Here is a 57,671-nt window from a genome sequence, read left to right on the forward strand (position 1 = left end):
AAGCGATCGACCCGGTTGGAGAAGCCCGCGACGATTATCGGATCTTTGCAGACCTGTCGGCCCGGCTCGGCACCAGCGAAGCCTTCACCGAAGGGCGCGGAGCCAGCGAATGGATCCGGGTGCTTTACGAGCAAGCCAGGGACAATGCGGACGCGGCCGGGGTCGAGATGCCACCCTTCGACCGTTTCTGGCATGACGGCTACGCCGACCTTGCCCGGCAGGTGACGTCGCAGACTTTGCTCGGTTCCTTCCGCGCCGATCCCGAGCGGCATCGGCTGGCGACGCCATCGGGCCGCATAGAGCTGTTCTCGCCGACAATAGATTCCTTCGGCTATGACGACTGTCCGGGTCACGCTGTCTGGCGCGAGCCGCGGGAATGGCTGGGCAGCGAGCTTGCCAGCCGGTTCCCGCTGCATCTTCTGTCCCCGCAGCCGGCGGACAAGCTGCACAGCCAGTACGATCATGGCTCGGTGAGCCGGGCGGGCAAAGTGTCGGGCCGCGCGCCGCTGTGGATCAACCCTGCCGATGCCGCCGCGCGCGGCATCCTGGACGGCACGGTCGTGCGCGTCTTCAACGATCGCGGTGCGTGCCTCGCGGGCGCCGTGCTGACGGATGGCCTGATTCCGGGCGTCGTCCAGATGCCCACCGGTGCATGGTTCGACCCCTCCTCGCCCGGACAGCCGAACAGTCTGGAAAAGCATGGCAATCCGAATGTGCTGACACCCGATCGGGGGACGTCGCGCCTTGCCCAATCGCCGACCTGCAATTCGACGCTGGTCGAAGTGTCGCGATTTGACGGAGCCGTTCCCCCGGTGACAGCATTCGATCCGCCTGTCACAGTGAGTTTACCCGACGTGTTCGGCATGCCTGGGCCGCTGGATCTTACATAAGGAGTCGATGCCATTCTCTCCTTCCTTGCCCGGCGTGTCTCGCTGTCGCTGGTGACGCTGTTCCTGCTCAGCATCATGGTGTTCCTGGGCGGCCAGGTGCTGCCCGGCAATGTCGGACGCGCCATATTGGGCCCGTTCGCCGACCAGCGCGCCGTCGACGCGCTCAACCACACGCTCGGTGTCGATCGCCCGCTGCTGGCGCAGTACTGGGGCTGGATCTCGAACTTCGTCCAGGGCGACATGGGCACCTCCTACATCTTCCGCTCGCCCGTCGCGCCCTTCGTCATCGATGCGCTCGGCAATTCGATGAAACTCGCGGCGGTCGCCTTCGTACTGGTGGTGCCGATCGGCATCCTCGGCGGCGTCATCGCCGCGCTCAATCTCAACCGGCCGCTCGACCGCATCATCAGCCTTGGCGGCCTGTCGGTGACGGTGCTGCCCGAATTCGTCACCGGCATCATCCTGATCCTGATTTTCGGCGTCTGGCTGCGCTGGCTGCCGATATCGGCCGCCTGGCCGCGCAATGCCGGCTTTTTCACCCAGCTCTATTACCTGATCCTGCCTTCGCTGCAGCTGTTCCTGGTGCTGTTCGGCTATATCGCCCGCATGGCGCGTTCCGGCATGATAGAGGCGCTCGATTCCGACTACACACGAACAGCCGTGCTCAAGGGCCTGCCATGGCGCACGGTGATCTGGCGGCATGTGCTGCGCAACGCGCTGTTGCCGACCATCACCGTCATCGCGACGCAGACCGGCTATCTCATCGGCGGCCTCGTCGTGATCGAGACGCTGTTCCGCTACCAGGGCATCGGCTCGCTGATCTTCACCGCGGCGCGCGGCAAGGATTTCCCGATGCTGGAATCGGGAATTCTCACCATCGGCATCGTCTATGCCGTGGCGACGCTCGTCGCCGACTTCCTCTATTCCGTGCTCAATCCGCGCATCCGGCTGGGGTCAGATCAATGAGCGCTGTCCAGACCACCTCCCCCACTCCCGACGACACGCGAAAGCGCGGCCCGCTGGCGGAGGTGCTGTTTTCGCTGCTGCGCTCCGGCACCTTCCTGACCGGTTTCGCCATTGTGATGTTCTGGGTCGCCTGCGCCCTGTTCGGCGAGCATTTCGCGCCTTACGACCCGCTCGCCGACGACATCATCAACGCGCTCGCGCCGCCTTCGGCCGAACACTGGTTCGGCACTGACCAGATCGGCCGCGACGTCTTCTCGCGCGTCATCGTCGGCTCGCGCGACATCCTGACAGTCGCCCCGCTGGCAACCTTGCTGGCGACCGTGGCCGGCACGGCACTCGGCCTCATCACCGGCTATTTTCGCGGCCTCGTCGACGATGTCGTCAGCCGCATCCTCGAAGCTTTCATGGCGATCCCGGTGGTCATCGTCGCGCTGTTGGCCATCGTGGCGCTCGGCACATCCAAGACGACGGTCATCGTCGTCATTGGCCTTAGCTTCGCGCCGATCATCGCGCGCACGGTGCGCTCGGCGGTGCTTGCCGAGCGCGAACTCGATTATGTCGCTGCCGCACAGCTCAGGCACGAAAGTGCTGCGCATACGATGTTCGTCGAGATCCTGCCCAACGTCATCCCGCCGATCCTGGTCGAGACCACCGTGCGGCTCGGCTATGCCATTTTCGCGGTCGCCACGCTCTCCTTCATGGGCTTCGGCATCCAGCCGCCCTCACCCGACTGGGGGCTCTCGATCTCCAACAATTACGGCATGATCGGCGGCGGTTTCTGGTGGACGGTGCTGTTCGACGCGCTGGCGATCGCCTCGCTGGTGATTGGCGTCAACCTGGCGGCAGACGGCGTTCACGGAGCGCTCAATGACTAAATCCGCCAAAGCAGAAAACGCGCTCGAACTCAGAGACCTGTCGGTTGCCTATCGCGTCGCCGGCCGCAACCGCGCGGTGCTGCGCAACCTCAGCCTCAACATTGGCCAGGGCGAAGCCTACGGGCTCGTCGGCGAGTCCGGGTGCGGCAAATCCACGGTGGCGCTGACCGTCGTGCGCTATCTGCCGCGAAACGGTTCGATCACCGGCGGCGCGATCTCGCTCGACGGCCAGGACGTCATGAAGCTGGATGCTGAGGCCCTCAGGCGGGCGCGGGCCGAAAGCGTCTCCATGGTCTACCAGGATCCCGGCAAGGCGCTGAACCCGTCGATCCGCGTCGGCCGCCAGCTGACCGAGATTTTTGAACTTGGCGGCATAACAGGCAAGACGGCCGAGGATCGTGCTGTCGCCATGCTGAACCGGGTGCGCATCTCCGACCCGACAAGTGTCATGCAGCGCTACCCGCACCAGCTTTCCGGCGGCATGCAGCAGCGCGTGGCGATTGCCATGGCACTGGCCAACGATCCGTCGATGCTGATCCTCGACGAGCCGACGACCGGCCTCGATGCGACGGTGGAAGCCGAAGTGCTCGACCTGATCGCGCAGCTCAGGCAGGAACTGTCGGCCTCGATCCTGTTCATCAGCCACAACCTCGCGGTCGTCTCCAACATGTGCGACCGGGTCGGTGTGCTCTATGCCGGCATGCTGGTCGAGGAAGGACCGACCGAGGTCGTGTTCAACGATCCGCGCCATCCCTATACCGTCGCGCTGCTGCGCTGCCTGCCGCGCGGCGGTCAGCGCAAGGACCAGGGTCGGCTCGACACCATTCCGGGCTTCCTGCCCGGCATCGGCGCCGACATCAAGGGATGTGCGTTCGCCGACCGCTGCGCGCTCGCCGACGACCGCTGCCGCAGCGAATTGCCGCCGCTCTACGATCTGGGCGGCCGGCTGTCGCGCTGCTTCTATCACGAGAAGGCGCAGGCGTTGCCGCGCGCAACCCCGAGCGATGTAGCGCCCGCACCAAAGGCGGCGGCCGTGCCGGTGCTGCGCGTCGCCGGGCTGAACAAGACCTATTCCAGCCATGGCCACGCGCTGCGCGCCGTGAAGGACGTTTCGCTCGATTTGCGCCCGGGCGAAACGCTTGGGCTGGTCGGCGAGTCCGGCAGCGGCAAGACGACCTTCGCCAGGCTGCTGCTCGGCCTTGTGCCGCCGGATGACGGCGGCACGATCGTGCTCGAAGGCAAGGCGCTGGCGCCGCGGCTGGAAAACCGCAGCGACGACCAGATCAAGGCGATGCAGATCGTCTTCCAGAATCCGGACTCGGCACTCAACCGCTCGCACTCGATCCGGCACCTGATCGGCCGCGCACTGAAGCGGCTTGCAGGCTTGAGCGGCAAGGCGCTGGAAGCTCGGCTCAACGACCTTGTCCGTTCAGTCCGGTTGACCGACCGGCATCTTGCCGTCAAGCCACGCCAGCTCTCTGGCGGCCTGAAGCAGCGCGTCGCCATTGCGCGCGCCTTCGCCGGCGACCCGCGCATCGTGGTGTGCGACGAGCCGACCTCGGCGCTCGACGTGTCGGTGCAGGCGGCGATCCTCAACCTGCTCGCCGACCTGCAGTCGAAGGAAGACGTCAGCTACATCTTCATCTCGCATGACCTTGCCGTGGTGCGTTACCTCTCGGACAAGATCGCCGTGCTCTATCTCGGCCGGATCATGGAACTCGGACCGTCGGAAGACGTCTTCTCCGGTCCGCATCATCCCTATACCGAAGCACTGCTGTCGGCCGTGCCCAAGCTCGATCAGACCGAGACGGCGCGCATTCGCCTCGACGGCGAAATCCCCAGCGCCACCAACCCGCCGTCGGGCTGCGTGTTCCACACGCGCTGCCCGCGCAAGATCGGTGCGATCTGCGAGCAGCAGGAACCGCCGCTTAGCGAAGCGCAGCCCGGCCACTCGATCCGCTGCCATATCCCCTACGAGCAACTGGCACGGCTGCAGAAGGACGTGGTGACCGAACCGGCGTAGCGGGCATGGCCATGGATACGGCCTGACCCGTCACGTCTGGCCGGTCATGCCCAGGGAACGGTCGCCTTCCGAAAACCCCTGACCTTCCGCCCAATCTCCAGCCAGCGAGCGCAGCCCGGTGAGCGCGACATCCAGGACATCCGACGAGACCGGATTGCTGGGATAGGCAAGGTAGATCGGGCGCTGGAACACCGGCGCGTTGTCGATGCGGCGCATTTCGCCGCGCTCGATATGCGTGCTGACGGCACTGAGCGGCAGGTAGGCCGCCGCCTGCCGAGACAGCACATGCTGCAGACCGATGAAGACCAGTCCGGCCGAGATGGCCGGCTTGACCATGCCGGCAAAGGCGCGGTCGTGCTCGATGCGGAATTCCAGCCCCCAGTCCATGAGGATGTAGTTTTCGGTCCAGGACTTCGTCTGCGCGGCATGCTGAACAAGCACGACCTGATCGACCGCCAGCGTTTCGTAGACGATGCCTGGATGCGGGCGCGGCAGATAGAGGATGCAGATGTCGAGCAGGCCTTCCGCCAGCTGGTCGATCGCCAGATCCGGGAAACTGCCCTCCAGGCGCAGCGCGACGTTCGGTCGCCTCGCACGCATCCACTCGACCCATGGCGAGGTGATGCGGTCCCACAGATAGGCGGGGGCGGTCAGCCGCAGCAGCGTCTCGTAGCCATCGGGAACGGCGATGTCCTGCCGCGATTGCTCCCAGGTGCGGGTGATGGAAGAGGCATGCGGCAGGAACTGGCGGCCGGCCGGCGTCAGCGTCACGCCATCGCGGTCGCGCACGAAAAGCCGGCGCCCCAACTGCTCCTCCAGTCCCCGGATCCGCGCGCTGACGGTGGACTGGGCGAGGTTGAGCCGGCTGGCCGCGACGGTGAAGCTGCCATGGGCGGCAACTTCGAGAAAGCTGCGCAGATTTTCAGTGTCCATGCCTTACCCCTCGCATCGAAAATTTCGATGGCCCCTATCAAAAAATATCGCTTTGCGGCGGCAGTCAACAATGAACTAGATGGCAAACCCCAAGCCAAGCGAGGAATGCAGCCATGCCAAAGCATTTCAGGATGATCGACGCCGCTCGCCGGAATCTCACGGCAATCGAAAATTCCGCTGTCGATGAACTGCTCGCCGGCAGGATGGGCCGGCGCGATTTTCTGCGCCATGGTAGCGTGCTTGGCCTCTCCCTGCCATTCCTCGGCGGCCTCGTTGCCGCAGCCGGCCTCGGCACGCAGCAGGCCCGCGCCGAGGGCAAGCCGGGCGGCACGGTGCGCGCAGGCGTGGCCACGCCGGGCGGCGCCATCGACCCCGTCACCTACTATGACAGCGGCAGCTACCAGCTGGTTTTCCAGACCGCCGAGTTTCTCTGCATCACCCAGGCGGACCTCACCTTGAAGCCGGTGCTGGCGGAAAGCTGGGCGCCGAACGAGGATGGCAGCGTGTGGACCTTCAAGCTGCGCAAAGGTGTGAAATTCCACAATGGCGAGGACTTCAAGGCCGACGACGTCGTCGCGACCTTCGACCGGCTGGCCGATCCGAGCGGCGCCTCGAACGCGCTGTCGGTGTTCAAGGGCCTGCTGTCGAAGGGCGGCACGAGGAAGGTCGACGACCATACCGTCGCCTTCCACCTCGACGCGCCGAACGGCAGCTTTCCCTATTCGGTGTCGATCGACAATTACAACGCCGTCATCCTGCCGGCGAGCTACAAGGGCGACTACGAAAAGACCTTCGAAGGGACCGGACCGTTCCGGCTGGAGACCTACACGCCGAAGGTCGGCGCGACCTTCGTACGCAACCCCGACTATTGGGGTGAGATGGCGCTGCCGGACCGTCTCGAATTCAAGTTCTACGGCGACGTGCAGCCACGCATCCTGGCGCTGCAGGCCGGCGAGGTCGACATCCTCGACGCGGTTCCGCTCGATGTCAGCCAGGTCGACATCACGGTGCTGCGTGTGGCATCGACCGCGCACCGCCAGCTGCACATGCGCTGCGACACCGGCCCCTTCACCGACAAACGCGTGCGCCAGGCGCTGGCGCTCTGCATCGACCGCTCCAAGCTGGTCGATGGCCTGTGCCGCGGCATGGCGGCGACCGGCAATGACAGCCCGTTCGCGCCGGCCTTCCCCGCGACAGACAAGACGGTGCCGCAACGCGCCCAGGATATCGCCAAGGCCAAACAACTGCTCGATGCGGCCGGCGTGGCCAGCGGCTTCGACATCACGCTGACGACGCTGCGTTATTCCGACATTCCCGGCTACGCGCAGCTGTTCCAGAACTTCGCCAAGGAAATCGGCGCCCGCATCGCGCTCAACATCGAGGACCAGGACAAGTACTACGGCAAGGCGGTGTTCGGCCAGTCGGACTGGCTGGACAGCCCGCTCGGCATCACCGACTACGCGCATCGCAGCGTGCCCAATGTCTTCCTCAAAAGCCCGCTGGTCAGCGACGGCCCCTGGAACGCTGCGCATTTCAAGAGCCCGGCCTATGATGGCATGGTCACCAGCTATCTGAAGGCGCTGGATATCGGCGCACAGCGCAGCGCCGCTTCCGACATCCAGAAACTGCTGCTCGACGAGACGCCGGTCATTTTCAGCTATTTCCCCGACCTGCTGGTGCCGGTGCGCAAGAATGTCAGCGGACTGCCGCCGATCGCCGCCGGGCTGCTGCTCGATCGCGTATCCATAGGCTGATCATGAACATGATCGCCAAGACCAAGAACCGGGAGAGCACCATTCGCAAGCGTCATCTGCGCGGCCGCGGGCCGCATTTTCCGCTGCTCGACAGCATCACCCAATATGATTTCGAGCCGGGTTATGTCGCCTTCACCATGCCGACGCAGAAGCGGCTGCGGGTGCAGGTCGGGTCGATGATTGTCGCCGACACGGTCAACGCGCTGGTGCTCTACGAGTCCGATCATCTGCCGGTCTATTATTTCCCGATGAGCGACGTGCGCGAAGAGTTTCTGTTGCCGAGCACGACGACGACCGAGAGCCCGTTCAAGGGCGTGGCGACCCACTACTCACTCAACACCGGCGTGACGCTGGTCGAGGACGCGGCCTGGCGCTACGCCGATCCGGTGAAAGGCAGCCCGCCGCTCGCCGACTACATGTCGTTCTACTGGAGCAAGATGGGCCACTGGTTCGAGGAGGACGAGGAGATCTTCGTGCATGCCCGCGATCCGTTCCGCCGCGTCGACTGCCTGCCGTCGTCACGGCGCGTGCAGGTCATTCTCGACGGTGAGCAGGTCGCCGATTCACGCCGTGGCGTGTTCCTGTTCGAAACTGGACATCCGGTGCGCCACTATCTGCCGATTTCCGATACGCGGCTCGATATGTTTGCGCCCAGCCGCTACATCTCACGCTGCCCCTACAAGGGCATCTCCAACTACTATCACGTGACGACCAAGGCCAAGCGCCACGAGAACCTCGTCTGGTACTATCCAGAGCCGGTGCACGAGGCGGAGCGGATCAAGGGGCTGGTCTGCTTCCACCACGAACTGGTCGACAAGATCCTCGTCGACGGGGTCGAAATCCCGAAGGAAGCCACGGCCGCGTCGGACGGCTATTTCTGAACGATGCAGAGCGCTTGATCGGAGCACGGCTCAGCGCGTACCCTCTCCGAGGCAGGGAGGGCTATCGATGGATCTTTTCAAACTGGACGGCGATGTCGCGCTGGTCACCGGCGCCGGCAGCGGCATCGGTCAGGCAATCGCGATCGGACTTGCCGAGGCAGGCGCCGACGTCGCCTGTTTCGGCCATGCTTCGAAAGGCGGGTTGGACGAAACCGCTCACCGGATCACGGCGCTCGGGCGCAAGGCGCTGGTGCTGACCGGCACGGTGACATCGCAGAGCGATCTCGCGGCGGCGATTGATCGCGTCGAGAGCGAACTCGGTGCGCTGACCGTCGCCGTCAACAATGCCGGCATTGCCGGGTCGGAACCGGCCGAGACGCTGTCTCTGGAGACATGGCAGAAGGTGCACGAGGTCAACGTCGCCGGCGTGTTCCTGTCCTGCCAGGCCGAAGCCCGCAAGATGCTGGCGCGGCGCAAGGGCTCGATCATCAACATCGCCTCGATGTCGGGCACCATCGTCAACCGGGGCCTGACGCAGGCGCACTACAACTCCTCGAAGGCCGCCGTCATCCATATGTCGAAGAGCCTCGCCATGGAGTGGGCCGACCGCGGGCTGCGGGTGAATGTCGTCAGCCCTGGCTACACGCTGACGCCGATGAACAAGCGGCCGGAGGTGGCGGAAGAGGTCAAGATCTTCAAACGCGACACGCCGATGGGACGGATGGCGGCGCCGGAGGAAATGGTCGGACCGACGGTGTTCCTGGCCAGCCGCGCATCGAGCTTCGTCACCGGCCTCGACCTGATTGTCGATGGCGGCTATGTCTGCTGGTAGGATGGAGATCTGGCGACCGGGCTCGACTTCGCCTGTAGTCTGAAATTATGCGTCCCGCGGGCGTTAGTCGTTGCGCGACATGAACGTTGGTATATATAATTTCATCCTATGAAACGGTCCTGGCGAGATGGGGCTTGCCGGGCCGACAGCCGAGATCATGGGACCTTGATGGCTCGCACCTTGCAGGGCGCCGCAAGACTGGAAATTGATCCGCAGGTGATCGCTCCCGCAGCGATCCGTCGGCAGCCATGACGCTGACCCTCCAGTCCCATTCGACCATCAGCAGAATTGAGCACCGTCTTGCCTGCCTTGGCCAAAGCCAGGGCGACAATTCGGCGCCGACGGCCTTGCGCAACGACCAGCCTTTCCAACACAATCAAGAAAAGCCGCAAGAAGGGAACGAACGATAATTTTCACAGCTTGAAGGAGAACAAGCATGTCATTTCGCAGCCAGATCTCGAAACTGTCGATGGGCGCCGTCGCGCTCGCGTCCCTAAGCCTGCTGACACCTTCCGCCCAAGCCGCAGCACCCGAATCCAACGACCCGATCAAGATCGCGCTGTTCGACTGGACCAGCGTCAACCTGAACGCCAAGATTCTCGGCGGCATCCTGGAAAAGCTCGGCTATACCGTCGAATACCCGACCGCCGACTACCTCTCCAGCCTGACCACCGGCCTCACCAATGGCGACCTCGACGTCGGGCTTGAGTTCTGGGACACGACCGCCGGCGAAGCCATGAAAGCCTCAGACGCGACCGGCCAGACCGAACGGCTCGGCAAGCTCGGGCCCAAGGCCAAGGAAGAGTGGTGGTTTCCCGAATACATGAAGGAAAAGTGCCCGACCTTGCCGGACTGGCATGCCTTGCTCGACGCCACGTGCGCGGCTTCGTTCTCGACGGCGGAGACGGCACCCAAGGGGCGCTATCTCGGCGGCCCGGTGACCTGGGAAGGCTTTGACGACGAGCGTGTCGAGGCGCTGAAGCTGCCCTTCACCGTCATCCATGCCGGCACCGACGCGGCGATGTTCGCCGAGCTGGACTCGGCCTACCAGCGCAAGGCGCCGATCATGCTGTGGATCTATTCGCCGCATTGGGCACCGGCCAAGTACAAGGGCGAATGGGTGCAGTTCCCCGAATACACACCCGAATGCTACAATGACCCGAAATGGGGCGTGAACCCGGACGCCAAATATGATTGCGGCAAGCCGCATGGCGAGATCTGGAAGTACTCCTGGTCCGGCATGAAGGACAAGTGGCCGGTCGCCTACAAGGTAGCAAAGGCGTATACGATCGACACCGATGAGCTCAACAAGATGAGCGGCGAGATCGATCTCGGCGGCAAGACGCCGGAAGACGTCGCCGCCGCCTGGATCGCTGCCCACGAGGCAGACTGGAAAGCCTGGGCGCAGTGATTGTTCCGACTGGAGAGATGAGGCCCGGCTGTTGATCGGCCGGGTCTCGATTCCTGATATTCCAGAAGGACGATTGGATGACGGATAGGACTGAACAGGCACCGACGCAGCCGGGCAAGGATGCCCGCCCGATTAAGCTTGCCTGCCGCAATGTCTGGAAATTGTTCGGATCGAACGCGGCCAATTTCATCCGCGAGCGCGAAGGCAAGGCCAGCATGGCCGACGTCACTGCCGCCGGGCTGGTTGGGGCCGTGCGCGCCGTCGACCTTGAAATCCGCCAGGGCGAGATTTTTATCATCATGGGCCTGTCGGGGTCCGGCAAGTCGACGCTGGTGCGCTGCATGTCGCGGCTGGTCGAGCCGACGCACGGCAAGGTCGAATTCGAAGGCAACGACCTGCTGAAAATCTCGGATTCGGCACTTATCGAATTGCGGCGCCACCGGATGGGCATGGTGTTCCAGAATTTTGCGCTCTTGCCGCATCTCAACGTGCTGGAAAATATCGCCTTTCCGCTCAGCATCCAGGGACAGGACCGGCCGACGCGCGAAGCGCGGGCGCGTGAGGTCATCGAGCTGGTCGGATTGCGTGGCCGCGAACATTTCTACCCGCGCGAGCTTTCCGGCGGCCAGCAGCAGCGCGTCGGCATCGCCCGCAGCCTCGCGACCAAACCGGAAATCTGGTTTCTCGATGAGCCGTTCTCGGCGCTCGACCCATTGATCCGCCGCGAGATGCAGGACGAGCTGATGCGGCTGCAGACCATGCTGCACAAGACCATCGTCTTCATCACCCATGATTTCGACGAAGCGATCCGGCTTGCCGACCGTATCGCCATCATGAAGGACGGCGAGGTCATCCAGATCGGCACGCCGGAAGAGCTGGTGGTCAACCCGGCGACCGACTATGTCGCCGAATTCACCCGCGACGTCGACCGCGCCAAGGTGATCTCGGCGCGTAGCCTGATGCGCGCCTGCGACGGCGCCGAGCATGGTGGCACCGTTGCGCCAGATGCCAAGATCGCAAGCTTTTCGGCGGAGATCGTATCCGCCGGCAAGCCGTTCGCGGTGGTCAACGGCACCGGCAAGCCGATCGGCGAGGTGACGCCACAAGCGGTGATCGATCTGCTGGCCGGCATTGATCGTTCGAGGGCCGGCGCATGACGGTGACGGCTGGTGCCAGCGAGGCAAGGGCACGTCCGGTTCAGGTCTGGCTGATCGTCTGGGCCTTGGCGCTTGCCGCCGTGCTTGTCGTGTTCCTGCTGCAGGACAGCCTGCCCTGGGCCGTCAATTATCCCGCCAGCGCAATCGTGCCGGTCGCCGACTGGGTCGGCGCCTTGATGGGCTGGATCAAGTCGAACCTGTCGTGGCTGACGCGCTCGATCACCGCGGTGCTGGGCGTGCCGCTCGACTTCGCACTCAACCTGCTGGCCAAGAACTTCAAGATCGGTCACGGCGCCGACGCCTATGTCTTGCCGCGCCTGTCCTGGGTCGGCGTCTGCGCCGCCGCCTTCCTTGCCGGGCATGCCGCCGGTGGCCGGAATCTCGGCATGCTGGTCGGCGGCTGTTTCCTCTACATCGCACTGTTCGGCCAATGGACCAGCGCCATGCTGACGCTGGCGCTGATCTCCATCGCCGTGCCTTTCTGCATCGTCACCGGCCTATTCGCCGGCATCTGGGCATGGCGCAAACCATGGGCGGAAAGGCTCATCGTCTCCCCTGCCCTTGACCTGATGCAGACGATCCCGACCTTTGCCTACCTGATCCCGATGTTGCTCCTGTTCGGCAACAGCCCGGTTTCGGCGATGATCGCGACCGCCATCTTCGCCACGCCGCCGATGGTGCGGGCGACGATGCTTGGGCTGTCGCGGGTGCCCTCCGAGATCGACGATTTCAGCGAGATGGCCGGCTGCACGGCGCGGCAGAAACTGTGGCGGGTGCTTTTGCCCTCGGCGCGGCCGACGCTGATGGTCGGCGTCAACCAGGTGATCATGCTGGCGCTGAACATGGTGATCATCGCTTCGATGATCGGCGCCGGCGGGCTCGGCTACGACGTGCTCTTGGCGCTGCGCGCGCTGAAGGTCGGCGAGGCGATGGAAGCCGGTCTCGCCATCGTCGCGCTGGCGATTGCACTCGACCGGCTGAGCCAGGCGATCGCGCACAAGCAGGCAAAAGGCCATGTCCACCGGGAAGTGAGCCCCAGCTTTTGGCGGCGCTATCCCAATTTGACGCTGGCGATCGCCATCCTTGTCGTCACCACGCTGCTCGGCCTGTTCGTGCCCGCCTTCGCGGCCGTGCCGAAGGCGATCACCTTCACCACCGCGCCGCTGTGGAAGGAAGCGGTGAACTGGATCACCATCAACTTCTTCGACACGATCGAGGCGTTTCGCGTGGCGCTGATCCTCAACGTGCTGAACCCGCTACGCGCCTTTTGCGAAGGCTTTCCGTGGCTGGGCGCGGTGTGCCTGCTCGCCCTTGCCGGCTATCAGCTCTCCGGCCTGCGGCTGGCGGCCCTGGTTGCTGCACTCACCGCTTTCTGCGCCATCACCGGGCTGTGGGAAAAGACCATGGCGACGGTCTATCTCTGTGGCATCTCGGCCTTCATCGCTTGCCTGATCGGCATCCCCATTGGCCTGATGGCCTCGCGCAGCGACCGTTTCGAGAAGATCGTCACGCCGATCATCGACACGCTGCAGGTGCTGCCATCCTTCTGCTTCATCATCCCGGTGGTGATGCTGTTCCGGGTCGGTGACGTCACCGCGATGATCGCAACGGTCGCCTTCGCCGTGGTGCCGGCCATCCGCTACACCAATCACGGCATCAGGCAGGTGCCGCCGGCGCTGATCGAGGCTGCGAAGGTATCCGGCTGCACGCCGCGCCAGACCTTCTTTCGCGTGCAGCTTCCGCTGGCGCTGCCCGAAATCATGCTGGGCGTGAACCAGACGATCCTGATGGCGCTGGCGATGATCATCATCTGCGCCATGGTCGGCACCCGCGACCTCGGCCAGGAAGTGTTCATCGCGCTGTCCAAGGCCGATTCCGGCCGCGGCATCGTCGCCGGCCTTGCCATCGCCTTCATCGGCATCGTCGCCGACCGGCTGTTCAACGCGTGGACGGCGAAGGCGCGGGCGAGGCTGGGTTAGTCCAATTGGTGCCGAATGTCTGAGCCAGGCGATCCGCCCTTTACCGTCCTCGTTTTCGACATGGCCAGAACCGGCGAGCCGGACAGCGAACATCTCGTCCCGGGCTTCGGCACGTTGGAGGCGGCGACGGCCTATGCCGTCGCGAGGGTTCGCGCCTCGGTGGAAGAATTGCGCAAGCCCGGCATCGCGGCCGCTGAGTTGCGCCAGCTCTGGCATCTCTACGGCGAAGACTGCTCGGTATTGAGCAATCCAGTGCGCGGCAGCGATCTTCTCGACGAGTTCATCGCAACGCCGGCGACGCCTGCCGAATGCGACTGGCAGGCGCTGGCGCCAAGGCTGCGCCGCTTCCGTGCCTCCCTGTTGATCTCCAACGACAATGACGAGTCGGTCAGGGTCGGAGGCTTCTTTCGCGAGCCGTACAGGCTGTCGGGGCAAGGCCTGCTCGACCGTTTCCGTGACGACGCCATCGCCGCCTTCAATCACAAGGGCATCATGCCGGCGGTGCCGACCAAAATCCTTGTCGCCAATCATTTCGAGCTTCCCGACCCGCCGCATCCGCTGCCTGGCGATATCAGGCCGCTGCGATGCTGGAAGATCGAGATCGAATTTGTCTGCCACGATGTGAAATTCGGCGCCAACGCCGACGGCATCTTTGCATGGCCCGAAGAGCCGAGCGGACCTGCCCTCGCCGCCATGACATTCCTGCTGATGGCGGACACGCTGGCAGTGCGCGGCGATGGCCCCGACTTTGCCAACACCAGCGACGTGCTGTCGGTCAAGGTGACGGAGACCGATGCTCCGCCCGACTATCCGCTGGATTGAAGCCGGCGCGCATCGCTACTCAGCCGCGACGCCTTTCACCTCGAGATAGCTCTCCATCGAATCGTCCAGTGCCTGCAGCCAGGGCGTATGGTGCAGCGGCGCCATGGTGCCGGTCATCAGCGAGCGATAAGCGTGGTCGCGGAAGCTCATGATGTCTTCCCCCTTGTGGTGCTCCCACTCCATGAAGGTCTTGTTGACCGCCTCGACGTCGAAGCCTGGATAATCGGTCTGGTCCATCAATTCCTTGGTGTAGTCGCCCTGGAACCAGATCATCTGCTCGGCGTCTTCCAGCGTTTCCTCGCGCGCCCGCCATTTTGCGCCGTGCGCGGCCATCGCCTCGGCCGACGGCAATTTGATACGGCCCATGATGACGTCGCGGGCGAACCAGGCCTGCGCGTCGAACATGTTGAAGGTGTAGAACTGATCCTGCATGCCGATGAAGGACAGCTTCGGGTTCTTCTCCCAGACGACGCCCTCATAGAGCCCGTCCGGCCACATGCGGTTGGCGGTCTTGAGCTTCAGATCCTCGGTGAGGAAGGGGAAGGAGTGGAGATAGCCGGTGCACAGGATGATGGCATCGACATCCTTGGTGCTGCCGTCCTTGAAATGCGCGGTCTTGCCGACGACCTTCTGCAGCAGCGGCACCTCTTTCCAGTTCTCCGGCCATTTGAAACCCATCGGCTTCGAGCGGTAGCTGGAGGTGATCGATTTGGCGCCGTATTTGTAGCACTGCGAACCGATGTCCTCGGCCGAATAGGAGCGGCCGATGATCAGGATGTCCTTGCCCTTGAATTCCATGGCGTCGCGGAAATCATGGCTGTGCAGGATGCGGCCGTTGAAGGTCGAAAACCCCTCGAAATAGGGCACGTTGGGCACCGAGAAATGCCCGGAGGCGACGACGACATTGTCGAACTCTTCCGAATAGGTGATGTCGTTGGTGCGGTCATGCGCGGTGACGGTGAATTTCTTCGTCGTCTCGGAGAAGGTCACCATGCGCACCGGGCTGTTGAAGCGCACCCATTTGCGCACGCCGGATTTCTCGACGCGGCCCTTGATGTAATCCCACAGCACGGCGCGCGGAGGATAGGAGCCGATCGGCCGGCCGAAATGCTCCTCGAACGTGTAGTCGGCGAACTCCAGGCATTCCTTCGGTCCGTTCGACCAGAGGTAGCGGTACATCGAGCCGTGCACCGGATCGCCATGCTCGTCGAGGCCGGTGCGCCAGGTGTAGTTCCACAGGCCGCCCCAGTCGGACTGCTTTTCGAAGCAGACGATCTCGGGAATGTCGGCGCCCTTGTCGACGGCCGACTTGAAGGCCCTGAGCTGTGCCAGGCCGGACGGCCCGGCTCCGATAACGGCAACGCGACTTTTCATTGCAGGCCTCCCGATCTGATTTCGACTTTTTGTTTGACGCAATCCCGGACGGAAAACCGTTTCACACTTTTCCTGGAATTGCTCTTACGAAACAAATTTCACTCACAGGACAATAATTGGCCCGTTCGTGCTGTCAACAGTTCCTGTGTCGAAACAGCGCTTCGGCTGTGAGGATTTCGCGCAAAACCTCGCGCGACCAAACACGGGATCGGGTGCATGCGCCTTCAGGCGACTTGCCGTCGCGGTTGCGCTCATGTATCGGCACCTGACATGTTCACCTAGAGTGAAATAAATCCGCAGAGTCCGAGGGCGACATGGCCAACAAGATTTCCGATCCCAAGCCTGGTGCCGGCCCTGCCGGCGCAAAGGCCAAGCCGCTGCCCAAGGTTTCGTCGGACGGCAAGACCATCCGGGCGCCGCTGACGCAGAACCCGCACGCCATTCGCGACACCCGCGAAAAAGTGCTGGAGGTCGCGATCGGCCGCGAGGTGCGGGCGTTCCGCAAGAAGCTTGGCATCACCGTTGCCGATCTGGCGGTCGCCACCGACATTTCGCTGGGCATGCTGTCGAAGATCGAGAACGGCATCACCTCGCCGTCGCTGACCACCTTGCAGGCGTTGTCGCGGGCGCTCGGCGTTCCGGTCACCGCCTTCTTCCGCCGCTTCGAGGAAGAGCGCAGCGCCGTCTTCGTCAAGGCCGGCGAAGGGCTCGACGTCGAACGTCGCGGCACGCGCGCCGGTCACCAGTACAATCTGCTCGGCCATATCGGCTCCAACACCAGCGGCGTCGTCGTCGAACCCTATTTGATCACGCTGACCGAGGATTCGGACGTGTTCCCGACCTTTCAGCATGAGGGCATGGAGTTTCTCTATATGCTCGAAGGCGAGGTCGTCTACCGGCACGGCAGCAACCTCTATCCGATGAAGCCCGGCGACAGCCTGTTCTTCGACGCGGACGCGCCGCACGGGCCCGAACAGTTGACACAGCTGCCGATGCGCTACCTCTCGATCATCTGCTATCCGCAGAACAGCGCGGGTTAGTCCGGCCCGAAGCCCGGCGATGTCGGGCTGCCGTCGTCGAGCTTCGACAGCCACTCGACCAGTGTCGGGCGATAACGCGTCAGGCCCTTGTAGTTGGCGAGTTCGTCCGGAAGGTCACGGATGACGCGGTGCAGGCGGCGTGCCCATTTCGGCTGCGTCACCAGTTCGTCCATCTTGATCAGATAGCAGCGAATCGGAAAGACGATGCCGTTCGAGCGCGGCAGCCGCCAGAAGCTCTGCAGCTCGACGCGCAGGTGCACCTTGTCGCCGACATTCTCCGGCGTCACCGTGGTCCGGTCCGGACCCCATTTGTGATAGTTTTCCGGGCTGGTATCGAGGCGCGGATTGATGGTCATCGTCCAGTTCAGGCGCCGTGCCGGCTTGCCTTGCTGGATGTTGGTGAGGAATTTCAGCGCGCGGGTGAAAATCCCCTTTTCATGCGCCAGCGGCACCGGCGCGTGCCATTCGAAGAAGTTCATGCCGATGTCGAAGTCGAGCGACCAGTCGGCCTGGGTGGTGACCATGCCGGCATCCATCCACAGATTGCCGTCGCGCTGGTCGAGGATGCAGAAATCGCCCTGGCTCTGCCGGGTGATGTACTCCATCGGCCCATAGGGCAGCGTCGAGGTGTCGCCGAAGGTGAAGGTATCGTCGATGCCGAGCGGCCGGTTGATCCAGCGCCAGCGATCGCCGTCGCGGGTCAGCGTGAAATGCTCGGGATAACCCAGCGCCTGCTGCTCCATCAGGAGTTCCAGCAGGTCCCAGCCGGCCAGCGTCATGTGCGGCAGCGACTGGCAGCGCAGCGGATCCTCGGCCAACACCAGCGCACGGTCCTGCATCTCGGCAACATAGTGCTCGTCGACGTCGATCAGGTTTTCCAGCACGCTGCCCTTGGGTCCGACGACATGCGGCTCGATGTTGACCGCATACATGTAGGCGTCTTCGTGGAACGGAAACGGGAACCGCCGGATGTGCTCCGGGCTGTTCTTGAAGGTGAAATCGTCGCGGAACGTTTCCTTGCGAAAGGTGATTCCCAAGCTCGCCTCCTATCTTTCCAGCACCAGCGACCGCCCCTCGAAGCGCGACACGCACGGCATGATCTTGCAACCCGAGCGGTGGTCTTCCTCACTCAGCCAGTGGTCGTTGTGGATGAACTTGCCGTCATACGAGATGACATTGGTTTCGCACTGGCCGCAGACGCCGCCACGGCACAGATAGGGCGGATCGACGCCGGCCGCCTCGATCGCTTCGAGCAGGCTCTGCTGTTCGTCGACACTGATCGTCTTGCCAGTTGCGGCAAGCGTCACGTCGAAAGGCAGGCCGGGCTGGGGCGCTGCGAAATGCTCGAAATGCACGGTCTCCGACGGCCAGCCCAGGGTGGCGGCGCGCTCACGCACCCAGTTGATCATGCCGGCCGGACCGCAGACATAGAGATGCGTGCCGAGCGGTTGCGACGACAACAGCCGGTCGAGCTCGATGCGCTCGTCAAGGTCGTCATGATAGAGCCTGATCCGTCGGTCGTAGCGCTCGCGCAGCAGATCGGCATAAGTGCCGAGCGAGGCGGTGCGGCAGGTGTAGTGCAGTTCGAAATTGCCGCCTTCCGCCGCCAGCTGCGCGGTCTGCGCCATGAACGGCGTGATGCCGATGCCGCCGGCCAGCATCAGGTGCTTTTTGGCGCGCAGGTCGAGCGAGAACAAATTGACCGGATAGCTGACCACCATTTCATGGCCAGGCCGGACATTCCTGTGCATGAACAGCGAGCCGCCGCGGCCGACATCGTCGCGGCGCACGCTGATCGTGTATTCGCGCGTGTCGAGCGGCGAGCCCATCAGCGAGTAGGGATTGAGCCGGGTGCGCTCGCCGTCGCGCATCTCGACCACGACATGGGCTCCCCCGGAAAAGGTCGGCAAGAGCTGGCCGTCGCGGCGGCGGAAATGGAAGCGGGTGACCAGCTCATTGACCGGCACCACATCGCTGACCACGACATCGAGTTTTGTCGTTCCGGTGCTCATCGAAAAATCTCCTCCATCGGAGGAATCTCGCTGCGATCCTCGGCGTTGACGCAGACACCCTGGAACGCGGCGATGCGCCTGGAATAATGGTCGCGCACCAGGAGCAGCAGGCCGCAATGCGCGCAGGTCGCCGGCTGCGTCGTCACGTTCTCGGTGATGCCCTTGCAATGCACGCACTGCATGCGCCGTGCCAGCGAGCCGCGATGCTCGGTCTGGATCGAGGTGTGATCGACGCCGGCTTCAAGGGCAGCCTGCATCGCCTGGCCGATCAGGCCTTCGGTGCCCGTGAGATAGAGGCGCAGGCCCATATGCGCATTGGCCAGCGTCTGCCTGAGCCGCGGCAGCAGGCTGGCAAAGGACGGCGCCTCATGAAACTGCGCCGGCCTCAGCGCTTCGAGCGCTGCGGCATGCTTGCCGTCAGGACCAGGGATGAAGACGATTTCGGCCCCGTCGAAAAACCCTGGCGGTGTCCGCTCGGCCATTTCCGCTATCGCCAGCGCGCCCTCCGCATCTGCAACGAAAAGATGGTGCTTGCCGGGCTGTGGAGACAGCGTTCCGTAAACGGGCCGGCTGATGATGCTTTTGGCTGCCATTTAAGTCTTCGTGCCTCGAACCCCTCGCTGTTGATTATGCCTCAACCTTTGGCCGTGCGCTTGGTCTTCTTGGGATCGTCGAAGGGGAGCGGCTGCGCCGTCGCCTTGATCGAACCGCTTTTGTTGCGAATCTCGAGCTTGGTGTCCTTGACCGCGCAGTCGACGTCGAGCCGGGCGATGCCCATCGATTTCTTCACCAGCGGCGAATACATCGCGCAGGTCACCACGCCGACCTTCTTGCCGTCGCGATAGACCGGCGCGCCCTCGTCGGCCGGCTCCTTGCCGTCGAGCAGAACGCCATAAATCTTGAAGCGTTCCTTGCCCTTGAGGCGGTAATGCTCCTCGGCGCCACGGAAGCCAGTCTTGCCGGGGCTGACGGTGAAGTCGAGGCCGAGCTCCCACAGCGTGTCGCCGGGACCTTCATTGTCGAACGGGTATTTCTGCGAATTGTCGTAGGGATAGAACAAGAGGTAGCTCTCAACGCGCAGCATATCGAGCGTGGTGAAGCGGCACGGAATGATGCCGGCGCTCTTGCCCTCATCGAGGATCCTGTCCCAGATCGTGCCGGCATCCTGGCCACGGCAGAAGATCTCGTAGCCGCGCTCGCCGGTGTAGCCGGTGCGTGAAATCATCACCGGAAAGCCGAACAGCTGCGTCTGCATGTGATGGAAATAGTTGAGATCGCGAATAGCAGGCACATGCTTGGCCAGATAGTCGACAGCGGTTGGCCCCTGTAGCGACAGGTCATGCAGATTGTCATCGAAGCGCAAGGAGACGTCGCGCCCGACGGAAGCGCGCTGCAACTCCTCATGGCCGGTGCCGGAGCCATGCACGACCATCCAGGAATTCGGTCCGGTGCGGTAGAGGATGCAGTCGTCGGTGAACTTTCCCGCCTCGTTCAGCATGCAGGCATAGGCCGACTTGCCGGGATAGATCTTCTCGACGTCACGCGTGGTCGCCAGATCGATCAGGTGCGAGGCGTGCGGCCCGGTGATGTGGACCTTCTTGAGGCCCGAAACATCCATCAGCCCGGCCTTGGTGCGGATGGCGACGTACTCTTCGTCGGCGTTCTTGTCGTAGGTCCAGGCAGTCCCCATGCCGCTCCAGTCTTCGAGCTTCGAACCAAGGGCGCGATGGCGATCCGCCAGGGTTGAAAATCTCCAGGATGCCGTCATCCGCTCGTCCTCCGTTTCGAAAAATCGTTTGCTGTTCCCTGCCCCCTGCGCAGTCGCGGGGGCTTTGGCCGAATATTGACCGCAAACATTCGGGCGCCGCAATACCCATAAGCAATTAATTTCATTGTCAGGCAAAATCCGTCGCACGAAGCAAACGGTTAACCCAACGTAAAATCGGCTTGACAATTGCGGAAATCGGACGGAATTTATGAAAAAAATTTCACTCTCTTGAAAGAGGGCGACGCGCGGTGGATTCGGAACCGTGCGTCGGAAAAAGGGGAAAACCGATGTCAGACATGCAGCAGCGCATTGAAGCGCTGTACCGTTCCGACGTGCGCGGATCCATGCTCCTGATCGTCTGCCTGTGGGCAACGATCCTCTTCGTCCTCCTCATGACGTGGCCATACATCCCCGATAGCGGCATCAGGGTCGTCGTCGCGATCGCGGCGGCCGCCGTGCTGATCTTCAACACGGCCGCCATCCTGGCGATGGTCAAGCACTACAAGGAAGACAAGGACTTCATCTACGGGCTCGACATCAAGAACGCCGACGCATTCCGCAACCGCAAGTCCTGAAGGGGTAGAAGACATGTCGCGCTACAAACCGCCGGAGCAGAGCAAGGCCGGACAGATTTTCGATATCGTCGTCGTTGTCGTCGCCATCTTCGTCGCCCTGTGGCTGCCGCTGAAACTCGGGCTGGCGGGTGCGGCCAAATCGATCGACGCACTCGATACCAAGACCTGGGAGACGCTCGGCCAGAACGCGACCATGGCCTCGATCTGGGAAAAGCTCGGCTACACGCCCGAGACCGCGCACGACATCATCCAGAACCGCTTCCACTATGTCATCGACTGGCCGACGCTGATCATCATGGCCGCGGTGCTGATCGGTTATTTCGTCTTCCTGTTCCGCGCCTCCGACCGCGAATATCGCGAAGTCATCAACGAAAAGTTCGACGACAAGTAAAAACTTTCCACGAACAATCGGGGGACACGATCATGTGGATGGCACTCTCCTACGCCTGCTGGGGCATCTCGATCGTGCTTGCCCTGTGGATGCTCAACGACTGGTTCAAGGTTGACACGACCTTCTCAGAAGAGGTGCTGACCTCGTCGCGCGAAGGCGAATTGGAAGCCGTTTCCGAAAAACACCGGATCTGAGTGGGGATTGAACAATGACGATCACACTTGAACCGGTAATCCACGGGGACAGGGTCTCACTGCTGCGCGTGCTCGGCCCGGCCCATGTCTGGGCGCTCGGAGTCGGCATCGTGCTGGTCGGCGAATTCACCGGCTGGAATTTTGCCGCCGACAAGGGCGGCGCGCTTGCCGCGCTGATCGTCTGCTGGCTCGTCGGATTGCTCTACACCTCGGTCGCGATGATCGATTCCGAGGTGACATCGACGGTCGCCGCCGCCGGCGGCCAGTATGCGCAGGCAAAGCACATTGTCGGGCCGCTGATGGCCTTCAATGTCGCGCTGTTCCTGGTCTTTGCCTACACCATGCTCGAAGTGTCCGACGCGATCCTGCTCGGCGACACCATCGTCGCCAAGGCGGGGGTCGAAGGGCTCACCCACAATTCCTTCATCGCCGCCACCATCGTGGTGCTGGCATGGCTGAACTATCGCGGCGTGCTGATGACGCTGAACGTCAACTTCGTCATCACCGCAATCGCCTACATCTCGATCGTCATCCTGTTTTTCTCGGTCAGCCCGTGGACGCAGGGCGCCGTGCTGAAGCTGAACGAACTGGTCACACCCGACAACGCCCTGCCCTATGGCTGGATCGGCGTCATCGCCGCCTTCCAGTTCGGCATCTGGTACTATCTCGGCATCGAGGGCACCACGCAGGCCGCCGAGGAAGTGCGCTCGCCGGCTCGCTCGCTGCCCTACGGCACGATGGCCGGCATGATCACGCTTTTGATCGCCGCCGCCATGACCTGGTATGTCTGCGCCTCGATGATGCCGTGGGAATATCTGGGCATCACCTATTACCCGCTGTGGGACGCCGGCAAGCTGACCGGCAGCCCGTTGCTTGAGAACCTGTTGTTCATCGCGACGCTGCTTGCCGCACTTGCCTCCGCCAATGGCTGCATCAACGACGCGGCGCGCGCCTGGTTCTCGCTCGGCCGCGACCGCTATCTGCCGACATGGTTCTCGGCCGTGCATCCGAAATACCGCACGCCCTATCGCTCGATCCTGTTCCTGCTGCCGATCGCGCTGGCCTTCGCCTTCATCGCCGACCTCAACCAGGCGATCACCTTTTCGATCCTGTCGGGCGTGCTGCAATACACGTTCATGAGCATCAACATCGTCATGTTCAGGAAGAAATGGCCGCTCGGCTCGATCCGCCGCGGCTATACGCATCCGTTCCATCCGCTGCCGGCGATCGTGCTGTTCTGCCTGTGCGTGGTGACCTTTTTCGCGATTTTCCTCGGCTTCGGCTCGCAGCTGATCGCCATGGTCGCCTTCTATTTCCTGATCTCGCTATGGTTCCATTTCTACCGCTACAAGTTCGTGCGGCGCGGCGATCAGTTCACCATGCCGTGGCCGAAGCCGCAGGGTTATTGATGGGAGTAGGCCCGTCCGTAACCTGGACGGGCCTGGCATGACAAAATGTCCGAGGTGACGTCAGCACTCTTTGCCGGGGCAATTGTCCTGGCCCTCGTCCTTCATCTTGCCTGGCTGGCGCGCGCCAGCCGCAACAGGGCATCAGTGGCGCTCGCCATCGACCATGCCAGCGTTCGTACCGTCATTGCCGACGCTGCCGATGTTTCGGACGGCACCGCTGGTGTCATCACATGGGAAGGTTCCTGGAAGGGCCGACGCGTCCAGGTGCGCACAATCGTCGACACGCTGGCAACACGAAAACTTCCGGCACGTTGGCTGAGCGTCTCGATCACCGAGCCCGTGTCGGTGCCCGGCACTTTCGACATGATGATGCGGCCGGGCTCGCCGACGACCTTCTCCAATTTCGATCATCTCGACCATACGCTGCCGAAGGCTCCGGGATTTCCAGCCGAGGCAGTGCTGCGCACCGACCGCAGGGGCGCGCGTTTTCCTCAAGGTATCATCGCCAGCCATGTCGAGATTTTCTCCGAAGGGCGCGCCAAGGAACTGCTGATCACGCCCAAGGGCATACGCATCGTCTGGCTGCTGGCCGAGGCCGAGCGGGCACGCTACGGCGTGTTCCGGCAAGCCGAATTTGGGGATGCCACACTCGATCCAAAGCTGATCGAAAGACTGCTGGTGTCGGTGTCGGCACTTCGCGACGCCATCAACAAAAGCGATCGGCAGGCCGCATGACCAGTTCCGTCACTGTACCCGCCCCTCCCAACCCGTATCTGGTGCTGGGCGCAGCAATCGTGCTGCCGGCGAGCGGACATGTCATTCTGGGCGTGCCGGTGCGCGGCCTGCAATTTCTTTTCTTCATGGTGATCCTGGCATGGGTCACCGCCAAGATCGCGCCGCCGGACGCCAGCTTTGTCGGCCGTCATGCCGGCGGCTTCCTGATTTATGCGTTGTCGATCCTCGACGCCTACAGGATAGCCCGCATCCGCACCGCCAAATGGGTTCACAAGGTCCGACGAGACAATGATGGCGCGCAGACCGGCATTGAGAAACATACGTAACTGGAGGAATATTTTTTTCATACGATTGAATTCAGGAGACTCATTCGGTACATCATCTCAGAACTGCAAACACCGGGAGGCTGACATGTGTGGAATTGTCGGACTGTTTTTGAAGGACAAGTCGCTGGAACCCCAGCTTGGCTCGATGCTGTCGCAGATGCTGATCTCGCTCAGCGATCGCGGTCCGGACAGCGCCGGCATCGCCATCTATGGCGCGCCTTCCAGGAATGAGGCCAAGATCACCATCCAGTCGGCCAAGCCGGAGCGCGATTTCCGCGGCCTCGAGGCCGAACTCGCCAAGGCCATCGGCACGCCGGTGACGATCACTGTCAAATCGACCCATGCGGTCGTCAGGACCACGCCTGCCAAGACCGACGAGGCGCGCGAAGCGATCCAGGCGCTGCGCCCCGACATCCGCATCATGGGCGCCGGCGACGTGGTCGAAATCTACAAGGAGGTCGGCCTGCCCGAGGCGGTCGTCGACCGCTTCGATGTCCGCAGCATGACCGGCACGCATGGCATCGGCCATACCCGCATGGCGACGGAATCGGCGGTGACGACGATGGGCGCGCATCCGTTCTCGACCGGCGCCGACCAGTGCCTGGTGCACAATGGTTCGCTGTCCAACCACAACAATGTCCGCCGCGAACTGATCCGCGAAGGCATGACCTTCGAGACCGAAAACGACACCGAGGTCGCGGCCGCCTATCTCTCCTCGCAGATGGCGCATGGCAAGAATCTCGGCGAAGCGCTGGAGGGCACGCTCTCCGACCTCGACGGCTTCTTCACCTTTGTCGTCGGCACCAAGAACGGCTTTGGCGTGGTGCGCGATCCGATCGCCTGCAAGCCCGCCGTGATGGCCGAGACCGACCAGTATGTCGCCTTCGGCTCGGAGTATCGTGCGCTGACCAAACTGCCCGGCATAGACAATGCGAGGGTCTGGGAACCCGAGCCCGCAACCGTCTATTTCTGGGAGCATTGAGTTCATGCCGGCAACCAAACTTTCAAAGACGGCGGCGCACGACCACGCTTCCCGGGTCTTCGACCTCGACCAGATGTCGTTGCGCGAGCTCAACCAGGCGCTGCATAATCTGGCGCCCGGCTCGAATGAAACGGCGTGGGAAGTGCTCAACCCGAAAGGCAACCATTCGGTCGCCGTCGGCGTCGACCAGCCTGTTACCATCGATGTGCGCGGCAGCGTCGGCTATTATTGCGGCGGCATGAATTCCGGCAGCGCCATCACCGTGCATGGCTCGGCCGGGCCCGGCGTCGGCGAGAACATGATGTCGGGTTCGATCACCGTGAAGGGTGATGCCAGCCAGTATGCCGGCGCCACCGGCAAGGGTGGCCTGCTGGTCATCGAAGGCAATGCCTCGTCGCGTTGCGGCATTTCGATGAAAGGCATCGACATCGTCGTGCACGGCAATATCGGCCACATGTCGGCCTTCATGGCGCAGTCCGGCAATCTGGTGGTGCTGGGCGATGCCGGCGATGCGCTGGGCGATTCCATCTACGAGGCGCGGCTATTCGTGCGCGGCAAGGTCGACAGCCTCGGTGCCGACTGCATCGCCAAGGAGATGCGGGCCGAACACCTGGAGTTGCTGCAAGGCCTGCTCGACCGTGCCGGCGTCACCGGCGTCAAGCCGTCGGACTTCAAACGCTACGGCTCGGCGCGCACGCTCTACAATTTCAATATCGACAACGCCGACGCGTATTGAGGCCGCATGACCTACAGGAACCCGCCGACGACGCCGCGCAAATCCGCGACCTTCGACGACTACACGCTTTCTGAAATCCGCCGCGCCGCGGCGACGGGGATCTACGATATCCGTGGCGCCGGCGCCAAGCGCAAGCTGCCGCATTTCGACGACCTGCTGTTCCTCGGCGCCTCGATTTCGCGCTATCCGCTGGAAGGCTATCGCGAGCGCTGCGACACCAGCGTCGTGCTCGGTTCGCGCCATGCCAAGAAGCCGATCGAACTCAAGATCCCGATCACCGTCGCCGGCATGAGCTTCGGCTCGCTGTCCGGCCCGGCCAAGGAAGCACTCGGACGCGGCGCAACCCTGTCGGGCACCTCGACCACCACAGGCGATGGCGGCATGACCGAGGAAGAGCGCGGCCATTCTAAGACGCTGGTCTACCAATACCTGCCGTCGCGCTACGGCATGAACCTGCGCGACCTGCGCCGTGCCGATGCGATCGAAGTCGTCGTCGGCCAGGGCGCGAAGCCCGGCGGCGGCGGCATGCTGCTTGGCCAGAAGATTTCCGACCGCGTCGCCGAAATGCGCACGCTGCCGAAAGGCATCGATCAGCGCTCGGCCTCTCGCCACCCCGACTGGACCGGGCCCGACGATCTCGAGATCAAGATCCTCGAACTGCGCGAAATCACCGACTGGGAAAAGCCGATCTACGTCAAGGTCGGCGGCGCCCGCCCCTATTACGATACGGCGCTTGCCGTGAAAGCCGGCGCCGATGTCGTCGTCGTCGACGGCATGCAGGGCGGCACGGCGGCCACGCAGGAAGTGTTCATCGAAAACGTCGGCCAGCCGACGCTTGCCTGCATCAGGCCGGCGGTGCAGGCACTGCAGGATCTCGGCATGCACCGCAAGGTGCAGCTGATCGTCTCCGGCGGCATCCGCAACGGCGCCGATGTCGCCAAGGCATTGGCGCTGGGCGTCGATGCGGTCTCGATCGGCACGGCTGCCCTTGTCGCGCTCGGCGACAACGACCCACGCTGGGAGGCCGAGTATAACGAGCTCGGCACCACGGCGGGCGCCTATGACGACTGGCACGAGGGCCGCGACCCGGCCGGCATCACCACGCAGGACCCGGAACTGATGAAGCGCGTCGACCCGGTCGCCGCCGGGCGCCGGCTGGCGAACTACCTCAAGGTGATGACACTGGAAGCTCAGACTATCGCCCGCGCGTGCGGCAAGAACAGCCTGCACAATCTCGAACCCGAGGACCTCGTCGCGCTGACGATCGAGGCCGCCGCCATGGCCGGCGTGCCGCTGGCCGGCACCAACTGGATACCGGGGAAGAACGGCTTCTGATCAACGAAGGGCCGAAGCCCACACGCTCTGGGGCCACCAATCGACAAAAAAATGGGGAACTTCCGTGACAGCTGATCTTGCAGAATTCGCAAGGGCGAAAAACGTCAAATATTTCATGATTTCCTACACCGACCTGTTCGGTGGCCAGCGTGCCAAGCTGGTGCCGGCGCAGGCCATCGCCGACATGCAGAAGGACGGCGCCGGCTTTGCCGGGTTCGCCACATGGCTCGATCTCACGCCGGCACATCCCGACATGCTGGCGGTTCCGGATCCGGATTCGGTGATCCAGCTGCCCTGGAAGCCGGAAGTGGCCTGGGTCGCCGCCAACTGCATCATGGACGACAAGGAGGTCGGCCAGGCGCCGCGCAACACGCTGAAGCGACTGATCGCCGAGGCGGCCGGCGACGGCATGCACGTCAAGACCGGCGTCGAGGCCGAGTTCTTCCTGATCTCGCCGGACGGCAAGACGATTTCCGACGAATACGACACGGCGTCGAAGCCCTGCTACGACCAGCAAGCGGTGATGCGCCGCTACGATGTCATCGCCGAGATCTGCGACCACATGCTGGCGCTCGGCTGGGGCGCCTACCAGAACGACCACGAGGATGCCAACGGCCAGTTCGAGATGAACTGGGCCTTCGACGATGCGCTGGCCACCGCAGACAAGCATTCCTTCTTCAAATTCATGGTCAAGTCGATCGCGGAAAAGCACGGCCTGCGCGCGACATTCATGCCGAAGCCCTTCCAGGGCCTGACCGGCAATGGCTGCCATGCGCATATCTCGGTGTGGGACAAGGCCGGCAAGACCAACGTCTTTGCCGACAATGCGATGGAACTCGGCCTGTCGGCCAAGGGCAAGAATTTCCTCGGCGGCATCATGAAGCATGCTTCCGCGCTTGCCGCGATCACCAACCCGACGGTCAATTCCTACAAGCGCATCAACGCACCGCGCACCATTTCGGGCGCGACTTGGGCGCCGAACACGGTGACCTGGACCGGCAACAACCGCACTCACATGGTGCGCGTGCCCGGCCCCGGCCGCTTCGAACTTCGCCTGCCCGACGGCGCGGCCAACCCCTATCTGCTGCAGGCGGTCATCATCGCCGCCGGCCTCGACGGCATCCGCTCGAAGGCCGATCCCGGCAAGCGCTACGACATCGACATGTACCAGCACGGCCATACGGTGAAGGGCGCGCCGAAGCTGCCGCTCAACCTGCTCGACGCGTTGCGCGAGTTCGACAAGGACAAATCGCTGAAGGCGGCGCTGGGTGAGGAATTCTCGTCGGCCTATCTAAAGCTGAAGCACCAGGAATGGAATTCCTATGCTTCGCACTTCACGCAATGGGAGCGCGACCACACGCTGGATATCTAACTCTCAGCGAATGCGAGCGACCTCGGAATGAACTGATGAAATACTCGATCTTCTCGCTCGCCCGCGCCGCCCTGTCTGGCCACAAGAACTGGCAGCGCACCTGGCGCGACGCCGTGCCGAAGGATCGCTACGACGTGGTGATCATCGGCGGTGGCGGCCATGGCCTGGCCACCGCCTGGTTCCTCGCCAGCGAGTACGGTATCAGGAATGTCGCCGTGCTGGAAAAAGGCTGGATCGGCTCCGGCAATGCCGGCCGCAACACCACCATCATCCGCTCCAATTACGGCCTGCCCGGCAACACCGGCTTCTACGAACTGTCGATGAAGCTGTGGGAGCGAATGGAGCAGGACCTCAACTACAACACGATGGTCAGCCAGCGCGGCGTCATCAACCTCTACCATTCCGACGCGCAGCGCGACGCCTATGCGCGGCGCGGCAACACCATGCGCATCAACGGCATCGATGCCGAACTGCTCGACCTCGCCGCGGTCAAGAAGATGATCCCGTTCCTGAACTTCGACAATGCGCGCTTTCCTGTGCAAGGCGGGCTCTTGCAGCGGCGTGGCGGCACGGCGCGCCACGATGCCGTGGTCTGGGGCTATGCCCATGCGGCGAGCGCGCTCGGCGTCGACATCATCCAGAACTGCGAGGTGACCGGCTTTACCCGCGACGCCAACGGCAAGGTGACCGGCGTCCAGACCTCGCGCGGCAAGATCGGCGCCGGCAAGGTCGGCATGGCGGTCGCCGGCAGTTCCTCGCGCGTCGCGGCGATGGCGGGCCTGCGCCTGCCGATCGAAAGCCATGTGCTGCAGGCCTTCGTCTCCGAAGCGATCAAGCCGCTGATCCCCGGTGTCATGACCTTCGGTGCCGGCCATTTCTACGTCAGCCAGTCGGACAAGGGCGGGCTGGTCTTCGGCGGCGACATAGACGGCTACAATTCCTACGCCCAGCGCGGCAACATGCCTGTGATGGAGGATGTCTGCGAGGGCGGCATGGCGCTGATGCCGATGATCGGCCGTGTGCGCCTGCTGCGCCAGTGGGGCGGCATCATGGACATGTCGATGGACGGATCGCCGATCATCGACAAGACGCCAGTCGACGGGCTCTACCTCAACGCCGGCTGGTGCTATGGCGGCTTCAAGGCGACGCCGGGATCAGGCTTTGTCTTTGCCCACCTGCTGGCCCGCGATCAATCGCACGAGGAAGCCGTGCGGTTCCGCCTCGACCGCTTCCGGACTGGCGCGATGATCGACGAAAAGGGCCAGGGCGCCCAACCGAACCTGCACTGAGGACGGACGGAACCATGCGCATTGTCTGTCCCTTCTGCGGCGAACGCGAACTCGGCGAATTCACCTATCTGGGCGACGCCAAACCGGTGCGGCCGGCGGCCGGCGCCTCGGAAGACGAGGTCTTCGACTACGTCTATCTGCGCGACAATGTCGCCGGCGAGACTAGCGAATACTGGTACCATGGCGGCGGCTGCCGGACCTGGCTGAAGATCGCCCGCAACACGCTGACGCACGAGATTTCTTCGGTTGAGCCGGCGGCGGGTGCCGATGCCGCGAAGGTTGGTGCGTGATGGCCGGCGGACAGACCAACCGGCTGGACAGTGGCGGCCTCATCGACCGCTCTGCGCCGCTGAATTTTCGTTTCGACGGCAAGACTTTCTCAGGCTTCCAGGGCGACACGCTCGCCTCGGCGCTGATCGCCAATGGCGTCAAGCTGGTCGGCCGCTCGTTCAAATACCATCGCCCGCGCGGCATCCTCACCGCTGGCTCGGAAGAGCCGAACGCGCTGGTCGAATTGCGCACCGGCGCGCGGCGCGAACCGAACACCAAGGCGACCACGGCCGAGCTCTATGAAGGGCTAGAGGCCGCCAGCCAGAACCGCTGGCCATCGCTGCGCCATGATGTGATGTCGGTCAACCAGCTGTTCGCGCCGATCTTCGTCGCCGGCTTCTACTACAAGACCTTCATGTGGCCGGCGAAATTCTGGGAAGCGATCTACGAACCGGCGATCCGCCGTGCCGCCGGACTTGGCCGCGCCGCGGGCGTTGCCGATCCCGACCATTACGACAAAGCGTGGGCCCATTGCGATGTGCTGATCGCCGGCTCGGGCCCGGCCGGACTGGCCGCGGCCTTGGCAGCCGGACGCAGGGGTGCCCGTGTCATCCTGTGCGAGGAGGATTTTTCGCCGGGCGGGCGTCTTTTGTCGGATGGCGGCACGATCGATAGCCTGCCGGCAGCGGAATGGCTTTCGCGGACGCTGGCTGAGCTCGCTACCCTGCCAGACGTCCGCATCATGACCCGCACGACGCTGTTCGGGGTCTATGACGGCGGCACCTATGGCGCCATCGAGCGGGTCAACGACCATCTGCCCTCGCCGCCGGAGCATCAGGTGCGCCAGCGGCTGTGGCGGATCGTGGCCAGGCGCTGCATCGTCGCGGCCGGCGCCATCGAACGGCCGATTGTCTTTGCCGACAACGACACGCCCGGCGTGATGATGGCTTCCGCCATGCGGACCTATGTCGCGCGCTACGCGGCAGCGCCGGCAAAGCGCATCGCGCTGTTCACCAACAATGAGGATGGCTGGCGCACGGTCGAGATCGCACTCGGCGCCGGGTTGCAGATCGCGGCGGTCATCGACGCGCGGCCTGACGTATCGCCCGCCCATCGTTCGCTGGCGTCCAAGGGTGGCTTCCCCGTGCTGCACGGCTCCGTCAGTGGGGTCGATGGCGGCAAGGATGGCGTCAAAAAGATCGCTGCGTCACTCACCGGTGGCGCGCGCGCCGAGGTCGAAGCCGACGGGCTTGCCGTGTCCGGCGGCTGGAACCCGGCTGTCGGGCTGACCTCCTATCATCGCGGCCGGCCGAAATGGCTGGATAACATCGCCGCCTTCGTGCCGGATGGCGCGCCTCCCGGAATGGTGGCCGTGGGCGCCGCCAACGGCGCCTTCGGGCTCGGCGCCTGCCTGGCTCAGGGCTTTGCCGCGGGTAGCGCAGCCGCGCATGACGCCGGGCACAGCGGCAAGGCAGGCACGGCCCCTGTCGCCGACGACGAGGCGTTCTCGCTCAAGCCGCTCTGGCATGTCACCGGCAAGGGCAAGGCCTTTGTCGACTACCAGCACGACGTCACCGCCTCCGACATCGAACTGGCGCAACGCGAGGGCTTTGAATCCGTCGAGCATCTGAAGCGCTACACGACGCTCGGCATGGCGACCGACCAGGGCAAGACCTCCAATGTCGCCGGTCTCGCCATCATGGCTGCGGTCAGCGGCCGGTCCATTCCCGAGACCGGCACGACGATCTACCGTCCTCCTTACGTGCCCGTCGCCATCGGCGCCTTTGCCGGCCATCATCGCGACGAGACGTTCCATGCGACGCGGCTGACGCCGTCGCATCATTGGGCCGCCGAACGGGGCGCTGTCTTCGTCGACACCGGACTGTGGAAGCGCGCGCAATGGTATCCGCGCGCCGGCGAGAAGGACTGGCTGGAATCGGTGACCCGCGAGGTCAAGGCGGTGCGCGGCGGCGTCGGCTTCTGCGATGTCTCGACGCTCGGCAAGATCGACGTGCACGGTGCGGATGCCGGCGCTTTCCTCGACCGCGTCTATATCAACACCTTCTCCAATCTCGCCGTCGGCAAGGCCCGCTACGGGCTGATGCTGCGCGAGGACGGCATGGTCTATGACGACGGCACCACGTCGCGGCTGGCCGAGGATCATTATTTCCTGACCACCACGACGGCCAAGGCCGGACTGGTGATGCAGCATCTCGAATTCTGTCGGCAGGTGCTGTTTCCCGAACTCGATGTGCAGTTGACATCTGTCTCCGACCAGTGGGCACAGTTCTCGATCGCCGGGCCGAAAACCCGTGACCTGCTCAAGGAGATTGTCGATCCGGCGGAGGACCTTTCTAATGAAGGTTTCCCGTTCATGGGGGCGCGTGAAGTCCGCTTGCGCGGCGGCATCAAGGCGCGGCTGTTCCGCATCTCGTTCTCCGGCGAGATGGCGTTCGAGATTTCGGTGCCGGCACGCTTTGGCGATGCCATGGCGCGCAATCTGATGCTGGCCGGTGCGCCATTCGGCGTGACGCCTTACGGGACCGAGGCGCTCGGCGTCATGCGCGTCGAAAAAGGTCACATCGCCGGACCGGAACTGAGCGGTACGACGACGGCGGCGGATCTTGGTCTCGGCAAGATGATGTCGACCAAAAAGGATTTCATTGGCCGCGTCATGGCCGGGCGCGAGGCGCTGGTTGCACCGAACCGTCAGGTCGTGGTCGGCATCAAGCCGGTGGACAAGGCGCGCAGGCTGCGCTCCGGCGCGCATATCATTCCGAAGGGGCAGGCACCTGGCCCGGGCAACGACCAGGGCTATGTCACCTCGGTCTGCTTCTCGCCGACATCAGACCAATGGATCGGGCTCGGCCTGGTCGAGCGCGGCCGCGAACGCATCGGCGAGATCGTTCATGCGCATGATCCGCTGCGCGGCGAGGACTATGACGTCGAACTGTGCAATCCCGTCTTCTACGATCCGGATGGAGGGCGCCAGCGTGGTTGAGTTTTCCTGGGCTTCCCGCAGTCCGCTCGAGCATGCGCTTGCCCCAGGCTCGCATGGCGCACGCGGCATCGAGGCCGGCGTCTCGCTGACCGAAATCCGCAATTTCGACCTCATCCAGGTGATGGCGCGGCGCGGCAAAGCGGCCGAACTGGCGCGGGCGGCCAACGGCCGTTTCGGCGTGGCGGCTCCCAATGCGTCCACGGTGGTACAGGCTCAAGACGCCACGCTGATCTGGTCCGGGCCGGATCAGTTCTTCATCCTGTCGAAGGGCGGCAAGCACACGATGGACACGCTGGCGCCGGCATTGTCCGGCCCTGCCTCCCTGTCCGACCAGTCGCATGCGCGCGCCCTGGTCAGCATTTCCGGGGCCAAGGCCTGCACCATGCTGGCCAAGCTGTCGTCGATTGACCTGCACCCGTCGGCATTCCCGATTGGCGCTGCCGCCGCAACTTCGATCGATCACACCAGCGTCACGCTCTGGCGCGGCGGCGATCGGCCGGATGGGCAGGCCGTGTTCAACCTGCTGGTGTTTTCGACCTTCGCCGGAAGCCTGTGGCACACGATGCTCGACGCGGCGGCTGAGTACGGCGTGACGATCGCGCATTCGGAGGAGTTGGCGTAGCGCGGAACAGACAAGAAGGGCCACGTTCGCTTGCCAAATCCGGCCTTGCCGCCTATTCTTCCTGCTAAAATAATTTCACGTACAGGCAAACTTGTTTCTCGAACCGATGTCTCGAAACGCAACGCTGAGATGAGCCAGTCGCCCTACCCTGCCGTCGCTGCCGGACCACCACGGCCGAGCCTCATCCTGAGGCCCGGCCAGATCGCGCTGCCGCCGGGCATGGAGCGCTATACCATCCAGGGCAACGGCGCCGTCCTCATCGAAGTCGAAGCCGGCGATACACTGACCGTGCGCAATGTCGAAGGCGGCCAGGCCTGCGAGCTGCTGGCGTGGGACAGGAGCGGCGTGACCGACCCCGGCATTTTTGGCGAAACATCGAACAGCAATGCTGCCGGCATCAAGGCGCTTTTGGCCGAGGGTGACGACAGTCTTGGCGCGTTGCGGCGCGGGCTTGCGCGCCGGCAGGTGCAGTTGGATCAGGCCAAGGCAGTGCGTGTTTTCGGCGGCGCTACGCCGGTCGGCACCGAGCAGGGTTTCAATATCGTGCGCGACGGCGCGATGGTCATCGCCGCGCCCGGCGGCCCGATGCTTGTCGATGGCCACGACACGGCAACGCCGCTCAGCGTCATCGTCCGGCGCGCCACGATCCGTCCGGCGGCGAAGTCGCAATTGGCCGACCCGCTCGCCGATCCGGTGCTCGACCTGCGCGTCCACTCTGCGACGGCGGAATCCTACTTCGTCAAGGCCGGCGACTATCTGCAGATCATCGACGTCGACGGGCGCCAATGCACCGACTTCCAGTGCTTTTCGGCACGCAAGCTGGATAAGGGTCGCGACCATCCGCTCGACGTGACGACGACCCGCACGTTGATGGGCGCGAGCTATCCGATGCCCGGCCTGCATTCGAAATACTACGATCAGGACATGGAGCCGCTGGTCGAGGTGGTGCAGGACACGTGCGGCCGGCATGACGCCTTCGCGCTTGCCTGCGCGGCCAAATATTACGACGATATCGGCTATCCCGGCCACACCAACTGCTCGGAGAATTTCAATCGCGCGCTGTCGGACAAGGGCGTCACGCCACGTGCCGGTTGGATGGCGATCAACTTCTTCTTCAATACGGCGATCGACGCGCATGGCGTCATGGTGTCGGACGAGCCGTGGTCGCGGCCGGGCGACTATGTGCTGCTCAAGGCGCTGACCGACATCGTCTGCGTTTCCTCGGCCTGCCCCGACGACACGACGCCGGCCAATGGCTGGAACCTGACCGACATCCATGTGCGCACCTATTCCGGCCAGCACAAATTTTCGCGAGCGATCGCCAGACGCATGACGCCTGATTCGGAACCGAAAATGACCCGCGAGACCTCCTTTCATTCGAGCTTTGCCAAGCACACCCGCAACTTCGTCGAGTACAGGGGCTACTGGCTGGCCAATTCCTTCGCCAGGCAAGGGCCCATCGACGAATACTGGGCCTGCCGGCAGGACGCGGTGATCATGGACCTGTCGCCGCTGCGCAAGTTCGAGGTCACCGGGCCGGACTCAGAGGCGCTGCTGCAATACACGCTGACCCGCGACGTCAAGAAGCTTGGCGTCGGCCAGGTCGTCTATTCCGCCATGTGCTACGAGCATGGCGGCATGATCGATGACGGCACGCTGCTGCGGCTCGGGAGGGACAATTTCCGCTGGGTCGGCGGCGACGATCTGTCCGGCGAATGGCTGCGCGAAACGGCGAAAAAGCTCGGCCTCAACGTCCTGGTCCGCTCGTCAACCGACCAGATGCACAATATCGCCGTGCAGGGCCCGAAAAGCCGCGACATCCTGAGGGAGGTTATCTGGACCTCACCGCTGCAGCCGTCGATCGACGAGCTCGAATGGTTCCGTTTCGCCGTCGCCCGCATCGGTGGCGGCAACGGCATCCCGGTCGTCGTCTCGCGCACCGGCTACACCGGCGAGCTTGGCTACGAGATCTGGTGCCATCCGCGTGACGCCGAAAAAGTGTTCGATGCGATCTGGGAGGCCGGCCAGCCGCACGGGCTGAAGCCGATGGGGCTGCAGGCGCTGGACATGGTGCGCATCGAGGCCGGACTGATCTTCGCCGGCTACGAATTTTCGGACCAGACCGACCCGTTCGAGGCCGGCATCGGCTTCACCGTGCCGTTGAAGAGCAAGTCCGACGACTTCATCGGCCGCGAGGCGCTGATTCGGCGCAAGGACAACCCGCAGACAAAACTGGTCGGCCTCGACATCGACGCCAATGTCGATGTCGGCCATGGCGATTGCGTGCATGTCGGCCGCGCCCAGATCGGCGTGGTCACGTCGGGCATGCGCTCGCCGGTGTTGAACAAGACCATCGCGCTGGCGCGGCTCGACGTCACCCACGCTGCGATCGGCACCGAGGTTGAGATCGGCAAGCTCGACGGCCATGCCAAGCGGCTGCCGGCGCGGGTCGTCGCCTTTGCCCATTACGATCCGCAGAAGACCAAACCGCGCTCCTGACCGTGCTTCACTCACAAGACATTGAAAGCCGCGCCGGCAGTCTGAGCGATCGCCGTGGCTAGGCATTTCGATCGACAAATGCCGGCAGTTATGCTATTCATACGGGCATGGTGCTGATTTGCGCCGCGACCCGCCTCAGGCGGGTTTTTTCATTTCAGGCCCCTGGTCCTTCTTTCGAAGAATCCCGCCCACAGCAGTGCGAAGCTGACATGTTTCGCAAGCGTGATGTGCATGGTTTCACAAAACGCTTGACGTGCAAGCGCGCCGGATCAATCTTCACTGCTAAGAAAAAAATGCGACTGAGTGGAAACACCGGCAGCCGCTCAATGCATGCGTCGATGACGAAGCCTCGCGAAGTCGCGGCCGTCACGGACGGGGAACATCAAAAAGGGGAACCCAAACACATGAGCACGATAAGCACTACGCTGGAGCCGCTTGCCGAGAGCAAGCTGCACCGGAATATCGACTGGCGCGGCGCCTTCTGGGTGGCCAGCGGCGTCCCTGCCCTCGTCCTGTTTTCGATCGGCGGCATTGCCGGCACGACCGGCACGCTGGCCTTCGCGATCTGGATCGCCTCCATGATCATGGGCTTCCTGCAATCCTTCACCTATGCCGAGATCGCCGGCCTGTTTCCGAACAAGTCGGGCGGCGCCTCGATCTATGGCGCGACCGCCTGGCTGCGCTATTCCAAGTTCATCGCGCCGCTGTCGGTGTGGTGCAACTGGTTCGCCTGGTCGCCGGTGCTGTCGCTCGGCTGCTCGATCGCCGCCGCCTATATTCTCAACGCGCTGGCGCCGGTGCCGCTGTTCACCGAAACCTCGCCCGATGTCGTCGCCTATATCGCGGCCCATGCCGGCACGAGCGCCGCCGACGCGATCACGGCGGTGACCGCTGCCTCGACGCCAGCGATCCGCAACTGGACACTGTACAGCCACACGCTCGGCCCGGTCTCCTTCACCTTCAATGCCACCTTCTTCATCGGCGCGGTGCTGATGCTGATCATCTTCTCCATCCAGCATCGCGGCATTCTGGGCACCGCCAATGTGCAGAAATATATCGGCCTGCTGGTCATCATCCCGATGCTGATCGTCGGCGTCGTGCCGATTTTCACCGGCCAGATCAATTGGGCGAATTTTTCGCCGCTGGTGCCGCTGGCCGCCGCCTACGCGCCTGAGCCCGGCGCCTGGAACATTGCCGGCTGGACGCTCGTGCTGGGCGGCATGTTCATCGCCGCCTGGTCGACCTACGGTTTCGAGACCGCCGTCTGCTACACCTCCGAATTCAAGAACCCCGGCACCGACACGTTCAAGGCCATCTTCTATTCCGGCCTGCTCTGCATGCTGCTGTTCATCCTGGTGCCGTTCACCTTCCAGGGCGTGCTCGGCTTGAACGGCATGCTGGCCACCCCGATCGTCGACGGCTCCGGTGTCGCCGATGCGCTGGCCGGCATGGTCGGTGGCGGAGCGCTGATCCACAGCCTGCTGGTGATGCTGATGATCCTGGCTCTGGTGCTGTGCATCATGACGGCGATGGCGGGTTCTTCGCGCACGCTCTACCAGGGCTCGGTCGACGGCTGGCTGCCGCGCTATCTCAGCCACGTCAACGAGCATGGCGCACCGACACGGGCCATGTGGACCGACCTTTGCTTCAACCTGATCGTGCTGGCCATCGCTTCGGCCGACGCGACGAGCTTCTTCTTCATCCTCGCCGTGTCGAACTGCGGCTACATCATCTTCAACTTCCTCAACCTCAACGCCGGCTGGATCCATCGTATCGACAACGGCCATATCGCGCGGCCATGGAAGGCACCGAGCTGGCTGCTTGGCGTCGGCGCCATCTTCGCCTACGTCAACGCGATCTTCATGGGCGCCGGCGCCAAGGTGTGGAACCCGATGGCGCTGTGGGCCGGACTGATCACCGCGGCCTTGATCATCCCGGTGTTCTGTTTCCGCCACTACATCCAGGACGGCGGCAAGTTCCCCGACCATATGCTGGCCGACCTCGGCATGAGTTCGTCCGATCTGGCGGTCAAGAAGGCGGGCATGCTGCCCTACCTGACACTGGTCGCCGGCGTGGTGGTGATGCTGCTCGCCAACTGGTATTTCGTCATCTGACCTCGGAAATGAAAAGGATCGGGCGCGCTTCGGCGCGCCCGATCCTTTTCGGCTGGCGTAGTCGATCTATTCGGCCGCCAGCGCCAGTTGTGGCTTCTTGGCTTCCGGGATCAGGTCCAGATCGTCGATCCGCCCCTCCGCCCCGCGCTTCTTGGGCTCGCGGCCGAAGAACAGGGCGTAGCCCGCCGGCAGCACCAGGATGGTCAGCACGGTGGCAACCAGGATGCCGCCCATCATGGCGTAGGCGAGCGGCCCCCAGAACACGGCGCGCGAGATCGGGATCAGCGCCAGCACCGCCGTCAAAGCGGTCAGCGTGATCGGCCGGAAACGGCGCACGGCCGAGCCGATGATCGCTTCTGATCGCTCCATGCCCGCCGCTATGTCCTGGTCGATCTGGTCGACCAGGATGATCGAGTTGCGCATGATGATGCCGAGCAGCGCGATGACGCCGAGGATGGCGACGAAGCCGAACGGCGCACCGCTGATCAGAAGGGCCGCGGCAGCACCGATGATGCCGAGCGGGCCGGTCGCCAGCACGAGCATCGCCTTGCCGAAGTTCTGCAGCTGGATCATCAGGAGCACGACGATGATGGCCAGCATGATCGGCGCCTTGGCGGCGATCGAAGCCTGGCTTTCGGCCGAATCCTCGGCACCGCCCTGGATCTCGATCTTGTAGCCAGGTGCCAGCCCATCGCGCAGACCCTGCATGTCCTTGTACAACTTGGTGACGACATCGTTGGACTGCACGCCGTCGGGCAGCGTTGCCCGCACGCTGATGGTCGGCAAGCGGTTACGCCGCCATTCGATGCCTTGCTCCAGCACCGGCACCACCTTGGCGACCTGCGACAGCGGCACGAAGCCGCCGAAATCGGTCGGGACATAGACGGAGTCGACCGAGGACAGCAGGCTGCGGCTGGCATCCGGCTCGCGGGCGACGATGGACACTGTCTCCTCGCCGTCGCGGAAGTCGTCGAGCGGCGCGCCGGACATGGTCGCCTGCAGCATCTGGCGGATGCGCTGCGAGGTCACGCCAAGCGCACGGGCGCGATCCTGGTCGATGACCAGCTTCATCGCCGGCACCGGCTCGAGCCAATCGTCATGGACGGCGCCAAGCAGCGGATCTTCGCGGAACTTGGCCTTCACCTGGTCCGCGATGCGGCGCACCTCCTGGCGGTCCGGGCCCATGACACGCATCTGGACCGGCCAGCCGGTCGGCGGGCCGAGGAACAGGCGGTCGACCTTGGCGCGGATCGACGGGAAGTCCTCAGCCAGGACGGTGCGCAGCTTGACGATCAGCCGTTCGCGGGCCGGCTCGTCATTGGCCATCACCAGAAGCTGGGCGAAGTTCGGATTGCTCAGCTGCTGGTCGAGCGGCAGGAAGAAGCGCGGCGCGCCTTCGCCGATATAGGTGGCGATGAAACGCTTGTCCTTGTCGTCCATCATCTTGGCTTCAAGCGCCTTGGCCTGCACCTCGACTTCCTTGATGCTGGTGCCCTCCGGCAACCAGAGATCGACGAGGATTTCCGGCCGCGACGATTGCGGGAAGAAGTTCTGCGGGATGAACTGGAACGCCCACAGGCTGGTGCCGAAGGTTCCCAGGGTCATGACAAGCACGATGACGCGGTGGCGCACGGCCCAGCCGACGGTCGAGCGCAGCCGGCGATAAAAGCGCGTGTCGAAGACGTCGTGATGGCTGCCGGCATGCTTGCGCTGCTTGAGGATCATGTAGCCCAGCCACGGCGTGAAATAGACCGCGACGAACCACGAGACGATCAACGCGATGCCGACGACATAAAACAGCGTGCGCACATATTCGCCGGCCGTCGAGGCGGCGAAGCCGACCGGGATGAAGCCGGCGGTGGTGATGAGCGTGCCGGTCAGCATCGGGAAGGCGGTCGAGGAATAGGCGAAGCTCGCCGCCTCGATCTTGACCAGCCCCTCCTCCAGCTTGCGCTCCATCATCTCGACGACAATCATGGCGTCGTCGACCAGCAGGCCGAGCGCGATGATCAGCGCGCCGAGCGAGATGCGCTGCAGGTCGATGCCGAGTTCGTACATGATGGCGAAAGTGGCGGCCAGCACCAGTGGAATGGCGATGGCGATGACCAAGCCGGAACGCCAGCCGATCGACAGGAACGAGACGACGAGCACGATCAGCAGCGCTTCGCCGAGCGCGTGCATGAATTCGGCGACCGCATCGGTGACGACGCCCGGCTGGTCGGAGATCTGGTCGACCGAAACCCCATAGGGCAGCGCCTCTTCAAAGCGCTTGTAGGTCGCCTCGACCTCCTTGCCGACATCGGTGACCTTGAAGCCCTTGGCCATGACGACGCCAAGCTGCACGCTGTCATGACCGTTGAAGCGGTATTTGCGCTGGAAAGGATCTTCCAGCCCCGACGTCACCGTGGCGATGTCGCCGAGCCGGGTGACCTGGCCGCCGGCGCGCAAGCGCAGGTTGCGGATATCCTCGGCCTTGCTGACGTCGCCCTCGACCGAAATGCGCACCGAGTTGGTGCCGGTGTCGACGGAGCCGGCCGGGTCGACATTGTTCTGTCCCTTGATCGCGTTCTGCAGATCGGTCAGCGTCAGTCCGCGTTCGGCGAGCGCCTTGGAGGAGATGTCGATATAGAGCTTTTCCGGCTGGTCGCCGATGATGACCGCCTTCTCGACGCCGGGCGTGGTCAAAAGCATGTCGCGCGCTTGGATGGCGAACTTCTTCAGCTCGGGATAGCTGAAGCCATCGCCGCTGATCGAATGCAGCGTGATGAAGGTGTCACCGAATTCATCGTTGAAATACGGTCCGAGCAAGCCTTGCGGCAGATCGCCAGCAATATCGCCGACCTTCTTGCGCACCTGATAGAAGGCGTCCGCCACCTCGGCGGCGTTGGTGTCGCCCTTGATCTGGACCGTGATGATGGCGCTGCCGGCGCGCGTGAACGAGCGCACGAAATCGAGATGCGGCGTTTCCTGCAGCTTGCGTTCGATCTTGTTGACGACCTGGTCTTCCATCTCCTGGATCGAGGAGCCGGGCCAGATCGCCTGGACGACCATCACCCGGAAGGTGAAATCGGGATCTTCCTTCTGGCCCATGCGCATCAGGCCGAGCGCACCGGCAATAATGATCAGGCCGAACAGGAACCGGGCAATGGAGGGATGGCCGATTGCCCAGCGCGACAGGTTGAAGGGCCGCTTCTCGTCCGTGGAATTGGTCATCGATGCAGGTCCATCTTTTAGCGCAACAAGATCGCGGTTCGGTGGTGGCTTCCGGGCGGCAAGGCTCTCCGAGCGGAGAACACTCATCGCGGTTGGGGACGCGAAAATTGATGCGCGGGGGGTCGCATCAATCGAGCGCCTCGGTTCGAGCGTTTGCCGCCCGGAAACCAGCGGCTGCGGGAACGCGCAGCCGGTGTCTGTCGTCAGCGCACCTGCCTGGTGTCGCTGTCATCGCCGGCCGCGGAAGCAGATTGCAGCACCGTGTCGGCGGCAAGTTTCACTTTCAGGTTCTCGGTCATGAACTGCGTGCCGGCAGCGACCACGACATCGCCGGGCTGCAATCCTTCGGCGACCCGCACGCCATCGGCGGCGAACTTGGCGACCTTGACCGGCCGGGCGTGGACGGTGTCGGCGCCGCGATCAACGGTCCAGACGATCGACTGGCTGTCTTGCTTGGCCAGCGCGCTCAGCGGGATCGAAACGAGCTGCCGCTCATTGGCCGCCGATGCTTCGATGCTGGCGGTCATGCCGAGCAGCACGCGCGGATCGTTGGGCAGGCTGACGCGAACGGCAAAGGTGCGCGACTGCGGATCGGCGCTGCCAGCGACTTCGCGGACCTTGCCCTCGAGCGCGAGTGCGTCGTCGGACCAGAAGCCCGCTTTTACGATCTTGCCCGGCTTGAACTCGGCGATTTCCATTTCTGGCACCGCGATCAGCACTTCCTTTTCGCCATCGACCGCGACGGTGACCACCGGCGTACCGGAGCCGACCACCTGGCCGACATCGGCGCTGACCGCGGTGACGATGCCGTCCCTGTCGGCCTTGAGGTCGGTGTAGCCGGCCTGGTTCTTCGCCTGGTCGAGCGACGAGCGGGCGGAATCGCGGGTGGCGACCGCCTGGTCGTAGCTCAGCGTCGCCTGTTCGAGCTGCGATTTCGGTGCAAAATTCTTGGCAAAAAGCTGCTCGGCGCGCTTGCGGGCAAGCTCGACGGTCTCGACCTGCCGCTCGGCGGCATCGAGCGCTGCCTGAGCGCTTTTGACCGAAAGGTCGTAGTCGATGGGATCGATGCGGGCGAGCACATCGCCTGAAGCCACATGCTGACCGATGTCGACAAGGCGCTCCGTGATCTTGCCGTTGACCCGAAACGCCAGGGCGCTTTCGGTGCGGGCCCGCACGGAACCGGAATAGGAGAGCGTGCGGGTGTCATGCGCCTGGGCGATCTCGACGACCTTGACCGGGCGGATGATGTCCTTGACCTCGGCTTTCTCCTGCGAGCAGCCGGCAAGCCCGAGCGCCGCGACGATCAGGCCGGCGGCCGGCAGCTTGCGAAGGATGGAACTGGACAAAGACATCTTGCTACTCCGACTGGGAGATGAGTGGTCGACACCGGCACCAGAGTGCGGCGCTATTTCAAGGCCTTGATTGCATAGTCGATGAGGTCGTCGGGCATCGCCCGGTTGGTCTTGGCAAGACACTGCGCCACCATCTGCGGATGGCACAGGATGACTGTGGCGGCGCCGAAGCAGCGCGACGCGATCACCGGATCCTGCTCCCTGAACTCGCCGGCCTCGATGCCATCGCAGATGACTTCCGCGAACAGATCGTGGATGCTGTCGACGTGCTTGTCGATGACGCCCCAATCGCGTTCGAGCGCGACGATCACCATTTCATGGACCTTCTGCTCGTCGAGCATGACCTCCATCGTCATCTTGTACTGGGCATGCACGTAGCGCCGAAGCCGCTCTTCCGCGCTGATCGGCAGGTGGCAAATCTCGTAGGCCATCTTGTAGCTGGCACCGAGCATCCGGCCGCAGACGGCCTGGTGGATTTCGACCTTGGTGGCGAAGAAACGGTAGATATTGGCCGGCGACATGCCGAGTTCGCGGGCGATGTCGGCGACATTGGTCTTGCCGTAACCGTAGTGCCGGAACAGGCGCTCCGCGCAGTCGAGAATGCGCGTCACATTTTCCTGTCGGGCGACGTCGGCGGCGACTATGTTGGCGGCTTCGGACATGGCTCTCTTTGTTTACGACTGACGAATTTCAATTTTCGTCAGTCGTAAATCGAAATGGCCGACCTGTCAACGCGAAATCGATGTACGCGTACGATTGGTGACAGCTGGTGACATCCAACAGACGTCACCAGGCGGCCCGAGGATTCGGACCATTGAAAATAATTTCGCGAGAGGGCTGCCCTAGACGTCAGGCGACCTTGGCCATTTCCCGCAGCCGGAACTTCTGGATCTTGCCGGTCGAGGTCTTCGGGATTTCGGCGAAGATCACCGCCTTCGGCACCTTGAAGCGGGCAAGCAGTGCGCGGCAGTGCTCGATGATCTCGGCCTCGGTCGCCGCCTTGCCCGGCTTCAGTTCGACATAGGCGACCGGCACCTCGCCCCATTTGTCATCGGCCCTGGCGACGACGCCGCAAGAGGCAACAGAGGGGTGCTTGTAGAGCGCATCCTCGACCTCGATCGAGGAGATGTTCTCGCCGCCCGAGATGATGATGTCCTTGGAACGGTCCTTGAGCTGGATATAGCCGTCGGCGTGCATGACGCCGAGATCGCCGGAGTGGAACCAGCCGCCGGCAAAGGCTTCGTCGCTCGCCTTGCGGTTCTTGAGATAGCCCTTCATGACGATGTTGCCGCGGAACATCACCTCGCCGATGGTCTCGCCATCCGCCGGCGTCGTCCGCATTGTCTCGGGATCCATGACGGTCAGGCCTTCGAGCGCTGCATAGCGCACGCCCTGCCGCGCCTTCTTGACACTGCGCTCGCCCTTTTCGAGATCGTCCCAGGCGCCGTGCCATTCGTTGACGACCGCCGGGCCATAGGTTTCGGTCAATCCGTAGAGATGGGTGACGGCAAAGCCGGCATCGGCCATGCCCGACAACACGGCCTCCGGTGGCGGGGCAGCCGCGGTGTTGAAGGTGACTGTCTGCGCGAATTCGCGCTTGTCCTCGTCCTTCGCATTGATCAGCACCGACATGACGACCGGCGCGCCGCACAGATGGGTGACGCCGTGGTCGGCAATCGCATCGTAGATCGGCTTCGGCCGCACCCAGCGCAGGCAGACATGGGTGCCGGCCTGGACGGCGAGCGTCCATGGAAAGCACCAGCCATTGCAGTGGAACATCGGCAGCGTCCAAAGGTAGACCGCGTGCTTGGCCATGCCGGCATGGATGGTGTTGGTGTAGGCCATGAGGGCAGCACCCCGATGGTGGTAGACGACGCCCTTCGGATTGCCAGTGGTGCCGGAGGTGTAGTTGAGCGAAATGGCGTCCCACTCATCGTCGGGCATCGACCAGGCGAAGTCCTCGTCGCCGCTCGCGATGAAATCCTCATAGTCTGATGTGCCTATGCGCTCGCCCTTCGGATACGGCGCGTCGGCAGCGTAGTCGGGATCGTCATAGTCGATGACCAGCGGCTTGACCTTGGCCAGTTCAAGGGCCTGCTTGACGACGCTGGAGAACTCGCGATCGACGATCAGTATCTTGCTCTCGGCATGATCGAGCTGGAAGGCGATGACGGCTGCATCGAGGCGGGTGTTGAGTGAGTGCAGCACCGCCCTGGTCATCGGCACGCCGAAATGCGCTTCCAGCATCGGCGGCGTGTTGGACAGCATGACGGTGACGGTGTCGCCCTTGCCGATGCCGCGCTTCTGAAGGGCCGAGCCAAGCTTCAACGACCGGCGCCAGAAGGTGCGATAGTCGATGCGCTGGCGGCCATGGATGATGGCGACATGGTCGGGATAGGTCTTTGCCGCGCGCTCCAGATAGGTGAGCGGCGTCAACGGCTGGTGGTTGGCCGCGTTCTTGTCGAGATCCTGTTCGTAAGGATTGCCCATCCCGTCCTCCCCGAGTTTCTTCTTTGAGATGTTCTAATCACAGGCTCGGGCCGCGTCACCACCAACGATGCCGCGATAGAGCGCATTTGGCACAATGATGATCTAGATTCAGCTGATGAAAAGGCATCGTATACCTTGGCCTGGTTTGACTTTTGTCGAAGGCCGTGAATAATGTCAGCCGAGGAGACGGCATGGCGATCCGACCGGCAGAACAGCTCATCCACAAGGCCGCCTGGCTCTACTACGCCCATGGCCTGCGACAGGACCAGGTGGCGAGCCAGCTTAACATTTCCCGTGCCTCGGTCGCCATGTATCTGCGCAAGGCGCGCGAGACCGGCATCGTCAATATCTCGACCTCGACCCAGCTTTTCACCGACGATGTGCTCGCGCGCAAGCTCGAGGATGCGCTAGGCCTCGACGCCGTCTGGATCGCGCCGGAGAACGACCATATCGCCGATCCGTCGACGGAAATCGCCGTGCTGGCGGCAAGCGTCTTTCTCGAACTGGTCAAGAAGGGCGACCGCATCGGCGTCGCCTGGGGCCGCACCGTCTACATGATCGCCGATATCATGTCCTATGCCGACCTGCAGGATGTCACCGTGGTGCAGCTCTGCGGCAATCTCGGCGCGCCCTATTCCTACCGGCCAGACCAATGCACGATGGAAATCGCGCGGCGGCTCAACGCCAAGGGCCTCAACTTCTACGCCCCGCTGGTGCTGTCGACGGAAGAGCTGGCGCGCGCGTTGCGTGCCGAACCAGTGATCCGCGAGCAATTGTCGGGCGTCGGTGAATGCGATCTGGCGCTGTACTCGGTTGGTGCTGTCGACGCCGACAGCCATCTGGTCAAATGCGGCGCGCTGACATCAGGCGAAATGGCGGAGCTGCGCAGTCGAGGTGCTGCCGGCGTCATTGCCGGGCAGATCATCGACGCCGACGGCAAGGTGCTGGACTGCAGCTACAACCGCCGGGTGATCTCGGCCGAGCTTGCCTCGCTGCGCGCCATCGCCAGGCGCCTGATGGTCGTGCAGGAGGACAGCAAGTTCGAACCGCTGCTTGCGGCGATCGCCGGCGGACTTTGCACGCATCTGGTGGTCGGCGCGCGCATGGCGCAGAGGCTGCTGGATCACGCGGCTGCCACGCCAGAAAAGGCCTCCTAGGAAAACACATATTTCCGCCGCTGGCGCATTGTCATCAAAGCGTCGCGGCATTCCTGTTTCACCATCAAAGACAACAACCGGACGAAGCGAACATGAAGAACCTGTGGAACGACGACGCAGCCGAAAAACTCGTTGCCGACTATGCAAAAAAGGGTGTCGGCCGCGACCTGGCGCTGCGCGTCTACACGACGCGGCTGCTGGGCGGCGAGCCACGGCTGGTCCTGCATGGCGGCGGCAACACGTCGTGCAAGACGACGGCCACCGATCTCGTCGGCGACCAGTGGGACGTGCTGTGCGTCAAGGGCAGCGGCTGGGACATGGGTGTCATCGAGCCGCAGGGCCTGCCGGCGGTCAAGCTCAAGCCGCTGCTCAAGGCCCGCGCACTGAACAGATTGGCCGACGAAGACATGGTTGCGCTGCAACGCGCCAACCTCATCGACCCGTCCTCGCCCAACCCTTCGGTGGAGACGCTGCTGCATGCCTTCCTGCCGCATAAATTCGTCGACCACACGCATTCGACCGCCATCCTGGCCATCGTCGACCAGGAGGACAGCAAACGGCTGGTGGAGACGGTGTTCGGTGCGAAGATGGGTTATGTGCCCTACATCATGCCCGGCTTCGACCTCGCCAAAGCGGCGGCCGACATCTTTGACGCCGATCCGTCGGTCGAGGGCCTGATCCTCGACAAGCATGGCATCTTCACCTTCGGCGACGACGCCAGGCAGGCCTACGACCGGATGATCCACTATGTGAATGTCGCCGAGGAGTACGTCGCCAAGAACGCCAAGCCGACAGCGGCAAAGGCAGCATTGCCGGCAAAGCTCGCGACACCGGCGGCTATCGCACCGACGCTGCGGGGGGCTGTGGCCGTAGCACGCGGCGAAGGCCGTTTCGACCGCATGATCAGCGACTTCCGCACCTCGGAGGCGATCGTCGATTTCATCAATTCAGCTGAGATCGCCGACTATGCCGGGCGCGGCGTGTCGACGCCCGATCTGTCGATCCGCATCAAGACCGGGCCGATGGCACTGCCGGCGCCCGATGCCGACAAGGTCGGCGACTACAAGGCCGTGATCAAGGAGCAGGTCGAGGCCTTCGCCAGGGACTACCGCGCCTATTTCGATACCAACGACGCGCTCGACGACGTCAAGCGCACCATGCTCGACCAGATGCCGCGCCTGACGCTGGTGCCGGGCCTCGGCATGTTCGGCCACGGCCGCACGCTGAAGGATGCGAAGATCGCTTCGGATGTCGGCGAAATGTGGATCGAGGCGGTGCGCGGCGCCGAGGCGGTCGGCCGGTTTCATCCGCTCGCCAAGGCCGATCTGTTCCCGCTCGAATACTGGTCGCTGGAACAAGCCAAGCTCGCTTCCAACAAGCCGAAGCCGCTGACCGGCCAGGTGGTGCTGATCACCGGCGGTGCCGGCGCGATCGGTGCGGCGACGGCCAGGCTGTTCGCCGACAACGGCGCCCATGCCGTCGTTGTCGATCTCGATGCCGAAAAGGCAGCCGAGGCGGCGAAGAAGGCCGGCAACAACTCGATCGGCGTCGCCGCCGACATCACCGACCCGAGCCAAGTGCGTGCCGCCTTCGACAAGGCGGTTGCCGTGTTCGGCGGCGTCGACATCGTGGTCTCCAATGCCGGTGCTGCCTGGGAAGGCCGGATCGGCGAACTCGACGATGCGCTTTTGCGCAGGAGTTTCGAGCTCAATTTCTTTGCTCACCAGTCGGTGGCGCAGAATGCCGTGCGCATCATGCTCGAACAGGGCACCGGCGGCGTGCTTCTGTTCAACACCTCCAAGCAGGCGGTCAACCCGGGTCCGAAGTTCGGCGCCTATGGCGTGCCGAAGGCGGCGACGCTGTTCCTGTCCAGGCAATATGCGCTCGACTATGGCGCCCACGGCATCCGTTCGAACGCCGTCAACGCCGACCGCATCCGCTCCGGACTTTTGACCGACGCCATGATCGCCAGCCGCTCCGGCGCGCGCGGCGTGTCGGAGAAGGACTACATGTCCGGCAATCTGCTCGGCCAGGAAGTGACGGCGCAGGACGTGGCGCAGGCCTTCCTGCACCACGCACTGGCTGACCGCACCACCGCCGATGTGACGACGGTCGACGGCGGCAACATCGCGGCGGCGATGCGGTAGGCGGAACCGATCGAAACAGGCATGCAGGCATCCGTGAACTGCTACTACAGCAGCTCACGGATGCCTTCCCAAGCCTTTTTGCCCAGCTCTGAATCGGCCTCGTCGTTGCCGCCGTGCGCATGTAATGCGGAGCGTGGTGTATTTTCGCTCGGCAAGAGGATGCGGTGACCCGCATCCGGCGACGAAACGAGATGCGTGACCTTGCCTGCTTCGCCGCACCGCCGGGCGATATCTGTCGCGAACGATAGGGAGGGCCACAGCGCATCGTCGCCACCCGCGACAAGCAGAATCTCGGCTGACGCGGTCTCAACGGGGATGGCTGCCGCTTCTGCCTCCCGCTCAAAGGCTTTCAGGCAGCGTTCGAAAAGCCCCCTGTAAGCGACCAGACAGTCCACATGCTCTGGTATCCAGTCTGGATCTGTCGGCACAAACGGCAGGGGAATACCGTTGAGCGACCATGAGGATCGTTCAGGCCAGCTGACGCCATCCCGGCCCGCACCGATATTTCCCCAAACCACGGATGATGGGCTGATAGCGACCACGGCGTTGATCCGCTGGTCGTGGACCGCCGCGAGCAATGAAGCCTCGGCACCCTTGGATGTGCCGACATAGACGATGCGACGGCAACCTGTTTCAAGGAGACAGTCGGTTGCGGCAAAGAACGTTTCGAGGGGAACCTCGCAGATTCCGGGAACCTGGCCCTCACCGCCAAACCATTGCAGCGCCAGGGCTGACTGACCCTCGTTTGCAAAGAGCCTCGCGCGCCCAACATCGACACGGCCACTCGATCCACCCAACACCACGACGCCCGTGGTGGCCCGCGTGCATCGAAACAATCTTCCGGTGACAGTGCCGGACAGGTTTTCCTCGATTACCGTCTGCGATTCCATGCTGAACCGGCACTTTCGCCGCTGATTTTTCCAGCATCGCAAAACTGGCGTTTTCGGCAAGCCGGTCGTGCCAGGACCTTCGACAAAAAAGCCGCCTGCAACAAGCTGCTGCAGGCGGCTAGCGGTTCCAAGCTTGCGAAAGCTACTTGGCGTTCGGGTTCGGCATCCAGGCCGGCATCGCGACATCGGCATGGGCGAACTGCGGCAGCTTGGCCGACAGGTCCTCCATGTTCTTGATGTCCTTGTCGACGAGGTCCTTCTGGGTGATCAGCGTCGGCGGCACGACGACGTTGTGGCCGGGGTCTTCGCCGGCGAGCAGCTGTGCCAGCGCGCGCACCGAGACCTGGCCGACGACGGCCGGATTGGTGGCGGCGGTTGCCGCCCAGGCGCTGTCGGGTTCACGCATCGCGGCGATATCGGACGTCGAGATGTCGGCCGAGTAAATCTTGATGCCCTTGTTCAAACCCGCCTCGTCGACGGCGATCTTCACGCCCTTGGCGAATTCGTCATAGGGGGCAAACATCACCTTGATGTCGGGGTGGGCCGACAGTACCGAACGCGCCTGGTTGGCGACGGAGTTGGCGATCGGGTTGTCGAGCGTGCCGAACATCGCGACCTCGCTGATGCCGGCATGCTTCTTCTTGACGTCGACCCAGGTCTCGTTGCGGCGGTCGAGCGGCGCGATGCCGGCGACATAGACATAGCCGGCCTTCCAGCTCTCGCCATTGTCCTTGACCGCCTGCTCGAGAGCGAGCCGGGCCAAGTCGCGGTCGGACTGTTCGACCTGCGGGATCTTGGGGTTTTCGACATTGACGTCGAAAGCCACCACCTTGATGCCGGCGTCGACCGCTCGCTGGGCGGCGTCCTTCATCGATTCCGTCAGGCCGTGCTGGATGATGATGCCTTGCACGCCAAGCGCTATGGCCTGGTCGACCATGTCGGATTGAAGGGCGGCGTCCTGGCGGCTGTCGAGCACGCGCAGGTCGATGCCGAGTGCCTTCGACTGCGCCTCGACGCCCGAGAGATAGGCCTGGAAGAAGTCGCCGGTCGAGAGATAGCGCACCAGCGCGATCTTGACGCCGGGCTTGTCGAAGGGCGCCGGCTTGTCCGCGGCCAGTGCCGGGAACTGCATCAGCATGGTTGCCCCGGCCAGCCCGAGTGCCACCTTCCCCAGAAGTCTTCTCGTAATGTTCACCTTGTTTCCTCCACTCTTGTTGAACCCAAATCCTATCCGGCCGAAAGCTATCTCCTGCCCCTGCCCGAAAGGGCAAAGGTGAAGACAAGGGCGACGACCAGAACCACGCCCTTGACGAAATCCTGCGTGTAGTAAGGCGCGTTCATCATCGTCAGGCCTTGCAGCAAGATGCCGACGAACAGCGCGCCGACGGCAGTGCCGAAGGCGTTCGGCTTGGCGGCGCCAAGCACCGCGTAGCCGATGAGCGCCGCGGCGACAGCGTCAAGCAGCAGATTATTACCCGAGGCGATGTCGCCGCGTCCAAGTCGGGCGGCGAGCAAAATGCCGCCGATCGAGGCAAAAACTCCTGAAATAACGTAGGCCCAGATCTTGTATGCCTTGACAGGCGCGCCGGCGAGTTCGGCGGCACGTTCATTGCTGCCGACCGCATACATCATGCGCCCGAAACGCGTGTATTCGAGGAAAAACCAGATCAGCACGGCGAGCACGAGCAGCACCACCACCGACACCGGAATGAGGTTCGGGATGAAGAAATCGAAGCGGTGGCGGCCGAGCGCCAGGAACGCGTCGCTGAACTTGCCATTGGCGACCGAACCGTCCGGCATGGTCATGCCGGTGGCGATCGAACGGCCCTCGGTCGGGATGCGCTGCAGGCCGACCAGCAGGAACATCATGCCGAGCGTCGCCAGGAGATCGGGCACGCGCATGTAGACGATCAGCCAGCCATTGATGAGGCCGACAATGGCGCCGATGAGCAGGCAGACGACGACCGCGACGAGAGCGTTCTGCTCCAGCACCACCATGACATAGGCCGCCGCCATCATGGCTGATGTGGCAACCGAGCCGATCGACAGGTCAAAGCCGCCGACGACGAGCGTGGCGGTGACGCCGAGTGCCAGCACGCCGGTGATGGCGACCGACTGGAAGATGAAGACGGCACTTTGCGGCGAAACGAAACCGTCGGCGGCGATCGCGAAATAGGCGATCAAACCGAACAAAAGCACGATGAAGCCGTAGCGAATGGCATGGTCTCGCAACGTCATTCAGCGCTCTCTCGCGCCGCTGCGATTTCTACCCAACTCGAACCCATGGTCTCTCCATTCCAATTCGTTGCCGCCACGCTCAGGCGGCGCTGTGCAGCGGTCCGCCGGCGACCTCGGCCAGCAGGCGATCGAGATCGACATCGGCATTGCGATGCTCGCCGACGATGGTTTGCTCGGACATCACCAGGATGCGGTCGGCGGTCTCCAGCGCCTCGTCGAGCTCGGTGACGAACAGCAGCGTGGCGCGGCCGTTGGCACTTGCCCTGAGCTTGGCGGCAATGTCGCGCCGGGCCGAAATGTCGACGCCCTGGAACGGCTCATCCAGAATGAACAGCCCGGCATCCTGCGCCATCCAGCGGGCGACCATCACCTTCTGCTGGTTGCCGCCGGAAAGTGCTGCCAGCTCGTCCTTCTCGGAGCGGCAGACGATGCCCAGTTCCTCGATCTGCCGGCGCGCGGTGCTGCACTCCAGACGGCGTCTGAGAACACCGAGGCGCGACATGCGCTTGTGAAACGGCAGGCTGATATTTTCCTGGATATTGAAGCCGCTGACGATACCGTTCTCGCCGCGGTCCTTGGCGACGAGGAACACGCCGGCGGCGATCGCCTCGCCTGTTGTTTCAGGCGCATAGGGCTTGCCGTTCAGCACCATCGTGCCACCGAGCGGCTTGCGCACGCCAAACAGCGTCTCGGCCAGCGCCGTCTTGCCGACGCCGACGAGGCCGGTGATGGCAACAACCTCGCCGTCGCCGAGCGTCAGCGAGATCGGCCTGGCGCCTTGCGCTATGCGCAGCCCTTCGATTGTCAGGATCGCCTTGGCTGAATTCCTGACGACGATCTGGTCGAGGTGGATCTTGCGCCCGAGCATGGCGTTGACGGCGCCTTCATAGTCGAGCGGTTTCTTGTCGAAGACGCCAGAGATGACGCCGTCGCGCATCGAGACGATACGATCGGCAAGCCGCCGGATGTCCGACATGCGGTGAGAGATGTAGAGGATCGCGACGCCCTGCTCGCGCAGCCTGTCGATCAGCGCAAACAGCCGATCGGCTTCGGCGCTGGACAGCGACGAGGTCGGCTCGTCGAGGATCAGCACTTTCGGCTGATGCGCCAAAGCGCGGGCTATCGCCACCATCTGGCGATCGGCCAGCGAAAGATCGCTGACGCGCGCTTTGAGATCGATGGCCAGCCCCATGCGGTCGGCGACGGCCCTTGCCTGGCGACGCACGCGCGCCGGATTGAACAGGAACGAAGCGCCGCTGCCGCTCAAGCGGTCGAGGGTCAAATTGGTGGCGACATCGAGATCGGCGACGACACCGTCATTGATGTTCTGGTGCACGGTGACGACGCCGGCGCGGATCGCTTCCGCCGGCGTGTTCGGCGCGAAGGCCTGTCCGGCGAGGCCCATCGAACCTTCGCCGCGCTCATAGACGCCACTGATGATCTTGACGAGGGTGGATTTGCCGGCGCCGTTGGCGCCCATCAGCACCGTCACTTCGCCGGCATGCAGCTCCAGCGAGACGCCGCCAAGCACCTCGTTCTGGCCAAAGGATTTCCTCAGCCCCTCTGCGCGGAACACGGCATTGCCGACCATGCGTTCCTCCCTGACATGACGCTATGAGCTACATCGGCAATTGTCAACACGATTGACAATTGCCAGATCGCTTCCTAGCTTGGCCCGGCCGCCATGCCTCCGTTATGTTCGGAGCGCATATGCGGGAGGATGACGATGACTGGAAAATTGCAGTTCGAAGCACTGTCGGTCGAGACGCTCCCGAGCCGTCTTGGCGACAACGAGGCGTTGCGCGCGCGGATCGGCAAGGACACGAGCGCGTGGAAGGTCCGCGAGGTCGGCGACGGCAATCTGAACCTGGTGTTCATCGTCGAAGGCGCCAGCGGTGCAGCGGTGGTCAAGCAGGCCCTGCCCTATGTCCGCCTGGTCGGCGACAGCTGGCCACTGCCGCTGAAGCGCTCGTTCTTCGAATACCATGCGCTGACCCGGCAAGAGGCGCGCGCGCCGGGCTCGGTGCCGGCGATCTACCATTTCGATGAAGGCCAGGCGCTGATCATCATGGAATATCTGTCGCCACACATCATCCTGCGGCGGGCGCTGATCGAAGGCCGGCAGCTGCCGAACATTGCGAGGGATATCGGCCTGTTCATGGCCCGCACCCTGTTTCGCGGCTCCGACCTGCATATGGCAGCCAAGGACCGCAAGGCCGACCTGGCGCTGTTCGCCGACAATGTCGAACTCTGCGACATCACCGAGAACCTGGTGTTCTCGGACCCCTATTTCGACGCCAGGATGAACCGGCACACCAGCCCGCAATTGGACGACCTCGTCGCAGAGCTGCGCGCCGACCGCGACCTCAAGGTCGAGGCACAAAGGCTGAAGCACATATTCGCCGCCAATGCCGAAACGCTGCTGCATGGCGACCTGCATTCCGGCTCGATCATGGTCACCGACAGCCAGACGCGGATGATCGATCCGGAGTTCGCCTTTTACGGCCCGATGGCGTTCGATGTCGGCATGCTGCTCGCGAATTTCTGGATGTCCTTCTTCTCGCAGCGGGGACACGAGCAGAGTGGCAAGCGCGACGCCATGCGCGCCTATCTGCTCGCGGTGACCGTCGAGACTTGGGTCGTGTTCCGCGCCGAGTTCTCGCATCTGTGGCGCACCGAGCGCACCGGCATGCTCTACCAGAAAAGCCTGTTCGAGGATCAGGGCGACAGGCTCGGCGCCGAACAGGCGCTCGACCATGTGCTGCACCAGATCTGGACCGATCTGCTCGGCTTTGCCGGCATCGAGGTCCACCGGCGTATCCTCGGCCTCGCCCACAATGCCGATTTCGAGACCATTGCCGACGAGGATCTGCGCGCCAGTTGTGAGGCCAAGGCGCTGAAATTCGGCCGCCACCTCGCCGTCAACCGGCGGCAGATCCACAGCATCGACGAGGTCAATCACCTGGCCGCGCTGATTGAACAGGAGAGCAGCATTTGAACGTCGGCGACCGCCACTATCGCACCATCTGGCTGAGCGACGACGCGCGTTCGGTGGAGATCATCGACCAGCGCTGGCTGCCGCATGATTTCCGCGTCGAGAAGATCGACACTGTCACCGGCATCGCCACAGCGATCCGCGACATGTGGGTGCGCGGCGCGCCGCTTATTGGCGTCACCGCTGCCTATGGCGTCGCCATGCAGATGGCGGACGATCCATCGGATGCCGCACTTGATGCGGTCTGGGAGACCTTGCACGAGACGCGCCCGACGGCGATCAATCTGCGCTGGGCACTGGACGAGATGCGGCGCTTCCTCAGGCCGCTGCCTCCCGAACAACGGGCAGAAGCCGCCTATCGCCGCGCTGGCGAGATCGCCGACGAGGATGTCGGCCTCAACCGCGCCATCGGCGAGAACGGTCTCGCCATCATCAAGGCTATCGCGGCGCGCAAGCCGAAGGGCGAACCGGTCAACATCCTGACCCACTGCAATGCCGGCTGGCTGGCGACCGTCGACTACGGCACTGCCACCGCGCCGATCTACCTGGCAACCGAGGCCGGCATTCCGGTCCACGTCTATGTCGACGAGACAAGGCCGCGCAACCAGGGCGCCCAGCTGACCGCATGGGAGATGGCTGGCCATGGCGTGCCGCACACGCTGATCGTCGACAATGCCGGCGGCCACCTGATGCAGCGTGGCGAAATCGACATGGTCATCGTCGGCACCGACCGCACCACCGCCGACGGCGATGTCTGCAACAAGATCGGCACCTATCTCAAGGCGCTTGCCGCCGCCGACAATCATGTGCCGTTCTATGTCGCGCTGCCGTCGCCGACCATCGATTGGACGGTGCATGACGGGCTGGCCGATATACCGATCGAGCAGCGCTCGGCCGACGAGGTTTCGCTGGTCTGGGGCAAGACCTCTGCCGGCGAGATCGCCCAGGTGCGCATCTCGCCCGAGACGACACCCGCGGCGAACCCGGCCTTCGACGTGACGCCGGCGCGGCTGGTGACCGGCCTGATCACCGAACGCGGCGTCGCCAAGGCATCGCGCGAGGGCCTGAAGGCGATGTTTCCCGAGCGCGGCTAGAGCAATCCAGGAAAAATGTGAAACGGTTTTCCGTCCGGAATTGCGTCAAAACAATGAGTTAGAGCAGGTTGCCGGTTCCGTGAACCGGTAAACTGCTCTAAGACCCGGCTTCGAACGCAACGCTAATAAAGCGGCTTGCTCATGTGCTTGGGCGTCGGCCACGTCGCGGTCACGCCCGGCTGTACCGGCCGCTCGAGATAGGTCGACAGCACCACGTAGCTGCGTGTCGAGGTGACGCCCGGCGTTTCGTAGAGGCGTGACAGCAGGCCTTCGAGTGCTCTGGTGTCTTCGGTGCGGACTTTGAGCAGCATGCAGGTGTCACCGGCGACGGTGTGGATTTCCTCGACTTCCGGATACTGTGAAACCGCCATCAGTTCCGGCGTCTTTCCCCAGCCCTTGGTGTCGATGTGGACGAAAGCCAGCAGCGGCTTGCGCACCGCGTGGGGATCGATGATTGCCGCGGTGTTGCGGATGGCGCCGCTGCGCCGCAGCCGCTTGACGCGTTCGTGCGCCGCCGGCGGTGAAAGCCCCACGCGATCACCGAGTTCGGCATAACTGACGGTCGCGTCATCGACCAGGACGCCTAATATTTTTCGGTCAATTGCGTCGAGCTCACGGGCCGCAGACCTATTCTGCGGAATGCCATCTGTTTCTTCGTCCATGCTGAAATCTCCGGTTGCCGCAGAATTTAATGCGGTCATTATGGTCATATGTCGAACGCTGATCAAGTTGTACCATTGGCCGCGAACGCCCGGGCGCCCATCCCGGCGCTCGCTTATCTGTTGACCGGATGCATCGCCGTGATCGGCTCGAATTCGCTTGTGCTGGGCCCGATCGCACCGGCCGTGGCCGCGTCGTTTGCGACCAGCGTACCGGTGGTCATGATCGCGGCTGCCGTGTTCGGCCTCGGCACCTCCGCAAGCGCCCTGTTCCTGGCACGCTACATCGACCGGATCGGCGCCCGCCGGATGCTGCAAGGCGCATTGCTGTTGCTGGCGATAGCGCTCGTCGCCAGCGCGGCGGCACCGACGGTGATGATGCTGGTCGCGGCACAAATGCTCGCCGGCATTGCTGCCGGTGTCGCCATGCCGGCCATCTATGCCAGTTCCGCGGCCATCGCGCCGCCTGGCCGGGAAAGCGGCACGATCGGCGTCGTGCTGACCGGATGGACGCTGAGCATGGTCGCCGGCGTTTCGCTGTCGGCCGTGCTTGCCGATCTCGTGCATTGGCGCGCCGTTTTCGCCGCGGTCGCGCTGCTGGCAACGCTTGCCTTGGCCGGTCTTACACTGTCGTCACTGAGCGACGCCAGGAAGAGTGGCCCGGCGCCGACGCCACTGGAGGCGTTCGGCATTCCCGGCATCGTGCCGCTGCTCATCGCCTGTGCCGCCTTCATGACCGCCTTCTACGGCGTCTATGGCTATCTCGGTGATCACCTGCACAGCGGATTGGGGAGACCGGTCAGCGCCAACGGATGGGCAGCACTTGCCTATGGCATCGGCTTCGGCACGGCTGCTCTCCTCGACGGCGT

The 57,671-nt window shown here is 63.5% G+C and carries 48 protein-coding genes (2 of these 48 only partly in view); 33 read left to right on the forward strand and 15 right to left on the reverse strand.

Annotated elements, in window-relative coordinates; genetic code table 11:
• The 4 genes in view from AC1D2G_RS10275 to AC1D2G_RS10290 are tightly spaced (at most 12 nt apart) and all read left to right on the forward strand, a layout consistent with a single transcriptional unit that may run on beyond the window.
• A protein-coding gene (locus AC1D2G_RS10275; RefSeq protein ID WP_477413698.1) for a molybdopterin guanine dinucleotide-containing S/N-oxide reductase crosses the window boundary here: on the forward strand, window positions 1-890 show its end. Its footprint begins 1,462 nt before the window's first position; the window shows 890 of its 2,352 coding nt (coding positions 1,463-2,352); its start codon lies beyond the left edge, outside the window; it ends in the stop codon at window positions 888-890.
• 12 nt (window positions 891-902) lie between these two features.
• Window positions 903-1,856, forward strand: coding sequence for an ABC transporter permease (locus AC1D2G_RS10280; protein ID WP_477414104.1), 954 nt, complete (start codon window positions 903-905; stop codon window positions 1,854-1,856).
• Window positions 1,853-2,731 (forward strand): ABC transporter permease, encoded by an 879-nt coding sequence (locus AC1D2G_RS10285; RefSeq protein WP_477300686.1) that lies wholly within the window; start codon window positions 1,853-1,855, stop codon window positions 2,729-2,731. The genes AC1D2G_RS10280 and AC1D2G_RS10285 overlap by 4 nt, the downstream gene beginning before the upstream one ends.
• Window positions 2,724-4,754, forward strand: coding sequence for a dipeptide ABC transporter ATP-binding protein (locus AC1D2G_RS10290; RefSeq protein ID WP_477413700.1), 2,031 nt, complete (start codon window positions 2,724-2,726; stop codon window positions 4,752-4,754). The genes AC1D2G_RS10285 and AC1D2G_RS10290 overlap by 8 nt, the downstream gene beginning before the upstream one ends.
• Before the next feature lie 30 nt (window positions 4,755-4,784).
• On the opposite strand, the gene AC1D2G_RS10295 is transcribed toward AC1D2G_RS10290, so the two are convergent.
• A complete protein-coding gene (locus AC1D2G_RS10295) occupies window positions 4,785-5,687 on the reverse strand; it encodes a LysR family transcriptional regulator (RefSeq protein WP_184871490.1) in 903 nt (300 codons plus the stop codon).
• Between the two features lie 113 nt (window positions 5,688-5,800).
• Between AC1D2G_RS10295 and AC1D2G_RS10300 the strand changes: the two genes are divergently transcribed.
• The 7 genes from AC1D2G_RS10300 to AC1D2G_RS10330 all read left to right on the forward strand — a co-directional run bounded on the left by AC1D2G_RS10300 (window position 5,801) and on the right by AC1D2G_RS10330 (window position 14,523).
• Window positions 5,801-7,441: an ABC transporter substrate-binding protein gene (locus tag AC1D2G_RS10300; protein WP_477413702.1), complete on the forward strand. Its 1,641-nt coding sequence runs from the start codon at window positions 5,801-5,803 to the stop codon at window positions 7,439-7,441.
• 2 nt (window positions 7,442-7,443) lie between these two features.
• Window positions 7,444-8,322 carry a DUF427 domain-containing protein gene (locus AC1D2G_RS10305; RefSeq protein ID WP_477413704.1) on the forward strand — a complete coding sequence of 293 codons (879 nt, stop codon included), beginning with the start codon at window positions 7,444-7,446 and terminating at the stop codon, window positions 8,320-8,322.
• 67 nt (window positions 8,323-8,389) lie between these two features.
• Window positions 8,390-9,154, forward strand: coding sequence for an SDR family oxidoreductase (locus tag AC1D2G_RS10310; protein WP_477413706.1), 765 nt, complete (start codon window positions 8,390-8,392; stop codon window positions 9,152-9,154).
• 436 nt (window positions 9,155-9,590) lie between these two features.
• Window positions 9,591-10,565 carry an ABC transporter substrate-binding protein gene (locus AC1D2G_RS10315; protein ID WP_477413708.1) on the forward strand — a complete coding sequence of 325 codons (975 nt, stop codon included), beginning with the start codon at window positions 9,591-9,593 and terminating at the stop codon, window positions 10,563-10,565.
• Window positions 10,566-10,642: 77 nt separating this feature from the next.
• Window positions 10,643-11,722: a quaternary amine ABC transporter ATP-binding protein gene (locus AC1D2G_RS10320; protein WP_477413710.1), complete on the forward strand. Its 1,080-nt coding sequence runs from the start codon at window positions 10,643-10,645 to the stop codon at window positions 11,720-11,722.
• Entirely contained in the window at window positions 11,719-13,701 is a 1,983-nt protein-coding gene (locus AC1D2G_RS10325) for an ABC transporter permease (protein ID WP_477413712.1), read from the forward strand. Before AC1D2G_RS10320 ends, AC1D2G_RS10325 begins: the two co-directional genes overlap by 4 nt.
• Window positions 13,702-13,716: 15 nt before the next feature.
• Entirely contained in the window at window positions 13,717-14,523 is an 807-nt protein-coding gene (locus AC1D2G_RS10330) for a hypothetical protein (protein ID WP_477413714.1), read from the forward strand.
• 15 nt (window positions 14,524-14,538) lie between these two features.
• Here the strand turns inward: AC1D2G_RS10330 and AC1D2G_RS10335 are convergent, their stop codons facing one another.
• Window positions 14,539-15,897: an NAD(P)-binding domain-containing protein gene (locus tag AC1D2G_RS10335; RefSeq protein WP_477413716.1), complete on the reverse strand. Its 1,359-nt coding sequence runs from the start codon at window positions 15,895-15,897 to the stop codon at window positions 14,539-14,541.
• A gap of 314 nt (window positions 15,898-16,211) precedes the next feature.
• Between AC1D2G_RS10335 and AC1D2G_RS10340 the strand changes: the two genes are divergently transcribed.
• A complete protein-coding gene (locus tag AC1D2G_RS10340; RefSeq protein WP_477413718.1) occupies window positions 16,212-16,937 on the forward strand; it encodes a helix-turn-helix domain-containing protein in 726 nt (241 codons plus the stop codon).
• On the opposite strand, the gene AC1D2G_RS10345 is transcribed toward AC1D2G_RS10340, so the two are convergent.
• Genes AC1D2G_RS10345 through AC1D2G_RS10360 form a run of 4 tightly spaced genes read right to left on the reverse strand, consistent with a single transcriptional unit; the run spans window position 16,934 to window position 20,717 of the window.
• The gene (locus AC1D2G_RS10345; RefSeq protein WP_457153360.1) at window positions 16,934-17,974 is read right to left on the reverse strand and encodes a heme-dependent oxidative N-demethylase family protein; all 1,041 of its coding nucleotides are present in this window, start codon (window positions 17,972-17,974) and stop codon (window positions 16,934-16,936) included. The two genes, AC1D2G_RS10340 and AC1D2G_RS10345, sit on opposite strands and share 4 nt — an antisense overlap.
• A gap of 9 nt (window positions 17,975-17,983) precedes the next feature.
• Window positions 17,984-18,949, reverse strand: a complete 966-nt coding sequence (locus AC1D2G_RS10350; protein WP_477413720.1) for a PDR/VanB family oxidoreductase — start codon at window positions 18,947-18,949, stop codon at window positions 17,984-17,986.
• Window positions 18,946-19,542, reverse strand: a complete 597-nt coding sequence (locus AC1D2G_RS10355) for a dimethylamine monooxygenase subunit DmmA family protein (protein ID WP_477413721.1) — start codon at window positions 19,540-19,542, stop codon at window positions 18,946-18,948. The genes AC1D2G_RS10350 and AC1D2G_RS10355 overlap by 4 nt, the downstream gene beginning before the upstream one ends.
• A gap of 41 nt (window positions 19,543-19,583) precedes the next feature.
• Entirely contained in the window at window positions 19,584-20,717 is a 1,134-nt protein-coding gene (locus AC1D2G_RS10360) for an aminomethyl transferase family protein (RefSeq protein ID WP_477393777.1), read from the reverse strand.
• A 287-nt stretch (window positions 20,718-21,004) separates the two neighbouring features.
• On the opposite strand from AC1D2G_RS10360, the gene AC1D2G_RS10365 reads away from it, so the two are divergent.
• The 16 genes from AC1D2G_RS10365 to AC1D2G_RS10440 all read left to right on the forward strand — a co-directional run bounded on the left by AC1D2G_RS10365 (window position 21,005) and on the right by AC1D2G_RS10440 (window position 38,567).
• Window positions 21,005-21,292: a hypothetical protein gene (locus AC1D2G_RS10365; RefSeq protein WP_477413723.1), complete on the forward strand. Its 288-nt coding sequence runs from the start codon at window positions 21,005-21,007 to the stop codon at window positions 21,290-21,292.
• Between the two features lie 13 nt (window positions 21,293-21,305).
• Window positions 21,306-21,683, forward strand: coding sequence for a hypothetical protein (locus AC1D2G_RS10370; protein WP_477300714.1), 378 nt, complete (start codon window positions 21,306-21,308; stop codon window positions 21,681-21,683).
• A gap of 32 nt (window positions 21,684-21,715) precedes the next feature.
• Window positions 21,716-21,877 carry a hypothetical protein gene (locus AC1D2G_RS10375; RefSeq protein ID WP_477393781.1) on the forward strand — a complete coding sequence of 54 codons (162 nt, stop codon included), beginning with the start codon at window positions 21,716-21,718 and terminating at the stop codon, window positions 21,875-21,877.
• Window positions 21,878-21,891: 14 nt separating this feature from the next.
• A complete protein-coding gene (locus tag AC1D2G_RS10380; RefSeq protein ID WP_095088220.1) occupies window positions 21,892-23,286 on the forward strand; it encodes an APC family permease in 1,395 nt (464 codons plus the stop codon).
• 45 nt (window positions 23,287-23,331) lie between these two features.
• Window positions 23,332-24,021 (forward strand): hypothetical protein, encoded by a 690-nt coding sequence (locus AC1D2G_RS10385; RefSeq protein WP_167392219.1) that lies wholly within the window; start codon window positions 23,332-23,334, stop codon window positions 24,019-24,021.
• Window positions 24,018-24,347, forward strand: coding sequence for a hypothetical protein (locus AC1D2G_RS10390; protein ID WP_477413725.1), 330 nt, complete (start codon window positions 24,018-24,020; stop codon window positions 24,345-24,347). Before AC1D2G_RS10385 ends, AC1D2G_RS10390 begins: the two co-directional genes overlap by 4 nt.
• Before the next feature lie 85 nt (window positions 24,348-24,432).
• Window positions 24,433-25,329 carry a class II glutamine amidotransferase gene (locus AC1D2G_RS10395; RefSeq protein WP_477413727.1) on the forward strand — a complete coding sequence of 299 codons (897 nt, stop codon included), beginning with the start codon at window positions 24,433-24,435 and terminating at the stop codon, window positions 25,327-25,329.
• A 4-nt stretch (window positions 25,330-25,333) separates the two neighbouring features.
• The gene (locus AC1D2G_RS10400) at window positions 25,334-26,065 is read left to right on the forward strand and encodes a GltB/FmdC/FwdC-like GXGXG domain-containing protein (protein ID WP_095088211.1); all 732 of its coding nucleotides are present in this window, start codon (window positions 25,334-25,336) and stop codon (window positions 26,063-26,065) included.
• Between the two features lie 6 nt (window positions 26,066-26,071).
• Window positions 26,072-27,400: an FMN-binding glutamate synthase family protein gene (locus AC1D2G_RS10405; protein ID WP_027023053.1), complete on the forward strand. Its 1,329-nt coding sequence runs from the start codon at window positions 26,072-26,074 to the stop codon at window positions 27,398-27,400.
• Window positions 27,401-27,464: 64 nt separating this feature from the next.
• A complete protein-coding gene (glnT, locus tag AC1D2G_RS10410; protein WP_477413729.1) occupies window positions 27,465-28,772 on the forward strand; it encodes a type III glutamate--ammonia ligase in 1,308 nt (435 codons plus the stop codon).
• Between the two features lie 35 nt (window positions 28,773-28,807).
• Window positions 28,808-30,061 (forward strand): sarcosine oxidase subunit beta family protein, encoded by a 1,254-nt coding sequence (locus AC1D2G_RS10415; RefSeq protein ID WP_477413731.1) that lies wholly within the window; start codon window positions 28,808-28,810, stop codon window positions 30,059-30,061.
• 14 nt (window positions 30,062-30,075) lie between these two features.
• On the forward strand, window positions 30,076-30,351 hold the full coding sequence (locus AC1D2G_RS10420) for a sarcosine oxidase subunit delta (protein WP_477413733.1): 276 nt from the start codon (window positions 30,076-30,078) through the stop codon (window positions 30,349-30,351).
• Window positions 30,351-33,332, forward strand: coding sequence for a sarcosine oxidase subunit alpha (locus AC1D2G_RS10425; RefSeq protein ID WP_477413735.1), 2,982 nt, complete (start codon window positions 30,351-30,353; stop codon window positions 33,330-33,332). The genes AC1D2G_RS10420 and AC1D2G_RS10425 overlap by 1 nt, the downstream gene beginning before the upstream one ends.
• Complete coding sequence (locus AC1D2G_RS10430; RefSeq protein ID WP_477413737.1) at window positions 33,325-33,954, forward strand: sarcosine oxidase subunit gamma; 630 nt, start codon at window positions 33,325-33,327, stop codon at window positions 33,952-33,954. The genes AC1D2G_RS10425 and AC1D2G_RS10430 overlap by 8 nt, the downstream gene beginning before the upstream one ends.
• A gap of 129 nt (window positions 33,955-34,083) precedes the next feature.
• On the forward strand, window positions 34,084-36,453 hold the full coding sequence (locus tag AC1D2G_RS10435; protein WP_477413739.1) for a DUF1989 domain-containing protein: 2,370 nt from the start codon (window positions 34,084-34,086) through the stop codon (window positions 36,451-36,453).
• Window positions 36,454-36,857: 404 nt separating this feature from the next.
• Complete coding sequence (locus AC1D2G_RS10440) at window positions 36,858-38,567, forward strand: APC family permease (protein WP_477413741.1); 1,710 nt, start codon at window positions 36,858-36,860, stop codon at window positions 38,565-38,567.
• 66 nt (window positions 38,568-38,633) lie between these two features.
• On the opposite strand, the gene AC1D2G_RS10445 is transcribed toward AC1D2G_RS10440, so the two are convergent.
• The 4 genes from AC1D2G_RS10445 to AC1D2G_RS10460 form a co-directional block, all read right to left on the reverse strand.
• The gene (locus tag AC1D2G_RS10445; RefSeq protein WP_477413743.1) at window positions 38,634-41,780 is read right to left on the reverse strand and encodes an efflux RND transporter permease subunit; all 3,147 of its coding nucleotides are present in this window, start codon (window positions 41,778-41,780) and stop codon (window positions 38,634-38,636) included.
• Between the two features lie 203 nt (window positions 41,781-41,983).
• Window positions 41,984-43,132, reverse strand: coding sequence for an efflux RND transporter periplasmic adaptor subunit (locus tag AC1D2G_RS10450; protein ID WP_477413745.1), 1,149 nt, complete (start codon window positions 43,130-43,132; stop codon window positions 41,984-41,986).
• A 53-nt stretch (window positions 43,133-43,185) separates the two neighbouring features.
• Window positions 43,186-43,794, reverse strand: a complete 609-nt coding sequence (locus AC1D2G_RS10455; protein WP_477413747.1) for a TetR/AcrR family transcriptional regulator — start codon at window positions 43,792-43,794, stop codon at window positions 43,186-43,188.
• 187 nt (window positions 43,795-43,981) lie between these two features.
• Entirely contained in the window at window positions 43,982-45,622 is a 1,641-nt protein-coding gene (locus AC1D2G_RS10460; protein ID WP_477413749.1) for an acyl-CoA synthetase, read from the reverse strand.
• 191 nt (window positions 45,623-45,813) lie between these two features.
• Between AC1D2G_RS10460 and AC1D2G_RS10465 the strand changes: the two genes are divergently transcribed.
• Window positions 45,814-46,779: a sugar-binding transcriptional regulator gene (locus tag AC1D2G_RS10465; protein WP_477413751.1), complete on the forward strand. Its 966-nt coding sequence runs from the start codon at window positions 45,814-45,816 to the stop codon at window positions 46,777-46,779.
• A gap of 92 nt (window positions 46,780-46,871) precedes the next feature.
• Window positions 46,872-48,926, forward strand: coding sequence for a bifunctional aldolase/short-chain dehydrogenase (locus AC1D2G_RS10470; RefSeq protein ID WP_477413753.1), 2,055 nt, complete (start codon window positions 46,872-46,874; stop codon window positions 48,924-48,926).
• A 44-nt stretch (window positions 48,927-48,970) separates the two neighbouring features.
• On the opposite strand, the gene AC1D2G_RS10475 is transcribed toward AC1D2G_RS10470, so the two are convergent.
• The 4 genes from AC1D2G_RS10475 to AC1D2G_RS10490 form a co-directional block, all read right to left on the reverse strand.
• A complete protein-coding gene (locus AC1D2G_RS10475; protein ID WP_477413755.1) occupies window positions 48,971-49,816 on the reverse strand; it encodes an acyl-CoA thioester hydrolase/BAAT C-terminal domain-containing protein in 846 nt (281 codons plus the stop codon).
• 142 nt (window positions 49,817-49,958) lie between these two features.
• Window positions 49,959-51,011 carry a substrate-binding domain-containing protein gene (locus tag AC1D2G_RS10480; RefSeq protein ID WP_457150317.1) on the reverse strand — a complete coding sequence of 351 codons (1,053 nt, stop codon included), beginning with the start codon at window positions 51,009-51,011 and terminating at the stop codon, window positions 49,959-49,961.
• Window positions 51,012-51,058: 47 nt separating this feature from the next.
• Window positions 51,059-52,054, reverse strand: a complete 996-nt coding sequence (locus AC1D2G_RS10485; RefSeq protein ID WP_095088174.1) for an ABC transporter permease — start codon at window positions 52,052-52,054, stop codon at window positions 51,059-51,061.
• Window positions 52,055-52,133: 79 nt separating this feature from the next.
• Window positions 52,134-53,645, reverse strand: coding sequence for a sugar ABC transporter ATP-binding protein (locus tag AC1D2G_RS10490; protein WP_477413757.1), 1,512 nt, complete (start codon window positions 53,643-53,645; stop codon window positions 52,134-52,136).
• Window positions 53,646-53,780: 135 nt separating this feature from the next.
• On the opposite strand from AC1D2G_RS10490, the gene mtnK reads away from it, so the two are divergent.
• Together mtnK and mtnA are read left to right on the forward strand one after the other, a co-directional pair.
• On the forward strand, window positions 53,781-55,052 hold the full coding sequence (gene mtnK / locus AC1D2G_RS10495; protein WP_477393809.1) for an S-methyl-5-thioribose kinase: 1,272 nt from the start codon (window positions 53,781-53,783) through the stop codon (window positions 55,050-55,052).
• Window positions 55,049-56,143, forward strand: coding sequence for an S-methyl-5-thioribose-1-phosphate isomerase (gene mtnA / locus AC1D2G_RS10500; protein ID WP_477413759.1), 1,095 nt, complete (start codon window positions 55,049-55,051; stop codon window positions 56,141-56,143). The genes mtnK and mtnA overlap by 4 nt, the downstream gene beginning before the upstream one ends.
• A 122-nt stretch (window positions 56,144-56,265) precedes the next feature.
• Here the strand turns inward: mtnA and AC1D2G_RS10505 are convergent, their stop codons facing one another.
• Complete coding sequence (locus AC1D2G_RS10505) at window positions 56,266-56,805, reverse strand: Lrp/AsnC family transcriptional regulator (protein ID WP_095088168.1); 540 nt, start codon at window positions 56,803-56,805, stop codon at window positions 56,266-56,268.
• A gap of 48 nt (window positions 56,806-56,853) precedes the next feature.
• Here AC1D2G_RS10505 and AC1D2G_RS10510 point away from each other — a divergent pair, with 48 nt between their 5' ends.
• A protein-coding gene (locus AC1D2G_RS10510; protein WP_477413761.1) for an MFS transporter crosses the window boundary here: on the forward strand, window positions 56,854-57,671 show its 5' portion. The gene runs 358 nt beyond the window's last position; only the first 818 of its 1,176 coding nucleotides appear in the window; it begins with the start codon at window positions 56,854-56,856; its stop codon lies beyond the right edge, outside the window.

Source organism: Mesorhizobium sp. P2_C7, assembly GCF_056404515.1.

What these genes read in the sequence shown, in the direction of transcription:
- AC1D2G_RS10285 (WP_477300686.1), top strand. Translation starts at nt 1,853, where the DNA reads ATGAGCGCTGTCCAGACCACCTCCCCCACTCCCGACGACACGCGAAAG.
- AC1D2G_RS10290 (WP_477413700.1), top strand. Translation starts at nt 2,724, where the DNA reads ATGACTAAATCCGCCAAAGCAGAAAACGCGCTCGAACTCAGAGACCTG.
- AC1D2G_RS10295 (WP_184871490.1), bottom strand. Translation starts at nt 5,687, where the DNA reads ATGGACACTGAAAATCTGCGCAGCTTTCTCGAAGTTGCCGCCCATGGC.
- AC1D2G_RS10300 (WP_477413702.1), top strand. Translation starts at nt 5,801, where the DNA reads ATGCCAAAGCATTTCAGGATGATCGACGCCGCTCGCCGGAATCTCACG.
- AC1D2G_RS10305 (WP_477413704.1), top strand. Translation starts at nt 7,444, where the DNA reads ATGAACATGATCGCCAAGACCAAGAACCGGGAGAGCACCATTCGCAAG.
- AC1D2G_RS10310 (WP_477413706.1), top strand. Translation starts at nt 8,390, where the DNA reads ATGGATCTTTTCAAACTGGACGGCGATGTCGCGCTGGTCACCGGCGCC.
- AC1D2G_RS10315 (WP_477413708.1), top strand. Translation starts at nt 9,591, where the DNA reads ATGTCATTTCGCAGCCAGATCTCGAAACTGTCGATGGGCGCCGTCGCG.
- AC1D2G_RS10320 (WP_477413710.1), top strand. Translation starts at nt 10,643, where the DNA reads ATGACGGATAGGACTGAACAGGCACCGACGCAGCCGGGCAAGGATGCC.
- AC1D2G_RS10325 (WP_477413712.1), top strand. Translation starts at nt 11,719, where the DNA reads ATGACGGTGACGGCTGGTGCCAGCGAGGCAAGGGCACGTCCGGTTCAG.
- AC1D2G_RS10330 (WP_477413714.1), top strand. Translation starts at nt 13,717, where the DNA reads ATGTCTGAGCCAGGCGATCCGCCCTTTACCGTCCTCGTTTTCGACATG.
- AC1D2G_RS10335 (WP_477413716.1), bottom strand. Translation starts at nt 15,897, where the DNA reads ATGAAAAGTCGCGTTGCCGTTATCGGAGCCGGGCCGTCCGGCCTGGCA.
- AC1D2G_RS10340 (WP_477413718.1), top strand. Translation starts at nt 16,212, where the DNA reads ATGGCCAACAAGATTTCCGATCCCAAGCCTGGTGCCGGCCCTGCCGGC.
- AC1D2G_RS10350 (WP_477413720.1), bottom strand. Translation starts at nt 18,949, where the DNA reads ATGAGCACCGGAACGACAAAACTCGATGTCGTGGTCAGCGATGTGGTG.
- AC1D2G_RS10355 (WP_477413721.1), bottom strand. Translation starts at nt 19,542, where the DNA reads ATGGCAGCCAAAAGCATCATCAGCCGGCCCGTTTACGGAACGCTGTCT.
- AC1D2G_RS10360 (WP_477393777.1), bottom strand. Translation starts at nt 20,717, where the DNA reads ATGACGGCATCCTGGAGATTTTCAACCCTGGCGGATCGCCATCGCGCC.
- AC1D2G_RS10365 (WP_477413723.1), top strand. Translation starts at nt 21,005, where the DNA reads ATGTCAGACATGCAGCAGCGCATTGAAGCGCTGTACCGTTCCGACGTG.
- AC1D2G_RS10370 (WP_477300714.1), top strand. Translation starts at nt 21,306, where the DNA reads ATGTCGCGCTACAAACCGCCGGAGCAGAGCAAGGCCGGACAGATTTTC.
- AC1D2G_RS10375 (WP_477393781.1), top strand. Translation starts at nt 21,716, where the DNA reads ATGTGGATGGCACTCTCCTACGCCTGCTGGGGCATCTCGATCGTGCTT.
- AC1D2G_RS10380 (WP_095088220.1), top strand. Translation starts at nt 21,892, where the DNA reads ATGACGATCACACTTGAACCGGTAATCCACGGGGACAGGGTCTCACTG.
- AC1D2G_RS10385 (WP_167392219.1), top strand. Translation starts at nt 23,332, where the DNA reads ATGTCCGAGGTGACGTCAGCACTCTTTGCCGGGGCAATTGTCCTGGCC.
- AC1D2G_RS10390 (WP_477413725.1), top strand. Translation starts at nt 24,018, where the DNA reads ATGACCAGTTCCGTCACTGTACCCGCCCCTCCCAACCCGTATCTGGTG.
- AC1D2G_RS10395 (WP_477413727.1), top strand. Translation starts at nt 24,433, where the DNA reads ATGTGTGGAATTGTCGGACTGTTTTTGAAGGACAAGTCGCTGGAACCC.
- AC1D2G_RS10400 (WP_095088211.1), top strand. Translation starts at nt 25,334, where the DNA reads ATGCCGGCAACCAAACTTTCAAAGACGGCGGCGCACGACCACGCTTCC.
- AC1D2G_RS10405 (WP_027023053.1), top strand. Translation starts at nt 26,072, where the DNA reads ATGACCTACAGGAACCCGCCGACGACGCCGCGCAAATCCGCGACCTTC.
- AC1D2G_RS10415 (WP_477413731.1), top strand. Translation starts at nt 28,808, where the DNA reads ATGAAATACTCGATCTTCTCGCTCGCCCGCGCCGCCCTGTCTGGCCAC.
- AC1D2G_RS10420 (WP_477413733.1), top strand. Translation starts at nt 30,076, where the DNA reads ATGCGCATTGTCTGTCCCTTCTGCGGCGAACGCGAACTCGGCGAATTC.
- AC1D2G_RS10425 (WP_477413735.1), top strand. Translation starts at nt 30,351, where the DNA reads ATGGCCGGCGGACAGACCAACCGGCTGGACAGTGGCGGCCTCATCGAC.
- AC1D2G_RS10435 (WP_477413739.1), top strand. Translation starts at nt 34,084, where the DNA reads ATGAGCCAGTCGCCCTACCCTGCCGTCGCTGCCGGACCACCACGGCCG.
- AC1D2G_RS10440 (WP_477413741.1), top strand. Translation starts at nt 36,858, where the DNA reads ATGAGCACGATAAGCACTACGCTGGAGCCGCTTGCCGAGAGCAAGCTG.
- AC1D2G_RS10445 (WP_477413743.1), bottom strand. Translation starts at nt 41,780, where the DNA reads ATGACCAATTCCACGGACGAGAAGCGGCCCTTCAACCTGTCGCGCTGG.
- AC1D2G_RS10450 (WP_477413745.1), bottom strand. Translation starts at nt 43,132, where the DNA reads ATGTCTTTGTCCAGTTCCATCCTTCGCAAGCTGCCGGCCGCCGGCCTG.
- AC1D2G_RS10455 (WP_477413747.1), bottom strand. Translation starts at nt 43,794, where the DNA reads ATGTCCGAAGCCGCCAACATAGTCGCCGCCGACGTCGCCCGACAGGAA.
- AC1D2G_RS10460 (WP_477413749.1), bottom strand. Translation starts at nt 45,622, where the DNA reads ATGGGCAATCCTTACGAACAGGATCTCGACAAGAACGCGGCCAACCAC.
- AC1D2G_RS10465 (WP_477413751.1), top strand. Translation starts at nt 45,814, where the DNA reads ATGGCGATCCGACCGGCAGAACAGCTCATCCACAAGGCCGCCTGGCTC.
- AC1D2G_RS10470 (WP_477413753.1), top strand. Translation starts at nt 46,872, where the DNA reads ATGAAGAACCTGTGGAACGACGACGCAGCCGAAAAACTCGTTGCCGAC.
- AC1D2G_RS10475 (WP_477413755.1), bottom strand. Translation starts at nt 49,816, where the DNA reads ATGGAATCGCAGACGGTAATCGAGGAAAACCTGTCCGGCACTGTCACC.
- AC1D2G_RS10485 (WP_095088174.1), bottom strand. Translation starts at nt 52,054, where the DNA reads ATGACGTTGCGAGACCATGCCATTCGCTACGGCTTCATCGTGCTTTTG.
- AC1D2G_RS10490 (WP_477413757.1), bottom strand. Translation starts at nt 53,645, where the DNA reads ATGGTCGGCAATGCCGTGTTCCGCGCAGAGGGGCTGAGGAAATCCTTT.
- mtnK (WP_477393809.1), top strand. Translation starts at nt 53,781, where the DNA reads ATGACTGGAAAATTGCAGTTCGAAGCACTGTCGGTCGAGACGCTCCCG.
- AC1D2G_RS10505 (WP_095088168.1), bottom strand. Translation starts at nt 56,805, where the DNA reads ATGGACGAAGAAACAGATGGCATTCCGCAGAATAGGTCTGCGGCCCGT.